Origin of the sequence: Thermococcus gorgonarius, from assembly GCF_002214385.1 — an archaeon.
Lineage (GTDB): Archaea > Methanobacteriota_B > Thermococci > Thermococcales > Thermococcaceae > Thermococcus > Thermococcus gorgonarius.
Window position 1 is genome coordinate 1,207,590 of the sequence record NZ_CP014855.1, and the last position, 52,563, is coordinate 1,260,152.

Consider the following 52,563-nt stretch of genomic DNA (forward strand, 5'->3'; position numbering starts at 1 on the left):
GGATTCTTCAACCAGATAAAATGCCTTTAAACCGAGGGATTTGGCCAAGTCGGCCATTTTTCTGTCGTTGGTTATTAAAATTGCCCCAATGAATTCAGCCGCTGCTATAAAGTACAGGTCAGGAACCCTGTGAGCGGTTTTAAACGCAAGCTCCCTAAGGCGGGAGATTATAAGTTCCTCCTCCACCAATCCAGATAGGAGGGAGAGGTATATTTCATGAGCCTCTCTCGTCTCTTCTTCCTCTAAAAACCGTCTCATTACTGAGATAAACTCAATTTCACCAAAGATAGGCGCGTAAAGTTCCGCAAGGCCTTTTTCTGCAAGTTTTGCGACCCTCTTTGCGATTTCAGTCCTGTCCGGGTAGAACCCAGAAAACAAGTTGACGATGACAGAAGTATCGATGACCACTTTCATGGCCTCTCCTCCCTGAGCCTGAGAAGGTAATCCTCTGGGGACTCGTCGAATTTCTCTGGGGTTATTACCTTTCTAAACTTCTCTGTCATCGCGACTATGTCACCCTTAAGGATTTTGATTCTCACTTTCTCGTGTTCCCTGAGTTTCAAGGGCTTCAAGGGCTTCAGCACGCCGTTTTCATAAACTGCCTCAATTATCTCATCCATGCTCCCACCGTTTTAAGCTCAACTCAAAAATAAATAAAGGTTCTCACTCAAACTCTATTGTTGCAGGAGGCTTGTTGGTGATGTCGTAGAGCACCCTCCCGACCTCGGGGATCTCGCTCGTTATCCTGAAGGCTATCCTCTGGAGCACCTCGAAGGGGACGTTCATTGCATTGGCAGTCATCCCGTCGAGGCTCTCAACGACGCGAACTGCTATGGTTTCCTTGTAGGCCCTTATGTCGCCCTGGACTCCGACGGTTTTAACGCCGAGAAGAACCGCGAAGGCCTGCCAGGGCTTCAGCCCGGCCTTCTCAATCTCCTCCTCGACTATGGCGTTCGCTTCCCTCACGATGGCGACCTTCTCCGGCGTTACCTCCCCGAGGACTCTCACTGCCAGCCCCGGCCCTGGAAAGGGCATTCTGTTGTATATCTTCTCGGGAAGGCCGAGCTCCTTGGCGAGCTCCCTCACTTCGTCCTTGTAGAGGTCCCTTAGCGGCTCGATGAGCTTGAGGTTGAGCCTCTCTGGGAGGCCGCCGACGTTGTGGTGGCTCTTGATCTTCCCCCTGCTCTCAATCCAGTCCGGGGCGATGGTTCCCTGAATGAGGAATTGGGCATCTATCTCCTTCGCGACCTCCTCAAAGACCTCGATGAAGACCCTGCCGATGATCTTCCTCTTTTCCTCGGGGTCGGTTACGCCCTTAAGCTCACTGAAAAAGCGCTCGCTCGCGTCAACGTAGTGCAGGTTAAGGCCGAACTCGTCGCGGAAGGTCTTAACGACGAACTCAGGTTCACCCTTGCGCATAAAGCCTGTGTTGACGAAGACCGCGTGGAGTCTATCGCCTATTGCTCTGTGGGCAAGAACCGCGGCCGTCGAGCTGTCCACACCACCGGAGAGCGCTATTAGAGCCTTTCCATCACCGACGGTCGTCCTTATCTCCTCAACTTTCTCCTCGATGAACTTCTCCCACATGAGCACCACCTTTTTGTAGGCGTTTGAGGGTCAATATATAAACTTATCCTCACGAAGTTTAACAAATTCATGTTAAAACTTCCCTGAGCCCATTCTCCTTAAAGGCCCACCTTGGCTCCATCGCGATCCTCCTGCCGGTGTTGACGAGTTTGTCATAGAGGAGCCAGCTGTAGGGCGAGCCGTGGACGAAGGGGTTGGTTCCAACGACGATTCTGGCCGAGATTTTAAAGACGACGAACTCAATCTCTTCCGTGGACACCCTTCGAGGCAGAACGGCCCCCAGAGACCGCCTATGAGCTTCTCAGCAGTCTTCACAATCTTTTCACCCGCCTCAATCACGTCCATCAGAAGGCTCTCGCGGAGGACTATCGGGATGTTGCCGATAACCGTGTAGTTGGTCTCCAGTCCCAGACCAAGCTGTTCTTTGGCGGGTATTCTGCCTATTGCATCGGCGTTGCTCTCGTAGCGCCTGTCAATATTCATCAGATCAGGCTCAACTGCAAGCTTTGAGTAAAAGTAGTTATAGAACATTAAAACGAAAAAGAGCAAAATCAGAACTTAAGTCCTGAGTTCCTCAACGGGGAGCCTCATCCTGGAGGAGACTAGGAGGAGCAGTATTCCAAGAAGGCTCATGCCTAGGTATATCGCCATTCCCACAGCAACGCTTTTCACCAGGACGAGCATGACGTTCGGAGCGACTGCGTTGGCTGAGTTGGAGATCAAACCAAGGGCAAAGCTGGCCTCAGGGTAGATTTCCTTCGGATAGGCCGCTGGAGCGGTCGTCCAGAAGGCAGGGCCTGTTCCCTGGACGATACCGGCTATGGCAAAGCCGAGCAGAGCAAGGGTGTAGTCGTTCGCGCTCGTCGCTTTCCAGACGACGAAGAGGCCTATGAAGGTCACGAGGTAGGAGAGGGTCATAACGCTAACGATGGCTTTGAAGAGGCCGCGGTTGGAGGTGTTTTTGACTGAGAGGCGATAGCCAAGGTAGCCCATGACTATCGACCAGAATCCCATTGAGGCTTCAAGGACTATGACCAGATTGGCCTTCTGTGCCTCGGAGAAGCTCACGTGGTGAAGGGTGAACGAGCCAAGGGTGAAGACTATCCATAGGGCCGGGAAGAATGTGAATCCAAAGACCCAGGTAAAGGGCATCTTCCAGACGTTGGCCCCCTTTGCTGAGTGCTTCTCCTTGGGTATCTCAAAGTCCTCAACGAACAACCACCAGAGGACAAGCATTAGGTACATAAGGGCGGCGGAGATAATGAAGGCCTCTCTGACTGAGGACCAGCTCGCTTCACCTCCACCCACCCATTTGGCAAGCTTTATGCCGTAGATCCCACCCCAGAAGATTCCTGAAAGGACTACCCCCTTGGCAAAGGGCCTCTCGGCCAGGAAGAGTCTCGCGATCTGGTTGCTGAAGACTGCTATCAGCGCAACGATGAAACCCTGGAAGAAGCGCAGCGCAACGATTCCCCACCAGTTTGGCAGGAAGGGAATCAGGAACTGAGGTATAGCCGCGAAGCTGACTATTAGAGCCACGCTTCTCTTGAAGGAGCCCTTAAAGAGGCTGGTTCCTCCAAGGAGGAACGCGACGAAAAGGCCGACGACGTAGGCAGGCTGCTGGTAATTAAAAACCGTCTCAGTTATGCCGTAATGAGTGATAACCGCACCCTTAAACTTCTCGAGCATGTGCATCGTCCCAAAGCCGGCCGCGACGAGCAGCATGTCCATGATAACGAACTTCCACCGGTTATCTCTCAAACTATCACCCCCAAATCGGTATGAGTCATGGGTAGCAAGATGTAGCTTAGGTGGAGATTTAAAAACGTTCCTCGAATTAGATGTGGCGTTTCCGGAAAAAACCGCAATTTAATTAGTTTTTACAGAAATCCAAAAAATATTCTGCGGATTAAAGCCGGTTTAGTGTTTCCAGTAAAAAGGAAACAAAGGTCACGCCCCTACCCAGAGTTCAATCTCCCTCTCAATCGGCAGCGGTCGGCTATAATTACCTCAAGCCCTTCTCAGGAACAAAAGGAGACCCAACGTGAGGAATATGGAGAGCAGGCTTAAGTAACGGAGGGGAACGAAGGGGTCTTCAAAGCTCAGCTCAAGCTCGTGCTCCCCAGCTGGGAGGTTCAGCTCGATGAGGCCAAACTCACTGTTCTTCTCCACCGAAATCTTCTTTCCGTCAACACTCGCCTCCCAGTGAGGGAAGTAGTTCTCGCTTACAATTACTTTCGAAGGTCTTTCAAGGCTGTACCTGAGCCTTATCCTCCCATCGCCGAGCTCAAGAACGGTGTAGTTCAGCTCTGGAACCCCGAGATATGGGGTGAGAAGCTCTTTCAGGATGGATTTCTCGTAGTCATTGCTGGTATAGATTGCATGGTATGGAAAGTTAAGACCGACAAAGTAGACGCGCCCTTTGCCATAATCTTTATAGCCAAGAACCGTAAGGTCCCAAACTTAATGAGGGGCACTATACTCCCAGTATAAGCGGTGGCAGTCCAGGGCTGGCCCTCGTACTGGAACTCGGAGAACTTCGAGGTGTTGAAGAAAGTTGAACTGAGGTTGGCCCTCCCTTGAACCTTTACTATTAGAGACCTCACCCCCATGCGCTCCGCCTCTGCATCCGGGCTTCTGAAGGTGTTGACGACCAGAATACCACCGTTCTTAACGTACTCCTGAAGGTCGAACCATGCTCCAACGTCCCTGTACTTGTAGCCGTTCAGGATGACAAGAGAGTAACTGGAGAGCTCTTTAGCGTAATCGTCCACAAAGCTTCCGCGTTCGTAGGGAACTTCAAGGTCAATCGGCCAGTCGCCGATAACGAGGATACCAGTCTTGGGCTGGAGGAAGGTGAAGTTGCTCCAGCGGTAGAGGTGGAAGGGGCCGGAGAAGTATACCTCCTCAAAGCCAAAGCTTCTGAGGTTCCTTGTTATGTCCCCGTAACCCCTATAGTTTTCATCCGTTATAACGTACTTCACAGAGTATATCCTGAGGGCTTTCTCAGCGAACCCTGGATCCTTTTCCATAGCGTAGTTCAGGTAAGAGTGCTGGGGATAAGCAGGATCGCCCTGTCTGTACCATCCGTCTAAAGAGGGCTTTCCCGCGAGGGCCGGCGTATAAGCAACCCTGCAACCATGGGTTATCGCAACGGCCGGCTGATAAAACCTCCAGCCGGTCGAGTTGTCGTTCTTAATGTAATTCAGAACGGCCAGGTAATCTCCGGGAAAGTCCTCGGAATTTAATGAGTTAACCTGAAGTCTAACGTCTGAAAGGGGGAGGACAAGGAAGAACACGAGGAGAATTCCAGCAACTGCCTTTCTTTTTTCACCGTTCCCGATTTTTTGAGTGATAAGCCCACTGGGAACTTCAAAGAGAGCACCGACGCCGATTGCCGAAGCGAAGGGAACAAAGTCTATCCACCTCCAGGGGGGTATCATGTCTAGGAGGGGAAGCCTGTTGAGGAAGGGAGTTGGGCCGTAGTAGCCAAGAGAAAGCAATATAGCCGTGAGAGAAGCCCCGAGAAGGCCCGCCCCAAGAAGTCTCTCTGGCTTCTCCTTTTTCACTAAAAGGACTACAATCCCTATGATCCCCATATAGAAAGCCAGCCCCTGGTAAAAGGACCAAGGATCCGAATGGATCAGTATATTCGAGAATTTTATACTCTGGAATTTAAATAGATATTCAATTCTGTTCTCCTTTAGGAAGTGGGCGTTGCCCTTCTCCAGCAAAAACGGAAGAACCCAGAAGGATGAAATGGAAAAGGCTGTAACACCGGCTATGAACAGGTTAAGGGCTATGTCTCTAATTTCATTCCTCCTCGTTATCCAGATGTAGGGGAGAAAAAACGTTACCATCAGCCCAAAGCTCACGAAAAGGGTGTGGTGAGCTAATCCCACAGCGGCCAGAAAGAGGCCCGAGAGCACGGCGTATCTCCAGTTTTTGCGGGTTATATAAAGTAACGCCAGAATGAAAAGGGGGGCAAGGTTGATTGCAAAGAACCTCGGAAAGTTCCCCTCAGGCGAGAGAACCCTTAGATGGTAGACTGAGAAGGCGTAGACGATTCCTGACAAGTAAGAAGAAGCATCGGAGAAGCCGAGCTCTTTGAGGAGAATCCTGGTGGACAGGGCACCCACCAGAATTGCCAGCAGGACGGTCAGTTTATAGCCCGTTATCGCGGATGAAGCTATTTTACCCAGGAGAGCACCAACAAAGTATGAGAGGGGCGGGTAAAACCTCAGGAAGGGGTAGCCGCTGTACCAGTCCTCAATCCATGAGGAGTAGCCCTGCATAAGCTTCCATATTTTGAAGAGGTGGCCGTAGGCGTCGCCTCCCCAGGAAGGAGGATAGCCCGAAGAGAGGAACCCCCTTAACACGAAGAGCGAGAAGAAGAAAACAGAGAGTATAAAGAGGGCCTCACGGATTTTAACGCTTCTGATTTCAACCATCCCTCATCCCATCCCTTTCATCCGATTATTGAGGCGAGGTAGTCGAAGAGGGGTTCGAGGAACGGGAACTCGGGGACCTGAGTGTTATCGGTGACCTTTGCTCCACTTTTGCCGTCATCGGTACCAACAGGCTCCCATTCAAAGAAGTCATCCTGACCGTCTTCGAAGTCCTCAGTCTTCTCGCCTTGCGCGTAAGTGTAGACAACGTTGTCTAAGTATAGATCGAATTGTTTCCCTCCGCTGAATATTCCCCCGGCTTCAATAGAGCTTATGCTCTGGGGAGTGTTCTTAGATTGGCTATATACCAGTTGGCCGTCTATGTAATAAAGCAGGTTTTTAAGCTTGTTGTTATTCGGATTATAAACGACCTCGATCCTGTATGTATGTGGAGACGAGCCATCGCTGGTGGTATATACCGGAGTACTGCCTGAGGGATCACTCGTGCCGGAGAAAATAGCCACCGTCCCGTTCTTCCAGAAGAATCCCCAAGCACGTCCATTGCTGTCCACAAGGGCCATAATAGCCACGTACTGCGTTCCCTGGGTATAGTTGAAGGCGTAAGCGTCCCACTGAATGCTGAGGGGGTACTCGCTGGAGTTAACCTGCCGGTATACATAATAGGAACTGTCCAGGCTGTGATCCCACACGTGGAGCATTTGGCCACTCATTTCAGCACTGCTAACGTTTCCTAACCCCATGAGGACGAGCACGAGCGTTATGATAGGAACTGCAACCTTCACTCTCTCAACACCAACCATATCTCTCACCTCTATTATTTATACCTGGTTCGACTTTAAATAACCTTTAGTCAGACCTTCGAACAATTTATGCTGAGTCAACTTATAAATTTCCCAAGGTCTTTTCATCTCGATCCAGTTCAATTTGGATGAAGGCTCTTCATAAACGCGTTCGCGAGGAGAAGGACAACCACCGTGAACATGAGAAGCGGCCCTATGGTGTAATGGAACAGCGAAAAAGCTCCTTCACCAAGGGTATAGTATAGGTATATGGCCAGAAAAATCCTGGCGAGGTTCAGGAGGTATATCGTGGATACTCCGAAGATGTATTCTCTGAAGTGCCTCCTGAGCTTCGGAATCACAGAGTAGACCACGGTATAAAGGGCTATGCTGAACATCCCGCTACACTGCCAGGTTATCTCGAAGGCTACCCTCTCACTGGGCAGATATATTATATTCCCCAGGAGGGTGTTCTGGATGCCGACGATGGAGAGGAGGCCGTGTATGTTGGACGCTTCCACCTTTATCAGAGGGCCTCCAAACTTGACGCCCAAAACCATGACAACAACGGTTGAAACTATGAGCGAGCCTATGAACATGACAAGCTCAGGTATCTTCGGCAACTTCATCGCCTCCATCCTCCCTTGGCTTTATGAGGCCGTACTCCTCAAGTATGCTCAGGTGGTAGTGGACGGTGGACTTGCTAAGCCCGAGAACCCTGGAGATTTCGCTGAGGGACTTCCCTCCCCTAATCATTTTCAAAATTTCCCTCCTGGTTCTGTTCTCGAGAAGGAACGCCTTTATTGCCTCTTTTCTTTTTCCTGCGGGATAAAAAATATTTGTATTGCCCACCTCTGTCTCATCTACATAACCGGACCTCTTGAGTACCGAGAGGTGCCATCGGGCATTGGTTCTCGAAATTGAGAACGTTGAGACGACGTCGTTTATGGTTGTGTATCCTTTTGCTTTTACGTACTCGTAGATGCCCTTTCTGACCTCGTTCTTAAGGACTTCCCTCGCGGGAAGCATGTAGGCACCCAACGCCAGAATAAGGCCTATCAAAAACTCTCTGAGCCTCTGAACGTGGGGGTTGTTGGAGTTGAGAGCGTATGCAATCGCGCCCGCAGAAGCCAGCGCCCCAACTGCCACACCGGTCAGGGGGATGCCACCTTTGTAGTGCCTTATGATTGCCACAATGAACTCCGCAACTGCCGGGTTTCTTGTGTCAAGATAGAGGGCGCTCGGGTTTATGGAAACAATAACAAGCCTTCCCCTACCGACTCTTAGCTCGCTGACCACGGGGATATCCCCCGAGATAAGAACTGGCTTGGCCTTTCCATCAACGAGGGCTATGCCGTAGGTGTCCGAGTCGTAAGTGAAGGGGGTAAACTTCAGGTCATTGTTCGATGATATCTTAACCAGGCCTATCTCCGTGAAGTTCACGGTTAGGCCAAGTACTCCTAATATTCCCGGTTTATCACTTTCCAGTGTTCGAAGGGTGTTAAGCCCAACTATGAGGGTTTTTCCGGACTTTACTTCCCTCAAAAGGCCCGATGCTCTTTCCCTCATGCTTTCGTTTAGGAATCCATAGTTGAGGTCGAGGGCAAGGATTATGTCACCGTCTCCGCCGAGGGCAACTTTTTCCTTCTCGGAGATAGCCTCGTAGAGGGACATATCTCCCCGATCCGAGTAGAGGTAGATAGCCGTCGCAGTTACTGAAGGTAAAATAAGGGTGAGAATAAAGATTAAGGTGAGTAGCTTTCTTACCATCCCTGGACCACCCCCCTCATGTACCGGAAGATGGCATTGACTTTTATTATCGAGAGCAGGGGGTTATAAAGCACATAGTAGAGAAAGACGGCCGGAAGGTACCTGAAAGCCTTGGCCAGACCATGCTCTATCGCCATTGCAATTGAGCTCATGAGAACCCCCGGAAGGTACTGGAGAGTAAAAACGAGGAAAAAGAGGAACGCCATCACATTAGGAGGTAAGGTGAAATCGAGTATCCTGACGTCGAAAACGTACTGTAGAAGAACTATCGTAGGGAACGATATCATACCAAACACCTGTATAAAGGACAGCAGGTACTCCAGAAGTACAATGTGGGTGAAGAGGAAGAAGCCCTTCTCACCGTATTTTCTGTTCAGTATCATGTCCCTATGCTTGGCAATAACCTGAAGGCCTCCATAGTACCACCGGAGCCTCTGCCTGTAGGTTCCCTCCAGCTGGTCTTGGAATAGGTGTAGACAATGGCGTTTGGCTCGAAGACAGAGTCAAGTCCCGCCCTGTAAGCTATCATACCGAGGTCAAAATCCTCCGCCAGTGTGTCTTTTGGCACCGAGGGGAGCCTCTTGAGGAAGTAGGACTTGAAAGCCGAGAAAGCTCCAGGCACAACGAGGAGCCAGCCGAGATAGGACTGAACCCTCCTGCCAACCTCAAAGGAATGGAGGAACTCTATCTCCTGAAACTTTTCCAGAAGGTGACCTTTTCTAGGAGCGATTCGAATTATGCCGGTTGATACTCCAATTTTAGGCTTCGTGTAGAGGCTTTCCACGAGATACCTCAGGGACGAGCCCGTGCCAAAGTACGAGTCTGCGTCCATTGTGACTATCACGTCGCCGGTGGCCGCTTTTATGCCATCCTCAAGGGCTTTTGCCTTCCCGAGGTTCGTCTCGTGGGAAATTACCTTAGCTCCCCAGGAGGAGGCTATTTCAGCCGTCGCATCGAGGCTTCCATCGTCAACAACTATGACCTCAACGAGGTTGAAGGGGTAGTCCTGGTAGTATATGCTCTCAAGGAGACGCTCTATGTTTATTCCCTCGTTGTATGCGGGAACAACTATGGAAACTTTGGGATAGAGGCGGGGATATTTCGTAGCCCCCTCAGAACTGCGGAAGTAAATGTAAAATATGAAGTATGCGGTGTAAACGAGTATTATGAAAGCACCGGTAAAGTAGAAAAGGTACCTAACGAAAGAATACACTGGATAGTGCTCAATCCCCGGAAAAAGAAACCTTGAAGTTTCCCAGGCAACGTACTGAAGCATGGTGTAGTCTAAGTAGACCAGATAACTGGAGATTATGAATGCCGAGAGGTAAGAGGCTATCTTTCTTCTCATACTTCGAACCACCTGACTAAAGACTTGGTCGGGTAAACTTCGTAGTCAAAGGTTATCTTCCTGAGCTCCACGACACCGTAAGCAGAGAGGCGCTTCAACGTTTCAAGGACGTCGTAGGGAGGCATGTTAAGAGACCTTGCCAGGTCGAGAACCCTAATGCCCGGGTTCATGGTAACCTTTTCCATCAGCTTTGGATGTCTTCCAATCGCCCAAGCTGCCATTCCCTCTATCTCCTTTCCCCTCGGGGTTACGAGAACGTCCCTCTCCCCGAACTCAGAGAGGTCTATAATTTCCGCCTTCCTCGAAATCTTCAGCACGGCTATTGGAAATTTCAGGCGTTTTGGCTCAACACCTAGCTCCTCCGAGAGCTCGCTTAGGGTTGCCCCCACCAAGACTTTCAGGGCATCAGTGAGCTCTTCCTGAAGTTTTCGCGATATGTACCTTGAAATGGGAAACGTGAGTGCCGCTATAGTAAGGATGAGGCCCCATGGGAGATAGCCGAGATAGGCCATAACGAACAGAAGGAGGAAAGCCGTGAGCCCTATAAAGATGGGATTTAAGGCCAGCCTTTTTACTTTTAATTCTATAATCTCTCCGGTGGAAAGCCTGGGCTTTGAGGCCCTGTCATCGAGTCCCTTAATTGCTATGTCCCTGTAAATTGCGGCATAGTTCTCATCCTGTTCAACAAAGGCTCTAACGGGGTTAAATGTCATTAGCACACCGATGCCCCTGCCGTAGTGTGCTTCGGTAATGGCAGGCTCCCCCGTGCTGTAGCGTGCTATTACATCGGCTCTCACGGGCCTGACCACGATGATCTGGAAGCTTGAGTTGTAGGGGTAGAGCTCCCCGCTGTAGTTAATATAAACTTCATCTCCGGATGATTTAATTCTCAGAAGGCTAACCCCCAGGACTTCGTCAAACTTCCTATTCCAGTGTTGGACATATGTGTTAAGGCCAAGAACAAGAACACCACCAACCTCCACGTACTGTTCGAGGGCATCAATTTCATTTTGAGAGAGTCTCCCACCATACGTCCACTGGAGGTTCAAATCAGGTATCCAGACTTCATCGTATTGGGCGAGATACTCAAGGCTGGATAAAGGTGATCTGTCGTCAGGAAGGTCTTTTCCCAGGTAGATGATATCAACTGTAAAGTTGTTCCCCAGGGAGTTGGCCATCATAACGTCATCTACGTCACTGCATACTACAAGTATTCTCGCGGGGGAATAACCTGAAGCCGGAGAAGGAACTAGGAGCAGTAAACTGATTAATATGATAACTAGGGGGCTTACCCTTTTCATAGTCATAGTCTAAGTTGTATTTGTGCTCTTATAATGTTTAGCCACTCCCTCGAACGGCCGATAAATCCTTTAGCATTTAAGGTGCTCCCTGTTGAAGCCGTCGAAAAGTTCGACACGATTGATATAGACATGATAGTCATGAATATCAACGATCTGGCCTGCATCGGGAGAACCCGTTGTGCTCGTTGATTATCCAGCGATTAGAGAACCGGGTGAGAAAGTTTTCTCCGAGATTGCCAAAGATCAAAGCGATATTTGGCGACAACTGCTGTAATACCTGACCTCATCAATGGCTTTGACTAGCCGGAACGGCCATCGGAGTGGTTGAGAAAGGAAGAGCCATGGCAGACAAGAGAATAAGACCCGGTGATGCAATAATAAAGATTCCCAGCTCTGGTATTAATTCCAACGGCTTAACCCTCGCTAGGAGGCTCTTGATTTCAATAGCAATAGCCAACGAGAATCTATGTTAAACCACTGGAGTTAATTGAAAGCGTCGAGAGGGGACTGTTAAACCTCAAGCGCCTGTACAGCCTCTCGCTGGACGAGATGTTCAGGCTCTTCAACATGAGGGCTGACATGGACGCTATAGGCAGGGGATAGGGTGAGAACTTTGGAGTAAGGCTTTAAACTCTCTTCCTAATCTTTTTCGGTGGTTCGATGGAACTCACGATAAAGAAGAAGGCCTTCCTTGAGAACCTTCCCAGGCTCGTTGAGAGGGCCGTAGAAGAATACGGACTCAGGCTGAGAAAGATGGTGATAGAAAAAGACGATAAAGGCTGCTATACGGTTTTAATCACGTATGACTCGGAGTTTCGCCCGTGAGCCTCCTTTAAAGCCCATATTGAGCCTTAACGAGGTCTCTCTTGTCAAAATCAGAATAAGCCCTTGTCGGGGCTCTTCCCGGTTTTCATCTCCCAGAAGCGGCAGGTGTCGGGGCTTATCTCGCTGCCGAGCTTGAACTCTATCAGAATTATCCCGCGCCCCCTGAATGATATCCCCTCCATCTCCCCCTACTTCAGACCAGTCTATGCTTAGAACATTTGCGTGATGGTTTATCCTCGGGCCGTGGAGAGGGTCATCCTCGTAGTAGAGCCCGCTCATGCCATCGCTCGATTGACAAAAGAAGTTCAAAATAAAAGAATTTCTGAGACAGATTTACACACTCCGATAATCACTTACCCACAGGATAGTTCGGCGCCTCGTTGGTTATCAGGATGTCGTGCGGGTGGCTCTCTTTGATGCCGGCGTTCGTGATTATCACGAACTCGCCCTTCTCCTTGAGCTCTTTGATGTTCTTGGCACCGACGTAGCCCATTCCGGATCGAAGACCGCCGACGAGCTGGTAGAGGACGTCGCTCACGCTTCCCTTGTAGGGCACTACTCCCTCAACTCCCTCCGGAACGAACTTCCTCGTTTTCATGTGGCCCTTCTGGTAGTAGCGCTCCGCTCCACCCTTCATCATTGCTCCTAATGAGCCCATTCCGCGGTACTGCTTATAGCGCCTGCCGTTGATTACGACCTCCTTACCGGGGGCTTCCTTGGTCCCCGCCAAGAGCGAGCCGAGCATTACCGCGTCGGCTCCAGCCGCTATCGCCTTAACTATATCCCCGGAGTAGCGGATCCCACCGTCGGCTATGACATGGAGGCTGTACTCCTGCGCTCTGTCGGCTACGAGCGCTATTGCGGTAACCTGTGGAACACCAACGCCGGCCACAACCCTTGTCGTGCAGATGCTCCCGGGGCCGATTCCGACCTTTACAGCATCCGCAAAGGTGAGGTCGTCAACCGCCTTTGGATTGGCTATGTTTCCGACTATTAAATCGGCATCGACGGCTTTCCTTATCTCTTTCATGGCCTTTATCGCCTTGAGGTTGTGGGCGTGGGCCGTATCAACGACTATGACGTCAGCTCCGGCCCTGTCGAGAGCCTTAGCCCTCTCAAGGTCAAAAGGCCCGACCGCAGCGGCAACTATCAGATCCCCGTTCTCATCTCTAACAGCGTTCTTGTACTTTCTGCGCTTCGCCAGGTCGCTCATCGTGATTATTCCCACGAGTTTGCCGTTCTCGTCAACCACTGGTAGCCTGTCTATCCCCTGCTCAAACATCAGCTGAAGGGCCTCCTCAGCCGTCACGCTCTCGGGAACGGTTATTGGCTCGCCGGTCATAACCTCCCTAACGAGTTTCCCCTGCTTTACCGCTATGTCCTTCTTGCTTATAACCCCTACAACCCTCCCGTCCTCAACTACTGGCAGACCGTCTATATCGTTCTTCTCCATCAGGAACAGTGCGTAGTCAACGGTCTCCTCTGGAGAAATAGATATGACATCCTCGACAATGAAGCGCTCGGCTCGCTTTACTTTTTTTACCTGCTCAACCTGCTCCTGAATGCTCATGTTCCTGTGAATTACGCCGAGGCCTCCTTCTCTGGCCATCGCGACGGCCATCTCCCACTCTGTCACTGTGTCCATCGCCGCGCTGAGAATAGGGATGTTCAACCTTATTCTGGGGGTAATCTTCGTCGAGACGTCAACATCCTTTGGCTCGACTTCGGTGGCCTGCGGTATGAGAAGAACGTCGTCGAAGGTGTAGGCCCTGAGAGCATTAACAAGTTTCTGTTCAAATTTTCCCATATTACCCTACCTCCATGACCCTTTTTGACTCGAAAATGGCAAGGGTTTTTAAGGGTTGTGGCGATAAACGAGGGAGCTTACGTTACTGAAGCGGTTGTCCAGAGCCCCTAACAAGACCCAAGCTTCCAAGAAAGAGATCAAAAATGACCGTGGAAAAAGGCTCTTCAACTTCCTCTGGCTTCGGCCCGGAGGATCAAGAAGAGGAGAATCATGAAGATAGTGATATAGTAGCTCACTCTGAAGGGCAGGACACCGACGAGGCCGAGGGTGTAAGCGGCCGTTAAAATAAGGACGAGAAAGAGGAGCACCCGATAAGCCGTTTTACGCTCCATAGACATCACCACGGGCTCGGGAGCGGCCAAGCTCATCACTCTTCAGCTCAGGATTCCTCCTCATAGCCCCTGTATATCTCGAGACTTCTCCTGGCCCGGGCCCTGGGAATGTGGTGGCCCATTATGGCCACTATTTTATCGGCCTTGGCCTTTCCGTGGTGGAGCATTTTGTTCTCCGTCTTGATCTTCTCGATTTTGAACGTGTAGCCGCCGACCTCGACGACCTCGCCAACGGCGAACTCCTCGTTCCTTGGAACCTTGACGCGGAAGGCCTGAGTTATGCCCTTCGGGAGGTAGATGGACACCTTGATGACCTTTGGATAGGTCAGGCTCTCGCCCCAGAGAGTCTTGACTTCCTCCACCCTAGCCCGATTGACGCGCTTGTTCTCGTCCAGCTCTATACCTGTAATCCGAACCTCATCGTCTTCGGTCTCCACGATGTCTCCCACTTTGATTTCCTCGTCCTCCGGAAGCTCCGCGAAGGTTTTGAAGCTGACCTCATGCTTGCTGACCACGAGGGGGACCTTAATCAGCCTGGGAAGCGTAACGTGCCAGACGTTGCCGCAGTCGTTACATCTCAGCGTTAGCTCCCTTCCCCTCTCCCTTATCACCTCAACGTTCTCGCTACCGCACTCGGGACAGACAAATATCTCCTCCATTTTCCTCACCTGTGGGAGAAAAGGAAAGGAGTTTATAAAGGTGCCCTATACCGGGGCCGGCCTGAATTTGCCGAATCCCAAATGGCAACGGGATTGGCAACTCAGAGCTGGCTTCCCTCCTCGGGGTTCTTGATCTTCAACAGCGGGCAGACCTCCATGCACTCCCTGCAGTGAACGCAGGAATCCCAGTCAACCACTATCTTCTTGCTCTTCTCGTCTATGCTCAGCGCGTTTTCAGGGCATTTTCCAACGCAGACGCCACAGCCAACGCACTCGTAGGCGCGTTTGACGAGGTAATAGGCGCTCCACGCTTCTTCCTCGTTCGGCGCTCTGGCTTTCCTCGTCCCGGTCAGGAACTCAACCTCTCCAGCTTTAACGATGTCCCCCTCAACGGTAACCTCGCCGAGGATCGGGGCGACCTCAAGAAGGCGCTTTTTGTTCAATACCGTGTTGAACTCCAGCTCGTAGCCATCTGGCGTTTCCCTTATCTCAACCCTCACCGGCTCCCAGGAGCGCTCCTCAGGAATTTCAACGCCGAGCTTCCTCGCTATTGACTTCTCACCTTTGCTTAACTTCTTCCAGCGCCAGAAGCCGTAGGTAATCCACTCCTCTGGAAGGTTAAGGCGTTTCCTCCAGTAGTCCAGGGCTTTGAACCACTTCTCCCAGAGTTCGGGCTTTTCCCTCTTGAGCCTCTCGAACTCGGCCAAAGAAGCGCTCGGGCAGAGGAAACAGCCTATCCTGTCAAAGCCCCTCTCGTAGAGCGGGTTGTATGGGAGCTTCCTGCTGAAGATGTAGAGCCAGACCTCTATCGCTCTCCAGTGGAATATCGGCGATGCCCCAATCTCGTTGGGCACCCACTCGTTCCTCCACACGCGGGGCTGCTTAAACCTCTTTATGCTCTCGTACTTCCTCTGGCCGACGAACATGAGGACGCCTTTGGGGTAGTTCTCCTTTATAGCTAAAGTTATCGGGCCGAGCTTAGTAACCTTGCAGCACCAGCGGTAGTCCCTTCCGGGCGGTGAGAAAACGTAGAGGGACCTCCAGAAGGCGTCGCCAGCGTCGGCAACTATGAACCTTATTCCCCTCGGCTCAAGCTCCTTCCTAAGCCTCTCCACATACTCCACCGTCTCGGGGAACTCTATGCCAGTGTTGTTGAAGAAGACTGTAAAGTCTCCTCCGAACTCCTCCAAGGCCAATCCAAGAACGGCTAGGCTGTCCTTTCCACCGGAGAAGGCAACCGCCACAGGGAGGTCGGAGTACTTGCTCGCAACGCGCCTCATGAACTCCCTGCTCTTCACGACCTTCTCTTCCAGCGCTATGCTGTTTGCCCTCAGGACGTCCTCCATTGTGGCCTTTCTGCCCTCGCGGTACATAACCATTTTCTGCCTCTTCGGCTTAACACCTGTTCCCCTCTCGCCCCTGATTAAAGCCTCGTAGTCCTTCTTCGCTATTCCTGTGGCAAAGACCTTGCCGTCCTCTGAGACGAGGATTACTTCATCGTTTACCCTTATGCTTGGGTCAGCTTCAAGGACACCCACAGCCAAAAGGTTCGCGCCCCTCTTTATCGGCTCCACTGCGCCTTTATCGACGATCACCCACTTCTTCATTTTCTTTCCGTAGAGCTTCCAGAGTGCTATTGCACCTTCAACCTTTAGGCCAGCCCTCCACCTGAGCTCGATTGGGTCGAACTTCACGTAGCCAAAGATGTAGCCGTCGACTATGATCTCGTAGGCATCGTCCTCGCTCGGAAGCTTGTTGAGGAGGACAATCTTTCCGTCGAGGACTTTGCTTACATCAACTCCAAAGTGCTCCCTAAAGACCGAGCTGATGAACTCGATGTCCTTTTCAAAAGCAAAACGCAGGTCGCCCGGTGGAGTTATGTCAAGTCTAAAAACCCCCTCTTCTCCATGAACGGCACAGGCATCGCCGATGAGCGGGACGTTGCACTTCTCGCACCAGTTTATGTAAGCCTTACCGAGGAATACGGGCCTTCCCATTTCTCTCACCTGGGACGAGAAGGGGATGGGGGTTTATAAGGTAATAGGACGACCGGAGTTTTCTCCTTCCGGTATTGTCCAACTTTTTCCGAGGGAACGTTTATAAGGAAAAATATTAAAAGAGACATGAAAATTTCCTGGTGGTGATGGTAATGGGCTTCGCCGCTGTTGCACTCCTGATACTGGGCGGCTTTCTTTTGCTGCTGCTGGTGCTTGGAGTGAAGGTCATAAGGCCGTACCAGAGGGGCCTCGTGGAGAGGCTCGGAAAGTTCAACAGGATACTCGATCCGGGAGTCCACTTCATAATCCCATTCATGGAGCGCGTTAAGAAGGTTGACATGCGCGAGCACGTCATCGACGTGCCACCTCAGGAGGTCATCTGCAAGGACAACGTCGTTGTCACAGTCGATGCCGTCGTCTACTACCAGATCCTCGACCCCGTTAAGGCCGTTTACAACGTGAGCAACTTCCTGATGGCGATAATCAAGCTCGCCCAGACGAACCTCCGTGCCATAATCGGTGAGATGGAGCTCGACGAGACCCTCTCCGGGAGGGACATAATCAACGCCCGCCTTAGGGAAGAGCTCGACAAGATAACCGACCGCTGGGGCGTCAAGATAACCCGCGTCGAGATACAGCGCATAGACCCGCCGAAGGACATCCAGGAGGCGATGGCCAAGCAGATGACGGCTGAGAGGGAGAAGAGGGCCATGATCCTCCTCGCGGAGGGTAAGAAGGAAGCGGCCATCAGAGAAGCTGAAGGTCAGAAGCAGGCGGCCATCTTAAAGGCCGAGGGTGAGAAGCAGAGGCAGATACTCATCGCGGAAGGTCAGGCCCAGGCAATAAGAAAAGTCCTCGAGGCGCTCAAGATGGCAGACGAGAAGTATCTCACACTCCAGTACATCGAGAAGCTTCCGGATCTGGCCAAGTACGGCAACCTCATAGTTCCCTACGATACCGAGTCACTGATAGGCCTCCTCAGGATACTCCAGAAGGTCAAGGAGACCCCGATACCTCCTGCACCGCCCAGCAACAAGGAAGAACCCCAGGGGACCGAGGGTGATATGGGTTCTGAAGACGTTGAGAATCTCAAAAAGCTGATGGAGTGAGGGTTATGGAAGCCCTCCCCATTTTTCTCCTCATCCTGGGCCTCCTCATAATCATCCTGGACATGATGGTCACGGCCTTCATAACGCCCATCGGCGTGGCCTTCGCGACCCTGGGCCTTTTCCTAGGTTTCGGCATGAACTTCATGGAGAGCTTCGTCCTGGCCCTGATAGCCGCGGTGATGGCTTACATAGCGGTCGGCAGGTACATCAGGAGGGACGTTGAGGACATCGGCGAGAGGGAGAGGAAGTACACCTTCGACCCCGTCGGGAAGGTCGGGAAGGTCGTTAAAGTCGGGGAGGATCACTACCTCGTGGAGCTCGAAGGGGACAGGTGGATAGCCATCAGCGAGGATGACCTCAAGCCCGGTGATAAAGTGGAGGTCACTGGGGTGGACGGTGTCAAGCTGATCGTGAGGAAAGCTAAGCAGTAAAGTTTTAACCCCCCTTTTTCACTTCCTCCGGTGATCGAATGCATCCTGGAGGGTTTCTTGAAATAATCACCGGCCCGATGTTCGCCGGAAAAACCACAGAACTCATAAAGAGGGTCGAAAGGCAGGCCTTCGCCAAGAGGAAGGTCGCGCTCTTCAAGCCGGCAATAGATACCCGCTATTCTGCCGAAGAGGTTGTTGCCCACAACGGGCTGAGCTACGGGGCCTACGTCGTGCCAACGAACGAAGAAGGAGTGGAGCTAATAAGGGAGATAACCCTTAAGGAGGGCCTTGAGGTCATAGGGATCGACGAGGTGCAGTTCTTTCCGATGAAGATAGTAGAGGTTCTCAACGGTCTGGCAGATGAAGGGGTCTACGTCATAGCCAGTGGATTAAACCTCGACTTCAAGGGCGACCCGTTCCCAGTCACCAAGGAGCTCCTTGTGAGGGCCGACAACATAGTATACCTTACCGCCGTCTGCACGGTCTGCGGAAGACCGGCAACGAGGAGCCAGAGGCTCATTGACGGAAAGCCCGCCCCAAGGAACTCGCCGGTCATACAGGTTGGGGGGAGGGAGAGCTATGAGGCGAGATGCAGGGAACACCACATCGTCCCCGAAGGGTAAGCTGGTCGAGGTAGTCCGCTGCAGGGGGCACGAGAACGTAAAAGCAACTCACCGCTCGACCCTGGAGTTCACGAAGGAGAACTACCTAACGCCAAGGGGGGACTGCATAATCTGTATCTCAGCGGACAAAGGAATAAACGACCTGAGCGAGGAGTTCAGGGCTGCCCTTAAAGAGGGGAGAAAGCTCCTGATCAGGATAAAGGTCGGAGGCCTCGTGGACGAAATAACGGCCGAGGGCAGTCCGAACTTGATACTCGACCACCCCCACTCCATGGTCGTGAGGAAGAGTGACTACATAGACGCGAGGACGCTGGCGATAAGGGCCAACAAGGCAGCGAAAGACATAGACAGAAAGATAATAGAGAAGCTCAGAAATCCCCAGACAGAGGCACTCGTGGAACTAATAATTATCGATTCTGACCCGTGAAGGGGACTCCACGTGAAGCCGCTCCTCTTTTTGGTTCATGCCCGCGCAAGTGGGCATTCCAGTACAGATCTGTTCGCTTTTTGCCTAATAGTAACTCGTCATAAAACGAAAAGCATTAAAAAGCCTGCGAGAATCATCAGGATGGGTGAGAGAAATGGCGAGAGTTGAGATTATAGACACCACATTCAGGGACGCTCATCAGTCGCTCATAGCGACGCGCCTGCAGACGGAGGACATGTTAGCCATAGCTGAGAAGATGGACAGAATCGGATTCTACTCAATGGAGGTCTGGGGAGGGGCTACTTTCGATGTCTGCATCCGCTACCTCAACGAGGATCCCTGGGAGAGGCTTAGGCTGTTGAGGGAGAGCATAAAGAAGACCAAGCTCCAGATGCTCCTCCGCGGTCAGAACGTTGTCGGCTATAAGCACTACCCCGACGACGTGGTCGAAAAGTTCGTGGAGCTGGCCCATAAAAACGGGATAGACATATTCAGGGTTTTTGATGCCCTCAACGACGTCAGGAACATGGAGGTAGCGATAAGGAAGGCCAAGGAAGTGGGAGCGGAGGTTCAGGGTGCAATAGCCTACACGACAGGGAAGGTTTTCACGCTCGAGTACTACATGAAGAAGGTTGAAGAGCTGCTAAAGCTCGATGTCGATGTCATAACCATAAAGGACATGGCTGGCCTTCTGACGCCCTGGAAGGCCTACGAGCTTGTCAGCGAGATAAAGGAGACCTACGGCGTTCCGGTCAACGTCCACACCCACTCCACGACTGGAATGGCGGTTGCGACTTACATGAAAGCCGTCGAAGCTGGAGCGGATTACATAGACACAGCCATAAGCCCGCTCGCCTTTGGAACGGCCCAGCCGGGCATACAAACGGTATGGCACGCCCTTCCTGAGGCCGTTGGCTCTCACCTCGACCGCGAGCTCATCCACGAGGTCTCGCGCTACCTCAAAAAGCTCCTGGACGAGAAGTACTCTGGATTACTCCACAAAGAGGCCCTCATGGTCAACCCCTACGTTCTCAAGTACCAGGTTCCCGGTGGGATGTACTCCAACCTGATAAGCCAGTTAAGGGAGATGAAGGCCCTAGACAGGCTCCAGGAGGTTTTGGAGGAGATACCGCGCGTAAGGGAAGACCTCGGCTGGCCGCCGCTGGTCACTCCAACAAGCCAGATTGTGGGCACCCAGGCGGTTCTCAACGTCCTTTTCGGCAGATACGAGCGCATAACGGAAGAAGTCAGGAACTACATCAAGGGCCTCTACGGCAGGTCGCCAGCGGAGGTAAATCCAGAGCTGAGGAAGCGCGTCCTCGGCGACGAAGAGCCGATAACAGTTAGACCCGGTGAGCTCCTTGAACCCATGCTGGAGAAGTGCAGGGAAGAGCTTGAGAAACTCGGCTACCTCGAGAAAGAGGAGGACGTTCTGACCTACTGCCTCTTCCCACAGATCGCCAAGGAGTTCTTTGAGAGGAGAAAAAGAGGAATAAAGACTTCCCCAATGCCACCGGGTGCTCAAAAGCTCAAGCTCTACGTCAATGGAGTCGAGTTTGAGGTGGGGATTGAGGGCGTTGATTTGAGCGCGCTTAAATACTTGCCCCAAATAGCAGGTTCGGCTCAGACTCACACAACAGCTTCATCCATTGGCACGATGCCAGTTTCTGCCCCAAGTGTTCCTTCGCCTGTTCCCACCCCAGCTCCGGTCGCTCCTGCCGCGCCAGCGGCGCCGACTCCAACTCCAGCTGGCGAAGGCGTCGTCACGGCTCCAATGCCGGGCAAGATTCTTAGAATATTAGTCAAAGAAGGCGAACAAGTAAAGATGGGCCAGGGGCTGCTCATCCTCGAGGCCATGAAGATGGAGAACGAGATTCCAGCGCCAAAAGACGGTGTGGTTAAGAAAATCCTCGTGAAAGAAGGCGACACCGTAAACACGGGCGACCCACTAATGGAGATCGAGTAGCTACTCCTCTTTTCTCCCGTTTATCAGAACTATGTCTTCAAAGAATATGTGTCTCTTAGCGATAACCCTCGCAGTCAATCCGACTTTTTCCAGCCTTTTTAGTGTTTCCTCAACCCCTGTTATCGAGCTCTGGACTATCTGAACGACCCCGCCCGGTTTGAGGTAGTGCGGCACCTCATCTATGAACCTATCTAGGACTTCCCTTCCGCTTTCTCCACCGACGAGGGCCAGATCAATGAGCTGCTCCGGTTCACCGGGCAGGTAGGGAGCGTTGAAGGTTATCAAGTCAAATTCTCCCTCTACGTCCTCGAAGAGGTCACTGAGGCGGAACTCAACATTGTTAATACCGTTCAGTCTGGCGTTTTCTTTGGCCAGCTTTACCGCAATGGGGTTGATGTCAACACCGAGTACATAGCGAGCTTTCCTCGCCATCAAGAGCGCTATCAAACCTGTTCCCGTGCCCATATCAAGGGCAACGTCACCGGGCTTTACGGCGAGATTCTCCGCGAGCAGAAAGGTGTCTTCCGCGGGTTCGTACACCTGTGGGTGGAGCTTGAGCCTCAGGCCTTCATATTCCATGATCATGGTTGATAAAAGGAAAAGAGGGTTTATAGCCATGTCTATTTATTCCGGCCTGTAAAAGCGCTCCTCAAACGTCAGGAAGTCGGCCCATGAGGCGTGGGCAAGGAACTTGTAGCGCAGGTTGGGCCTGTCGTTTTCAAAGGCATCCTTCTTGTGGCTGTACCCCACGACCTCACCCACGAAGAGCGTATGGTCGCCGTAGGTTCTCTTATCCACCACGCGGCACTCGAGGTTGGCTATGGCCTCCTTTATGCTCGGCGTTGAGACCGCCTTTGATGGAACGAGGGTGACGTTCATCTCCCTGAGCTTGGAGGGGCCGCTCTTGGTTCCCGCTATCCACACGTCCCTAAGCATGTCCAGTCCCGGGACGCTAACCACGAACTCCCCGTACCTCTTCACGAGCCCGTGGGTGTAGCGCTTTGGGGATATTGCAACTCCAATCAGGAAAGGCCTGTGAGATAGCACTGTGACCCAGTCAGCGGCCATGACGTCCACTTCTTCCCCCCTTCCGGAGACTATCAAATAGGTCCGCATCGGGTACATGAGGCGATACATGCCTACCACCGGGGACACATACCCGCTGGTTGTTAAAAGGGTTGAGTCCTTCTCAGAATCCGCTACATGCGGAATGAACTTGATAGTGAGGCCGTAGTAGCTGGACACGAAGAAATCTTATGATGAAGTTCTGAACTAATCGGATTCTTTGAAAAAACCAAATTATTACGGAAGTAACGGAATAATCAAGGAGTTCCTCAGGTTTTTAGGCTTTTGCAGGATTTTTCCGAAAAATTTAAATTGACAGTGGCACACATCTCGATGCATCATTCAATACTGAGGTGAACAGATATGAACGAAAAAGTCGTTGTATCTTTGGTCGTTGCCCTGTTAGTGGCTTCAGTGTTAGCAGTTCCAACAACGGCCCAGGGACCAGATATGGTCAAGGTGGTTGTGACCGTGGACAAGGCAAAGTTCAACCCGGCGGGCATACCTAAAATCGGTGGCCACGTGGTTTACCGGTTCAAGCTGATTGACGCGGTGGTTCTCGAAGTTCCGGCAAACGCTATAGGAAAGCTCAAGAAGATGCCGGGCGTTGAGAAGGTCGAGTTCGACCACCAGGCGATTCTCCTTGGAAAACCACCGGGAGCCGGAAAGCCGAAGCCATCACAGCCCGCCCAGACAATTCCCTGGGGAATCGAGCGCGTTAAGGCTCCAGAAGCATGGAGTGTGACCGACGGCTCGACCAACGGCGTTATTCAAGTTGCCGTCCTCGACACCGGTGTTGACTACGATCACCCCGATTTGGCAGCTAACATAGCCTGGTGCGTGAGCACGCTCCGCGGTAAGATCTCCACAAAGCTCAGGGACTGCCAGGACCAGAACGGACACGGCACCCACGTCATTGGAACAATAGCGGCTCTCAACAACGAGATTGGAGTAGTTGGCGTTGCTCCTGGCGTCCAGATTTACTCGATAAGAGTTCTGGACGCGAGCGGAAGGGGCTCATACAGCGACATAGCGATTGGAATTGAGCAGGCCATCCTCGGTCCCGATGGAGTAGCTGACAAGGACGGCGACGGCATCATTGCGGGCGATCCCGACGATGACGCCGCCGAAGTCATAAGTATGTCCCTCGGTGGCTCAGCTGACGACAGCTACCTGCACCAGATGATACAGGAAGCCTACAAGGCAGGGATAGTTATAGTTGCAGCGAGCGGCAACGAAGGCGCTTCAAGCCCGAGCTATCCGGCGGCTTACCCGGAGGTCATAGCCGTTGGAGCTACCGACAGCAGTGACCAGGTTCCGTACTGGAGCAACAGGCAGCCGGAAGTCAGCGCTCCGGGTGTTGACATTCTCAGCACTTACCCGGACGACAGCTACGAGACCCTCATGGGGACCTCTATGGCGACCCCGCACGTCAGCGGTGTTGTTGCCCTCATTCAGGCGGCTCACTACCTCAAGTACGGCACTGTGTTGCCGGTTGGAACCTTTGATGACATGAGCAAGAACACGGTCAGGGGAATACTGCACATTACAGCAGACGACCGCGGGCCAGCAGGCTGGGACGAGGATTACGGCTACGGTATCGTTAGGGCCGACCTTGCAGTCCAGGCAGCCCTCGGTTGACTTCCTTTTTTCTGCCCTTTTTCTGCTTTATATTGCAGAAAAGCCTTGCAGGTTCTCAGAAAGCAGGAAAGAAAAGGAAAATCACTTCTTCCACTCTGTGTAGCCGCAGCGGCCGCAGCTCCAGCGGTCCTTGTGGTTGGCCATGAAAACGCCCGGCCCACAGCGCGGGCAGAACTTGTTCTTCCTGACGACCTTACCGCCCTTGACCTCGTAGAGCTTCCACTTCTGGCTGGTCTTTTTCTTCTTGGCCATCTACACCACCTCACTCCTCCTTCTTTTCGATCAAGCCGTCGCGAAGGAGTATGTACTCGGGCTCGATGTAGAGCATCCTCTCCCTCGTCTCGTAGGCCTTGGCGTAGCCCTTGGAAACGTTGCTTCCAAAGTAGCTCCTGATGTACTGGAGGACGGTCGTGTTCGGGTCGAGGTCGAGCATGGCAGCGAGCTTACCCTTCACCGCTTCCCTGCTCGGGGTAGGCTCGCCCTCGTGTATGATGTCGAAGTATATTTCCTTCCTCCCGAGGAGCTTGTTCTCCTTAATCTCGGTCACCTTAATCTCCATTTCGAACCACCTCCATCCTGGATAAGATGCGCGCACACCTGCGCTTGCATTCGGGTGTTACCTTTATAAGCACTACCCCCTCGTCGGGTTGACCGTAGAGGACTACCGAACCGGTGGGGGCGTAAAGTACGGCCGGAATGGCCGCCAGATCCTCCTCACCGTTCACCTTGATGTGAACACTCCGCCCTCTAAGGGCTATCCCGACACCTTTTCTGACGGCGTTTAATAAAGCTTTCGTCACGGTTCCCGGAGGATTTTTAACCGTCAAAACAACGGCATTTGAATCCACATCGGGGTTATAGTCCCTTCTTTTGGTTCTATGATCGTAGACCGCTAGGTTGGGTTCAATCCCCAATTTCAGAACGTTCTCCGTTACAACGTCCCCTACAGTCACTAAAAAAGCTCCCTTTATCCTGTCCTTGATTCTCAGATAGGGCTCCGGGATCTTCCCCCGGATGAGCTCGCCGAGGGGTTCCTTAAGCTCCTCTCTGAGCTGAGGGGTTAGAAGAAAGTAAAAGTCCGACATTTCATCTCACGCGGATTGCGTACTTTCCGGGCACTTTGGCAGCCTCGGGTATGCTCTCCCTGAGCTTTTTAGCTATCCTGCTCTCCGTGTCAATGATTATAACGAGATCGAACCACTCGTCGCTTAAATCCCTGCTCCCGCAGACGGGACAGCGGTCTTCGGTCGTTATGTAGTGGCAGTGCCTGCATGCTCTTTCTTTGGCCATGGATCACTCCTCCTTAGCTTTCTTTTTCTCCTTCTCTATCCAGTCCCTTTTACCGAGACCAGGCTGTCTCATGGTTAGGCCGATCTTGTTCTCCCTTATGACCCTGCTCTTGACGCTTATCGCTATTATCCTCGCCCTGACCTCGTCGCCAAGCTTTAGGATCCTCTTGGTTTCCTTACCAACGAACTGCTTGTTCTTCTCATCGAAGACAACGTAATCGTCCATGAGCTGGCTGATGTGAACCAAACCGTCCATCGGGCCGATTCTGATGAAGGCACCGTAGGGGGCGACGTCTATGACCTCGCCCTCCACAACTTCATGCATCTCCGGCTTCCAGACGAGAACGTTGAACACAGCCTCGTGGTAAGTGGCACCATCACCGGGGACTATGACTCCATCGCTGATTTCCTCGACGTCCATAACGGCCAAAACTACTCCCTCGTCTCTATCGTAGATACCCTCGTAGGTCTTTCTCAGGACTTCCTTAGCTGCCTCCTTTGGATCCATTGTGAACATTCTCGGCGGAATCCTGACGACGTCCTTAACCTTCAGGAGCTTGTACATGTCGTTACCTCCCAAATAAAGGATGAAAAGAGGTCACTCCTTCTTACCGAACTTCTCCTTGTAGAGCTCTATGGCGCGGAGTATTTCTTTCTTGGCCTCCTCGGCGTTGCCCCAGCCCTCAACGGTGGTGACCTTGCCCTGGAGCTCCTTGTACCTCTGGAAGAAGTGGGCTATCTCGTCGAGGAAGGCCTTCGGAACATCGTCGATGTCCTTCCAGTCCTCGAAGTACGGGTCCTCGACCGGAACTGCCAGAACCTTCCAGTCTTTATCACCGGAGTCCTCCATCTTCATTATGCCTACGGGCCTGGCCTCGATTATGGTGAGCGGGTAGACCGGCTCGCGCATTATGACCATGATGTCGAAGGGGTCGCCGTCGTCGTACCAGGTCTGTGGGATGATTCCGTAGTCGACCGGGTAGAAGAACGGGCTGTAAAGGACGCGGTCGAGCTTAAGGAGTCCGGTCTTCTTGTCGAGCTCGTACTTGTTCCTGCTCCCCTTCGGGATCTCTATGAGAGCGTACACAACGTCAGGAACGTTTGGTCCGGGCTCAAGCTCGTGGAACGGGTTCATCTCTAACCACCTCTTTTACCTTTCAGAAACTACTACCTATGGCTTTTAGGTTGGGCTTTTAAAGTTGTTGGTTAAAAGAACCTAAAAAAGTCAAGAAAGAAGGGCCTCAGCTGGCCTTTTTCCTCCTGTACTCGTAGGTTACATCACCATCAACTATCGCATAGACGTCGTAGTCACCTTCAACGTGATGAACCACAGGCCTGTCAACAAGATCAAACACCTTCTCAAGATCACCAACGGACTTGAGCTCGACGGGATCGCTTTTGCCACCGTCCTTTGGTGTGCCCTCAACTATGAACTTCCTCAGATTTGAGAGCTCATCTTTCGGCTTCCTTTCCCTTCTCCCATAGAAAAAGCCCAGCGGCGGAAGGAAAAACAGGAAGGCCATCGCCGGAAACACTTTTCTGGCGGTCGAAACGCTGACGTCTTCCCAACCAACGCCGATGTGGTTTGGGGTCTCGTCTACATTTCTTACAACCTTGGTGTAATCCTTAGTTAATCCAGTGAAGAACAGCATTCCGGAAGAGTCCCTCTCAAGGTCAATCCTCTGCTTAAAGGGTTCTCTGCCGGGTACGTTAACCTGAACGTCAAGGTAGGTATCACCCGAGGCCCGGTACAGTCCAGTGCCGCTCCTTACATCGGCAAGGTCATCCTCAAGGGCCAGAACGTTGAAGGTCACCGGTATGGAGAACGAACCCGTAAAACTGTCGCTCCACGAGTCCAGTGTGGTGTTAATTAGGTAAATTCGCTTTTTTCCAGAAGTAACGTAGTAGTCAGCTCTGAGGGTTGCCTTGTAACTGCCAGCGGCCCCGGGGCTGGTAGTGTAGGTGTAGTTCCCCCGGATCAAGGAGGTTATCTTCTCGGGATAGTAGTTCAAACTGGTTCCATTTTTATATATCCCACCCGAGAAGAACCCGGAGTTGCTCATACCGGCCTTTTCGGTGTAAAGTGTTTTGTAAGTAGCTCTCACAGTGGAGGGCTGCCTTGAATAAGCGGCCAAAGAATACGCCCCAAAAAAGAGCGCCATTCCAAGTGAGGCCACGACCATGGCCTTGATGAGGTTTTTTCTCTCAATATGAATCCTTTTCATAAGTTAACACTCTCCAGTAAGCTTTCAGAAAAACGAAAGGTATCACGGGTCATCCCCGCCTTCGCAGGATACGGATACATTGAGACCGTTGCTGACGATTCCATAACCCTTGATCTCCGCCCCATTGTTCAGGGGGTAATCCCCACACGATGTGAACTCCTGCTGGTTACCGTTGTTGACCCTCGTGAATATCATCACGTCTATGTGCTCGCTACCACCGGCGGGAACCGTAACGTTCCACTCCATTTTGGTTGCGGGCATGGAGTAGCCATGGCCACCACCGTTAGCGGGGCTGAAGCTGTAGCTTCCGCTGCTGGCGCTCGTTTCTGCCAGGCTCACGTTGAACTCCGCTGGAATAGTGTCCGCTATGGTGAGGTCAAGGTCTTCGCCTGCTGGATTCGTCACCTCGATCCGGAACGTCCACCTCTGGAAGGTCTTCATGGGTATGTCGCTGGTGTTCCCCGAGAGAAGGGTCTTATTGATGGTGGGATCGCCAACAACCACGATCTTTATGGGACACGTGGATATTGATGCGCCTCCTCCATCCCACACAGCTCCCATGCTCACGGGGACCACATACTCCCCGGGGGCTACGTTGCCCGCTATAACATACCCCTGAAACGTGTGTTCCTCACCGGACACCAGCGTTACCGGATTGCCGTCGTCGGTCTCTATGGACACATCCAGTCCTCCGGGCAGACCCGAATAGTCCGGGTAAAGCGTTATGCTCACAGGTTCATCCTCGAGCAGGTTGTTAGTTACATTAAGGGCGTCAAAGTACAGGTAGGAATTCGCCCTTAAGGTCACGACGGCGGCGTAGCCACCATCACACGTGAATCCCAGGTATTCCTTATCGTGGGGCACTACGGTAACGGCCACTTCCCTCGTGGAGCTGTAGCTCCTGAAGTTGCCGCTCGAACCAACCACGAGCAGGGTTCCCAGAACCAGCGCAATAAAAATAAAAGTCATCCTCATATCAATCATCTCCTGCCAGTTTGCTTAGGAGGCTTCTCCTCCCGATTCTGATTCTCAAGATGTCCTCTCTGCTTATCTCAGCGAGATAGGAGAAGGCCAGCAGCACAGCGGTCAGCTCCAGGGCGTAAGCCAGGAGAGGGAGGTAGGGGTTTAGGGCATAGAGGAACCCAATCACTGTCTCGGGCAGTATCGCGGGATAGGTTCTCACATAAATTTCCTCTCGGTAGATCCTCGTATCCTCTGGAACCGAGACCTTCACGCCCAAGACGTGGGAATCTCTCCCACCAACTGTGAACTCGTTCTCCTCCAGGAGCTTGATCCTGTCTCCCTTAGGCTCGACAAAGTAATGGAAGGGGTAGAGGGCGTTGTTTTCCACGCTCAGATTCTTCTCAAAGGTGCTCCCGGGAAGGTACCAGCCCTCCCTCTGGCCTCCAGCGAGGGTTGACGAGTAGGTGAACGCCAGAGTCCCCCACGATGCAACTGTGATGAAGAGGAAACCAGCCACTATTGAAACCGCTATCAAAGCGTAGACAGTACTTGCCCTGATCTTCAGGTATCTCCTTCCTTTTCCCTTCTTATGTCTCTTTTTTCCTCCCCCCGAGCCCGAGAAGGTTATAAAGACGCCGAGAAGCAGAATGAGAGCTATGGCATAGACGTTGGTAAGCCTGCCCCTAACTGATTCTATAAACGAGCCCCCTCCCCTTATGACGAGCGGATGCCCAAAAAGCGTCACCACTTTTCCTATCACGTCGGCCTTTTTGACTATGGGGTAACCTCCATCCTGCTGATCCGTGGCGACGTTGTTGTCACCTTTGGTTATGTAGCCGGCTTCTGTAACGGCGAATATTCTATGGACGGTCCAGCCGTCCCGTCTGTGAAAGACAATAATATCACCGACTTCCCCGCCCTTTGAGAGCGGGTTAATGAAGAACAGATCCCCCTTGTTTATCGTTGGGGTCATGCTCTCGGAATAAGCGTAGGATAAAAAAATGGGTCTGTCAAGGAGGAAACCAACGACTGAGGCAATCAAGATAACCACAATCACAGCTGTTATAATGCCTTCTATCAGTTTCCTCATCCTCAACATCCCTTTAAAGATTAACAAAGTGGGGGCAAAGGCCCCGGAAAGAAATCACGGTGCACATTCACCTGCGTGTGCCTCAAAGCTCATCTGGAACTGATCCATGCCGAGGGCGGCGTCGGTGTTGTCAAAGATCATGCCAACGGGTATGGGGTTACCGTGCTCAACTGTGAACTCTATGTTGTCGGCAGGTCCCGCTATAGGGTTGGTGTAGTTGCCCGCGAAGATGAGGACGTTGTCGTGGTAGGTCTTTATCTTAACACAGATCGGGTAGTCGGTCTGGTTGTTCTCCCAGAGCTCGTTGCTTACCTGGAACATCTCCTCAAAGACGTAGGTGGTGTTCGGGCTCATGCCGTTTCCGCCGTTGTGGTTCGGGTTCCACTGGCTTATGTCCACGTAGAGCTTTCCAGCGTCGTAGGTTACGTAGGGCTGCAAGGCGGTCAAATCAATAAGCTCGTTGTCGTCTGAGACAACCTGGAATGATGCAGACCTATCTGCGGCATAGTACCTGAAGTTGGCACCGGCACCGACTGCCAGGAGCATTCCAATCATAAGGAAGGCCAGTCCAAATAGTTTATTCATCTTTCATTCCTCCTTCACTGGCTCTCTGGCTGTCCGCACTTGCCAACGAGTTCTGCTGGCTCGGTGCCGAGTCTGTAGGCTTCAATATGTATTACCGCGTTGTTGATCGTGCCTGGTGCGTCGTTTCCAACGGTGAAGTCCATGCCAACGCTAACTGCGTCGCCGTTGTTTACAACGAAGCACACGTCGTTCTTCGCCATGTCGCTCGCGTAAACCGTCTGACCGGTTGCACTGTCGTGTATGTCCATGTCAGCTCCGTAGAACTGAATAACTGAGTTGTCGCTGGTTATCCTGACGACTATGCTCATGTTTTCCTCCCACAGGTCGTTGCTCACGTTGAATACCTCGTCAAAGTTGTACTCTGAGTTCGGGCTGAGGCCGTTTCCGTATCCTGGCCAGTTCGGGTTTTCCGGGCTGATGTCAACCACGAGAACGCCGCCATCGTTTATGTACGCGTAGGGCTGCACTGGAGTCAGGTCGATGAGCTCGTTGTCATCGCTGACTATCTCCCAATGCACGCTCCTGTCCGCGTTGTAGTCCCTGAAGTTGGCTCCTGCCCCTAAAACGAGGCCAAAGGCCACCAACAGGCCAAAAATTCCCAAAGCAATATTCTTTCTCAATTTTTTCGCCTCCGTTTGGAGGCATCATGGAACAGGCCACGGTTGTGAGTGCTGGGTCTTCAAGAGACCTGCTTAAATTCCGCGGCACTCATTTGCCACATCAACTGCACCATATAGATGCCCCTTGGCGGGCAACCATTACGGTCGCGCCACAGTTGGTTGGACCCCGGGATATATATGAAGTTGGGGGTTACCCGGGGGTAACGCCACGTTACTCGCCATTACCATCAGGTTTTTTAGGTCTTTCCTTATCCACAGGCCTCAGAACCCGGTAGGTTTTTTCATGCTGAACCACTGCAACCAAGAAGTAAGTAAGTGAAGCAAACAGGAGTAGAAAGTTGCCGAACCAAAGGGCAGTAAGGGCAAAGATAAAGGAGATGCCCGCGTAGAAGGTACTCCAGCTTATGTCGTTTCTCCCAACAACTTCCATGTAGAGGGTGACGTTGTCGGGAACCCGGAGGAGCGTTATCACTCCGCGCTCGAAGGTCAAAACGCCTTCACGCTCAAGTTTGGGTATGTGGGTCTGCATGAGGCTCACGTAGACGCTCTTCCTGTGCTTCCTGTCGGTGTTTCCCTCTTTCTCCGCGATGTATTCGACTACCTCCCTCAGCTCGGCCCTGCCGTTCCTCATCTGAAGGAACTTAATAAGAAGCATCCTCCTCTCGTTTCCAAGGATCACGTTGGAGGGTGCGTTGCTGATCAACTCGCTCACCTCAACCGGTAATGCTTTCTTCTGTTGTATCTTCCGCCGTTGTAGAAGGTCTCGACCACACCGTTCAAGACGAGCTTTCTGAGAACCCTCTCGACCTTCTGCCTGGTGCAGTCAATGCCCATCTCGTTCAGAAACCTTGTGATAAACGCAACACTAAGAGGCCCCCTTCTCTGGAGAAGGAGCCTGATCTCACGCTCAAGGTCTACCGTTCCATTCATAATTTCTCACCGCCTATATTCACTCTCAGTCTGATTAAAGCGCCAGAATCTTAACAAGACAAGTTACTAAAATTCCACCTAACTCTACTAGGAGGTTCTCCTTAAAAGGCTTCCTAAAAAGTTCGATTTCACGGCTTTTTGTGCCGAAATAAGATTTCTCAGAGGATTTTTTGGAGAAAAACCCAAAGCTTGAGAGCTCTTCAAAGAATAAGGAGTGCCTTCAAAATTTGCCGACAGGACTGAAGAGCACGGCTAAACCGACTTTGAAAAGGCCAGAGATAACGCAAGAAACCAGCAACATTCTGAACGTGATCTAGGGGTCAGCGGAAAAACCAGGGGAATACCCAAGGGCACAAGTTATGATGAAAGGTAGAACACGGGGTTCGAAATTCGTCTGGAGCCCAGTTGGATGGTAGCCCCGCGGGGATTCGAACCCCGGTCGCGGGATCCAGAGTCCCGCATGCTTGGCCGCTACACCACGGGGCTGTACCCGTTGATTAGGTGTCGGGTTGCCTTTATAAATTTTATCCTGCGGAAAGGCATTTATACCTCCGATTACCAACATGCTCTGATGAAGGATATGGACTTCGCCCTTTTCATGGAGAGGTACGGCTACAGGTTGCTTATGCTGATAACGGTCTCTGTTATACTGGGTATAGTCCTGGCACCGTTCATCATGACGTTCTGGGCCTTCAGCAGCGATGGCTTGGCGGTTGCAGTTTCGGCGGTTATAGTCCTTGGCATAGGTGTACTCCTCATGTCGATCCCGAAGTTCTGGGACTTCGCCGACAAAATGCGCCACACCCATATTTTGGAGGACTGGAACGAGAAAGATGGTGGTTAAGAAAGTTGGCAAGCCTGATGAGTTTTAACCCACGATCAGGGCCAACTGGAGCTTAGACCAGTAAAAACATGCGGATTTTGATAAAACTTCTGCCCGGCAAAAGTTTTTGATGGCAGTTTACTCCATGGAGCGCTCAACGGAAGCTGGAAAATTAAGCATGGAACCCTTAAGAGCTGGAACTAGATAGTGTTCTTTCAAGGCTTCAGAAACAGGTTGTGGTGCGGTGGCCGGGATTTGAACCCGGGTCACCGGCTTGGAAGGCCGGTGTCCTAGACCAGGCTAGACTACCACCGCATTACAAAAGTGGTGGGGCGAGGGGGATTTGAACCCCCGACACCCGGATCTTCAGTCCGGCGCTCTCCCAGGCTGAGCTACCGCCCCACGCCCAAAGATAAAAGGCCAGAGTGGATTTATAAATCTTGCGGTGGGTTACCAGAGAAGGACATCAAATCTTAGGCTCGACCGCGTAGACAGTCCTGTCCTCTCCTATACCCTCAATGAGCCCGCGGTGTCTCCTCACGCAGCTCTCGCACTCGCCGCAGTGTATCGGCTTTCCGTCCTCAGTGAAGCCCCTCGGCATGTAGCAGGAGTTGGAGTACTCGTACTTGGCGTTTAACTCTTTCAAAAGCTTCGCTATCCCCTTCTTGTCGAGGTTGATGAGCGGGGCAACGACCTTGACCTCGCTTAGCGTTCCATATTTCAACATCTCGTTCATTCTCTCCACGAACTCAGGAGTGTTGTCCGGGAAAGTTGCTCCTTCCTCTGCGTTGAAGCCGACTATTATATCCCCACCGCCGAGGGCATCCAAAAGCGACGCCGCGACCGATATTAGCACAACGTTTCTCGCTGGAACCCAGACGCTCTTGGCAGTTTCCTGAGCAACACTCATGTTTTCAAGCTCCTGAGCGGTAACTTTAGGCGTCTCCCCGCCTACAAGGGTCGTTCCGCGGAGCTTCGAGAACTCCTCAAGGAAGTCAAGCCTGATTATTTTCAGCGGGACGTTCAATTCTTTCGAAAAGAACTCCGCCACCCTGTTCGTCACTTTCTCCTCGTTGCTGCCGTAGTTGACGGTGAGCATTATTACCTCGTCGTAATTCCTCTTCGCCCAGTAGAGGCAGGCCGTTGAGTCCAGCCCGCCGGAGAACAGAACAACGGCGCGCTTCATTCAACCACCTCCGGGAGCAGTTTAATGTTAAGTTTCCTCGCGCGGTTTCTAAGCTTTTTGTCGTAGGTTGCAAGGGCGCCGACGTCTTTGGCAATCGCAAGGATTACGGAGTCAACATAGTGCGCCAAGCTAAGGCTCTGTAGAAGGTTAAAGCCCTCAAGGAGGTACTGCCTGTCGTCCACAAGGGAAGTTCTTGGATCAAAGAGTATCTGCTCAATGAGCTCTCGGGCGTCCTCATTGCTGAAGCCGAGCTTCCTGAAGTTCCAAACGGTCTCGTAAACCACTATCGTTGGCACGATCCAGCGGTCGAGGGAGTGAATGAGGTCCATGGCGCTCCTGTGGTACTCGGAATCTTCAACTGCAGCATATATGAAGACGTTGGAGTCAATCACGGCTCCCATGACATTTCCTCCTCCATGACCTCCTCTGAGATCATCTCAAGCTCTTCCGCGGTTAGTTTTCTCCCGAGTCTGAAAGTTTTCCACTTTTTCCTTGCCCTTTTGATGACTATCTCGTCCCCCCTCAGCTCAACAGTGAGGTACTCCCCTTCCTTTATGCCGAGGGCCTTCCTGATCTCAGCGGGAATCGTTATCTGATAGTTCCGGGTGACCTTCGTAATCGGCATAGTAGCTCACCATAGTATAGTATGTTTTCCTACTAGATAACTCTTTTGCTCACTCGAGGGCGAGGCCGACGATGTCTTTCACTCTCGAAAAGCCCTCCTCCTCAAGGTACCTCTCAATCCCCTCGTTTATCTCCCTGAAGACCTTCCAGCCGCGGAGGGAAACGGCCGTTCCTATCTGGAGCGCCGAGGCCCCAGCGAGGAGGAACTCGACCGCGTCCTGCCAGGTGGTTATGCCTCCAATCCCGATGACCGGGATGTCAAGGGTTCTCGCGAGGTCGTAGACCGCCCTCAGAGCGACGGGCTTAACCCCCGGCCCGGAGTAGCCCCCAACCCTGTTGCTGAGGATTGGCCTCCTCGCATAGATGTCAATCGCTATCGCCTTCAGCGTGTTAATGGCAGAAACACCATCTGCTCCAGCCTTTTCAGCCGCAAGGCCGAGCTTCGTTATATCGTCGGTGTTTGGGGTGAGCTTCGCTATGACGGGCTTATCAGTGGCATCCTTGACGGCTTTAACAACTTCGTAGACGTTCTCCGGTTTCTGGCCGATCTCCATGCCGTAACCTTTCGCGTGAGGACAGCTGAGGTTGAGCTCAAAGGCATCTGCAACATCGCTCAGCTTTTCAGCGAGAAAGGCAAACTCCTCAGGTGTTCCGCCGAAGATGGAAACGATGAGAGGGAAATCAAAGGTATAACCATCAACCATCTCAAGGAAGCCCTTCCAGCCCGGGTTTGGCAGTCCCATAGCGTTTATGAGGCCGTAGGGGAGCTCCACTATCGTCGGGTTGTCGTAGCCCTTCCTCGGCTCGATTCCAATTGATTTCGTTACAACCCCACCCGCTCCTTCTTCATGAGCGCGAATCCACTGCTCAGGCACCTTGTCGTTTATTCCGGATGCGAGAATGAGCGGGTTCTCGAACCTTATCCCGAAAAGCTCGACCTCAAGGCTCACCATTTTGACACCTCAACATCAAAAGAGCGCAGGCCTATTAAGTTTTTGCCCAGGATTTTAGAGAAGTATTTTTAGTGGCGGCGGGCGCGCCCGGGGGTGGGGACCCTCCTCCAGCGGCTTCCACCGGGGCTCGCTCACCCCCGCTACCCCGGGAGCGCCGCACGTCCCGCCTACCGCTGCTCCCTTCCGGGCCTGGCGGGGTTCGGCGGGCAAAGGACGTTAGTCCGGCCCTCCAGCCGGACCTCGTCCACCGTCGGCCCCCCGGGACGAGGGCTCATCGTTGTGCCCCGGCTTCCGCCGCTGGATTTGGGAACCGCCCCCCGGGCTTCGGCCCCGGCATGTCGGCGGTTTCCGGTTACAGGGGACGCCGAACCCCCCGGCCTAGCCCACCGCCGAGAGTAGTTATCCGGGCCGGATATATAAAGCTTTGGTAGGTCGAGAACCAAAGGTGGAGAACCTTTGGATTAAAAAATTTTCATAAGTTTCTCAGCTAACTCGTTCACAGGTGACGTCCAATGCGCCTTAATGAGCATCCTGTTCTAAAATTTAAACGGGGCAGAGAGGTCACTATATACTTCAACGGGCAACCCGTGAAGGCCTATGAGGGGGAACCCATCGCCGCGGCACTCCACGCCGCAGGAATAAAGGTCCTGAACTATTCTGCCAACGAAAAGCGTCCCAGAGGCCTCTTCTGCGCCATCGGGAAGTGCTCCTCGTGCCTCATGATAGTCAACGGCATACCGAACGTCAGGACGTGCATAACCCTCGTGGAGGACGGAATGCGGATAGAACCCCAGAGGGGGAAGGCAAAACTGCCCAAAGAGGCCAAACCCCCGGAATTCAGGGACGCAAAGGTTGTAAAGGCCGATATAGTTGTCATCGGCGGCGGGCCCGCCGGTTTGATGGCGGCGATACACGCGGCCGACGCGGGGGCAAGCGTTGTTCTCCTCGACGAGAACCCCATGCTTGGCGGACAGCTCGTCAAGCAGACCCACAAGTTCTTTGGGAAGAGGGAGCAGTTCGCCGGCGTCAGGGGCGTGGAGATAGCGAAAATCCTGGAGAAAGAGGTCAGAAAGAGGGATAACATTGAGGTATTCCTCGAGACCTCGGCAGTGGGCATCTTCCAGGAGGGGGATGAAAAGCTCGTCCTCGGTGTGAGGAAGAACAAGGAACTCATAGAGTTCCGCGGGAGGGCACTTATAGTGGCCACTGGCGCTATGGAGAAGATGATACCCTTCGAGAACAACGATTTACCTGGAATCTACGGTGCCGGAGCGATTCAAACGCTGATGAACACCTACGGGGTAAAGCCGGGCGACAGGGTTCTGATAGTCGGTGCCGGAAACGTCGGGCTGATTCTAGCTTATCAGCTCGTACAGGCAGGAGTTGAAGTTGAAGCGATAGTCGAGGCGATGCCTAAGGTCGGCGGCTACTTCGTGCATGCTGCCAAGGTGAGGCGCCTCGGAATTCCAATCCTCACGAGGCACACAATCCTGCGCGCCGAGGGGAAGGAGAGGGTTGAAAGGGCTGTAATAGCTCAGCTCGACGAGAACTGGAAGCCGATACCCGGGACGGAGAAGGTCTTCGACGTCGATGTGATAGCCCTCGCCGTTGGGCTGAGGCCGAGCATAGAGCTCCTCCATCAGGCGGGTTGCCAGATAAGGTTCGTCCGCGAGCTCGGCGGCCACGTAGCGGTTCGCGATGAGTGGATGGAAACAACGGTCAGGGGAATATTCGTTGCCGGAGACACGGCAGGAATAGAAGAAGCGACAACGGCGATGCTTGAAGGCAAGATAGCCGGCATAGCCGCCGCCCTGAGGCTGGGAATAGCTGAGGAGAGCTGGGTGAAGGAGATAGAGAGGGCCCAGCGTGACCTCGAGGAGTTCCGTTCCGGGCCCTTCGGAAGGCACGTCGCTGAGGGAATAAGGAAGCTTCTTGCGGGGGTCGGTGAGAATGTCTGAGGTTCCTCCTTACCTTCAGAGGGGATACATAACGCCCGAGGAGCTTTTTGAGATAATTCCGAAGCCGAGCGAGGAGAGATTGAGGGCCAGACCAGTCGCAGTTCCGGAGTGCCCGCAGGAGATACCCTGCGCGCCCTGCAGGGAGATATGCCCGACCAGCGCGATAAGCATGCCCACGCCGAATGACATACCCGTAGTAGACTATGAGAAGTGCATAGGATGCTCCCTCTGCGTCCAGATATGCCCCGGGCTGGCGTTCTTCATGGTGCACTACGTTGGCAATAAGGCGAGGATAACGATGCCTCACGAGCTTCTGCCGCTCCCGGAGAGAGGAGAGGAAGTGGTTCTCCTCAACCGCGTTGGAGAGCCCGTTGGGAAAGGCAAGGTCCTCACCGTCGTCCCAAGGGAGAAGACAAAGGGGGACACGCCGATAATCACCGTCGAGGTGCCGATTGAGTTAGCGTGGGAAGTTAGGGCGGTTAAGGTGGAGAGGTGATCAAAATGTCCGGAAAGGTGATCATCTGTCGCTGCAACGACGTAACGGTAGAGGAAATCGAGGCGCTCATAGACGAGGGCGTCACCGATATCGAGGAGATAAAGCGCCTCCTCCGCGTTGGAATGGGGCCCTGTCAGGGGAGAACCTGCATGCCGCTCGTGATAGCGATCCTCGCGAGGAAAACGGGCAAGAAACCCGACGAGATCCCCCTCCCGCGGGCCAGAGTCCCGATAAGGCCCGTCCGCGTTGAGGTGCTGGTGGGTGGTGACGATGAGTAAGGTCGCGATAATCGGTGGCGGAATAATCGGCGTTGCCACCGCCTATGAACTAGCGAAGCTCGGAGAAGAAGTCATTCTCTTCGAGAAGAACTACTTCGGCTCCGGCTCGACCTTCCGCTGTGCCACCGGAATCCGCGCCCAGTTCACGGACGAGGCCAACATAAGGCTCATGAAGTACGCGGTCGAGCGCTGGGAGAAGCTCGAGGAGGAGCTGGGCTTTGACATCAACTTCAGGCAGACCGGCTACCTCTTCCTCGCGACGAGTGAGGAGGAGGTCGAGGCCTTCAAAAACAACATCAGGCTTCAGAACAAATTTGGCGTTCCCACAAGGCTCATAGACATGGACGAGGCGAAGGAGATAGTCCCAATCCTCAACACCGAGCCATTCTTAGCCGGCGCTTGGAATCCTAAGGACGGCAAGGCGAATCCCTTCAAGACGCTCTTTGCTTACCTCTTCCGGGCCAAGGAACTCGGCGTTGACGCGAGGGAGCACACCGAGGTGGTTGGTTTCGAGCGCGAGGGGGATGTTATAACCGCGGTCAAGTTCAGGAGCAACGGGAAGGTCGAGAGCGTTAAGGTCGACGCCGTTCTGAACGCGGCCAACGCCTGGGCGCCGCTCATAAACGAGATGGCCGGCCTGAAGCGCGACCTCGTGCCAATAACCGCTTACAAGCACCAGCTCGTCAAGACGGAACCTCTGGAGAGGGGCCAGGCGGAGCCGCTTGTCTGCCCGCCGAGCTGGAACGACGCTTACATAATCCAGGACGGTGAGGACGGGGGAATAATCTGCGGCGTAGGGATAGAGCACAGGGCAAAAAGCCTAGACGACTACGAGCCGACCTACGACTTCCTGCGCGGCGTTCTCCGCTACGCTACGATGATAGCACCGCCTCTCCGTTATGCCCACATCGTCCGCCAGTGGGCGGGCTTCTACGCTAAAACTCCGGACAAGAATCCCGCAATAGGGAAACTCCTCGACAACTTCTACATTGCCGCTGGCTTTTCAGGGCACGGCTTCATGATGGCCCCCGCGGTTGCTCAGGCCATGGCAGAGCTTATAGCCAAAGGCCGCTCCAAGGTTCCCCTCGACTGGGACTGGTACGATCCCTACCGCTTCGAGCGCGGAGAGCTCCGCTCCAGCGCATTCCAGATAGGGTGATGCCCCCGTTCCTTTCCAATTTTTGCCACCCCCACGGCAAGAAAAAGATTATAAAGGGGCCTCGGTTAACACCGTGAGGGTCATCATGAGGATAGTCTTCGACATAGGCGGCTCTGTTTTGGTCCCGGACGATCCGGACATCGATTTTATCAAGGCGATAGCATACGAGCTCGTCAAGATAAGCGAGGATCATGAGGTGGCCGTTGTCGTCGGCGGTGGTAAAGTCGCCAGGAAGTACATCAAGGCCGCGAAGGAGTTCACACCCAACGAGACTTTCAAAGACTATATAGGAATCCACATCACGAGGGCAAACGCGATGCTGCTCATCGCCGCGCTCGGCGAGAAGGCCTATCCCTTTGTCATCCAGGACTTCCGTAAGGCCTGGGAAGTGATACAGCTCAAGAAGATACCGATAATGGGCGGAACCCACCCAGGCCACACGACTGACGCTGTCGCTGCTCTTCTCGCGGAGTACCTGCAAGCCGACCTTCTAGTGGTAGTCACCAACGTCGACGGTGTCTACGACAGCGACCCAAGAAAGAACCCGAACGCTAAGAAGCTTGATAGAATAACCCCGGAGGAGCTTGTGGAGATAGCGATGGAGGCAGAGAGCAAGGCCGGTGGGAGCGGTGTCGTTGATGCCCTCGCCGCCAAGTTCATCCAGCGCGGAAGGATAAGGACATACATCGTGGGAAAAGAGGACGCCTACCACCTCTTTGACGTGGTAAAAGGCAGGCACAACGGGACCGTTGTGGAGCCTTAATTGCTACTTTCTCTTTGCCAACTTTTCTCCGCAAAGCTTTGGGATTTAATCCCCTCTCACGAAAGCCACCTTTTTATACCTCCTCCCCCTTCTCCCTTCGGTGGTGTCCATGAAAATCGTGGTTGTCGGTTCTGGTACAGCCGGAAGCAACTTCGCCCTCTTCATGCGCAAGCTCGACAGGAAAGCCGAGATAACCGTCATTGGAAAGGAGCCGACCATGCAATATTCCCCGTGCGCGCTCCCCCATGTGATAAGCGGAACGATTGAGAAGCCGGAGGATGTCATCGTCTTCCCGAACGAGTTCTACGAGAAGCAGAAGATAAACCTAATGTTAAACACAGAAGTTAAGGAGATAGACCGCGAGAGAAAGGTCGTGATAACGGATAAGGGCGAGGTTCCCTACGACAAGCTCGTCTTGGCTGTTGGCTCGAAGGCCTTCGTCCCGCCGATAAAGGGCGTTGAGAACGAAGGTGTTTTCACCCTCAAGAGCCTTGACGACGTGCGCAGGATTAAATCCTACATCGCCGAGAGGAAGCCGAAAAAAGCGGTCGTAATTGGCGCTGGCTTAATAGGCCTCGAAGGGGCCGAGGCCTTTGCCAAGCTCGGCATGGAGGTTCTCGTCGTTGAGCTGATGGATCGCCTAATGCCCACAATGCTCGACAAAGACGCTGCAAAGCTCGTCCAGGCTGAGATGGAAAAGCACGACGTTTCATTCAGGTTCGGCGTCGGTGTGAGCGAGATAATGGGAAGCCCTGTTAAGGCTGTTAAAATCGGCGAGGAGGAGGTCCCAGCGGACCTCGTCTTGGTTGCCACAGGGGTCAGGGCGAACGTTGATCTGGCCAAAAAGGCCGGTCTCGAAGTCAACAGGGGAATAGTGGTGAACGAGCACCTCCAGACGAGCGATCCAGATATTTACGCGATAGGCGACTGTGCGGAAGTTATTGACGCGGTAACGGGTAAAAGAACCCTCAGCCAGCTCGGAACTTCGGCGGTTAGAATGGCCAAAGTTGCTGCAGAGCACATAGCGGGCAAAGAGGTTTCCTTCAGGCCCGTCTTCAACACGGCGATAACTGAGCTGTTCGACCTCGAAATCGGCACCTTTGGAATCACCGAGGAGAGGGCGAAGAAGGAGGGTATTGAAATAGCGGTCGGCAAGTTCAAAGGCTCGACCAAGCCCGAGTACTACCCCGGCGGAAAGCCCATAACCGTCAAGCTGATCTTCAGGAAATCTGACAGAAAGCTCATAGGCGGCCAGATAGTCGGGGGCGAGCGCGTCTGGGGCAGGATAATGACTCTCTCCGCGCTAGCGCAGAAGGGTGCAGCGGTGGAGGATGTGGTCTACCTTGAGACGGCCTACGCCCCGCCGATAAGCCCGACCATCGACCCGATAACTGTCGCGGCGGAGATGGCGATGAGGAAATTCCGTTGAGCTTTTTAGCCTTTCTTACCAATTTTCTACCATGAGGCGGCCAACGAGGACAAGAGTCAGCAAGCTGATGGCCTACATTCTGAGGCACTCACCGGAGGAGTTTGGGCTAAAACCGGACGTTGAGGGCTTCGTCTCTCTCGGTGAGCTTGTAAAGGCTCTAAAAACAGTTTACTCCGATGTTGATGAAGAATTCGTACGCGAGATCGTTGTTCACGATCCAAAGGGCCGCTACGAAATCAGGGGCAACAAAATCCGCGCCCGCTACGGCCACAGCTTTCCGGTAAGTCTGAACCATGAGGAAGACACTGAAAGCCGTTTTCTCTACCATGGAACTCCAAGAAGAAACCTACCGTCCATTCTCAAAGAGGGTTTGAAGCCGATGAAACGGCAGTTCGTCCACCTCACCACGAGCAAAAGCGAGGCCCTGGAAACGGGCAGGAGACATGGAAGGGACGTAGCTCTGCTTATCATTGACGCCGACTGTCTGAGGAGGGAAGGCTTGAAGGTTTATAAGGCAGGGAAGAACGTGAGGATAGTGGAGAGAGTCCCACCAGACTGCATCATGTTAAAAATCTAAAAAGAGGCCTGAAGCCAGTTTCATGTGGTCGATGATTCTTCGTCATCGTAGAGCTCCTGACCAACGGTTATCTCGTCCTCGAAGCCCTTTGATCCCTCAAGGGTCTGGATCCTGAACATGTAGCTCTTGTACCAGTTGTAGCTCGGCATGACCTTGATCGGAAGAAGCCTCCATGCCCTCGTCTCCTCAACGTAGCCCCAGTTGACGTACTCGTTGAAGTTCCTGAGGATGTCGGTTATGACAACGCCGAACTCGTTGAGGAGGACTCTCTGTATCTCTCTCCACTTGTCGAGGGAGCTTTCCCTTCTCGTTATGCCGAAGTAGCCGGCGCAGCCGGGCCCCTTGAGGGTGGCTATTCCCCTTCCAACAAAGGAGCGGATGGCGTGGACTGTCTCGGGCGGATCGGTGATGAACGTGTCGAACTTGTGAAGGGCGTAGTCGGGGAGGGGCTTCCTCAGGTCGAAGGTGAATATCTCGATGTTCTCGTATCCTACTTCATTGGCGGCTTTCTCTATGAATTTCGTAAGCCTCTCGTCGATGTCGAGGACGGCTATGCGCTTCGGAAGGCCGCTGAGCATCAGCGCCACGCTGGTCAGGTCATCATCGCCGAGGACGAACACCTCTTTGTTCTCAAGGTCTCCCCTGCTGTGCATAAGCGCAACTCTGGCCACGGTGGTTTCAGGAGTAACGTAGGCCTGGTCAAACTCGTGAACTGGCTCGGGCCTGTCCTTCGTTATCTCCTTGAACTCCGCGAGAAGCTCCGAGAAGGCGTCCAGCTCAACCGTCCTGCCCTGGCAGTGGTGGCAGGTGTAATCGGCCCTTGGGCCGATCCCATATTTCTCCACCAGCTCTTTGCCCTTTTTTGTAAGGATCGCCTGGTTGTTCTCAAAGGCAACATAACCGAGTTCGTACAAAGCTGTGACCACTGCAACGACGAGCGGTAGGGGCTCTTCGCTGAGGTCAACAATCCGCCAAACGTCCCCGCTGGCCAGAATAGCGCTCAGAACGTTCTCAACTGTTCTCTCATAAACGGGAATGCTCGTCTTCTCCTTAACTCTCTCGACTATCTCCCTCATGGCAAGCACCTCCAGAAGGATTTTAGTTTGTGGATGGGAGTTAAGAGGGGCCTCTTTTAAGGTTTTCCCAGCGGCAAGTTTAATAAACATCACCTCGATTGGCCCTCGATGATAAAACCTGTGGGAGACGATTTCGTCAAAAGGTATCGGCTGCAGTACAACCTTGAGGCCCTCGAGAGGGTTAGGGGGGAAATCGGCGAAAAAGCCTATTCCCGCCTGAAAGCCTTGATAGAATACCGCCTTTACGGGGAGGAATTCGACCACTCTCCACTAAGCGTAAAAATAGCCCTCGCCTTCTCAGGTGGATCTGACAGCACCTCCTCGCTGAAAATCCTCCGCTGGGCCGGCTTTGATGTGGTTCCAGTTACCGCAAAGCTCCCCCAGATGAAAGGGCGTGTGATAGAGAAAGTCAAGCGTGAGGGAGCGGTTCTCGTAGAAATTCCCAACTACCTCGAAGCGATAACCTTCCAGATGGAGAAGGGCGCCCCGATATGCGGGAGATGCCACTCCATGGTCATGAAGGCCATTGAAGACTACGCACTGGAGAACGGAATAAAAATCCTCGCCTCCGGCGACCTTCTGAGCTCTGGCCTAATCTCAATCTACCGCTCCGGAGATCTCGTAATCCTCAACTTCCCCGCCTTTCTAGCCCTTGACAAAGCGGAGATAATAGAACTCATCGGCGGAAAGTACGAGCTGAGCTTTGGGTGTCCGCTACTATGGGAGCTATTTAGAAGGGCTCCATCCACTAAAAGGTTCGCCATTCAGAGGGTCTTACGGGAAACCAGGGCCAGAGCATTGAATCCAGAAATGGCCGAAACACTGATACGGGACATACTCTCGCGTTAAATACACATTTATGACCCAAAAGGTTTAAATCTGTCTTCCCAAACTCCCTCCGGTGAGGATTAATGGTTACGAAGGATGAGGTTGAAAAGGTCGTGAAATCGGTCGTTGACGAGAAGTTCATTAAATCCATTGGGGTGGACGATAAGGGCAACGTCACGGTTACTCTCGCTAGGGACACTCCCGACATAGACAACGTCCTCATAAAGCTCCACTCCGAGATTGGAAAGCTTGAAGGTGTAGGTTTGATAACCATAAACCGCGAGCGCGAGGAGAAAACCGGTGAAGGCGAGAACGTTCAGCTCACGGAGGAGCTGATCCTGGAGAAGCTAAAGGAGGTCATAGACCCCGAGATAGGCATCGACGTCGTTAACCTCGGTCTGATTTACGACCTCCAGATAAGGCCCGACAATACGGTCTACGTCAAGATGACGATGACAACTCCGGGCTGCCCGCTCACGATGTGGATTCTAAGGGCTGTGGAGGACAAGATACTCGAGATTCCCGGCGTTAAGGACGCTGAAATCGAGCTCACCTTCGACCCACCGTGGAGCCCGGACATGATAAGCCCGGAGTACAAGAAAAAGCTTGGCCTTTACTAATTATCTTTGCTTTTTCTGTTCCCTTCAGTCATCCCCAGAGCGCTGGGCATCAATCCGTTCTGAACCTTCGGTTTCAGGAACGAAAACTTTATATTCGCCCAGGTTCACTTAAAGGCGGTGATGTTGCCATGGCGTGGAAGGTTACGGTTGACCAGGACACCTGCATTGGAGATGCTATCTGTGCTAGCCTCTGCCCGGACGTCTTTGAGATGGGCGACGACGGAAAGGCCCACCCAGTAGTTGAAACCACCGACCTCGAGTGCGCCCAGGAGGCCGCTGAGGCCTGCCCGGTCGGCGCTATAACCCTCGAAGAGGTCTGAAGCCCCTTCTTTTTTCTTCTCATTGATTGTAAGCTTCTAAGCGTCTGTAGCCAATTTACACTGCTGGCTCTGCTTTTTGGGTTTGACAAGAAACGGAAAGGCAGAAAAGAAATCATTCAAGCGTCAAGTTGAACTTCTTGGCCTGTTCCAGGACGTACTCCCTTATCTCCCTCGCCTTTGGAAGCTCAGCGACTATCTCGCCGTTCTCTATGAGCGGCTTGAGGAGTGGCTCGACCTTTGCCCCGCAGACCGGGCACTTTTCGAGCTTTTTATCTGCCGGAATGCGGTGGTAGTGGCCGTTCTCACAGCGATAAACCTGCTTCCTTCCGCTGAGCTTTCCGCGCTTGGTTATAGGCCTGCCCTCAACCTCCACTATGTCGAGGGAGAAGTCTATCGGCTTCGCACTGGCTATGGCCGAGCCAACTCCGAAGGCGTCGGCAACGTCAACTATCTCCCTTATGCTCTCCTCGTTTAAACCCCCTGAGACGAAGATTTTGACCCAGTCGTAGCCCCTCAGGTCGAGCTCCCAGCGGACCTCCTCGATTATTCTCCTGAAGTTGCCCCTCCTCGAGCCGGGCGTATCCAGTCTTACCGCATTGAGCCTCTCGCCGAGTGCTTCAGCGGCCATTAGAGCTTCGAACTTCTCGTCGCAGAGGGTGTCAACCAGAGCAGTCCTTGGAACCTCTGGCTCAACCACCTCGTCAAAGTACTTCCAGGCCTTTACCTGATCACCAACTGTAAGAATCAACGCGTGGGGCATTGTTCCAACGGGCTTTTCACCGATCATCTCAGCTCCAAGAACGCCAGAGACGCCGTCGCATCCGCCTATAAAGGCCGAGCGGTCTATCATCGGAGCTATTGCAGGATGCATGTGCCTTATCCCGAAGGAATAGACCGGCTTGAAGTTTGCCGCTATTTTAATCCTCAATGCCGCAGTTGCTATTCCGCTCGCCTGGCTGAGCATGCCTAGTAAGGCCGTCTCGTATATCCCGAACTCCTCATAATAGCCATCTATCTGGAGAACCGGCTCGTAGGGGTGGAAGATCGTGCCCTCGGGCATGGCGTAGACGTTCACTGGGAGGCCTTCAAGGAGCTTTGCGACCTCTTCAATTCCGGCCAGAACTCCCCACTTCCAGCCGTTTGGAAGGCCAGTTGTGCTCACGTCTGCAAAGACCTTCCTGTGAATGCCCTTCTCTTCGAGTATCTTCTTTGTCCTGATGAAGTAGACGTCCGTCGTCTTTCCCGCCCGGATATCCTCCTCGTGGGCGATGTAGAAGCCACGCATTTTCACCACCGTTTTAAATTATGGAAAAGAAGTTTAAGGCTTTTCCTCAGGGGAAAACGGGAGTTCGGTTTCTTCTCCTTTCTCCCTCTTGTGAAGCTCCCTCCTGTATGCCTCCAGTGGTCTGTCCTCGACCTTTAGGTAACCCGCGAAGGTCTTCGGTTTTTTCTCCAGCTCGTCGAAGAACTCCGGGTAGCGCTTGTCTCTGACGATGTGGTGGTCGAGGATTATCTCAGCGTTTGTCTCGCGGATTATCTCGTTGAGGTTTTTGATTCCAGTCTCCCAGCTACCCTCGGCACGCTTTCCGAGATACGTCGGCGGGCCGCCGGTTATGAGCAGGTCGGGGTTTTTAGCGATTATCCACTCAACAGCTTTTCTGTTCAACAGCTGGATGTCGCTGGCGTGGATTACCCTCTTGGAGCCGTCGTCAATGAGGACCATCACGACGAAGCCGAGCTTTGAGCCTTCGCTTCCGTGCGGAACAGCGGGAGAGAACTCAAGCTTAACCCCACCGAGGTCGAAGGCTCTCCCGTCGGCGAACTCTATCTTCTTCGCTATCGGCTCGGCGTTCTTGAGGAAGGCCCAAGCACGCTTCCTCTGGCTGAAGTTTATGTTCTCCCGCGGGTGCTTGATGAAGAGGAACTTTCCGGCGTAGATTTCCCTCGCGTATTCCTCACTTGAGCTCTCGTAGAGGCCCTCAAAGAAGGGTGTATGGTGATCGTAGTGGTAGTGGGAGATTGTTACCACGTCGGCCCTTTTTGCATAACCCTGGAGCTTCCTCCTCATCTGCTGAAGGGTTTCCAGTTCTACCTTTGCTGGAGGAAGACCGTAGCGCTTCGGCCCGAGGGCGACGCCCGGATCGATGAGGATTTTTAAGCCAGAGGCTTCCACGAACGTTGCTAAGCTTCTAACTCCGAGGCTTTCAGAGGCAAGGGGGATAACACGCATTTTATCACCTGGGTATGTTTGGGCTAAAGGTTTAATAAGCCCCCCCATTAATGAAAGCTAGCCGATGATGAGTGTCATCCCTCCTGACCCCAAGATGATGACATTATCCCCACCTGAGGTGATCCAATGTTCGGTTTCCTGAGAAGAAAGAGAGAAAAGCACGGGCCCTTTGTATATCTCAGCGAACCGACTTTCCTGTATCACACCAGAACGGAGAAGGCCATAGTGGAAATTATAGAGGAGAAGTTGAACTCTACCAACATCCTCGTGCCCTCCAGATACGGTCTAAGGGACACGAGCGGGCGGATCAAAGAGGCCGAATACCTCGTTGCAGTTGCACCGCTCGGCAAGTTTACCTCGCTCGTTGGTAGAGAAGTAAAAATCGCTCAAGAGTTCGGCGTCAAGGTCTTCACCCTACTAATCGCCAGAGAAGGGGACGAGCTCGTCTACCTCTGGGTCGAGGGCGTTCCGGAGGACATCGAGTGGCTTTCGCCCGAGGAGACAGAGGAGTTCATGAAGATTTTCCTCAACAGCGAATTTATGGATTACATGAAGAAAGCCCTTCTCTTCGGCTCAAGGAAAAGGGAATGGTAGCAAAAAAGGAAAAGTTCAGGCATTGGCTTTCCTCTTTCTCTCTATGTAGTCGCATATCGCCTTGGCAGCCTTCTTTCCGTCGCCCATCGCCAGGATAACCGTTGCCTCGCCCCTAATCGCGTCGCCACCTGCGAAAACTCCAGGGATGCTGGTCATCAGGTTCTCATCGACGACGAGCGTTCCGTCCGGGTTGACCTTAAGGCCGGTCGCCTCCTCACTGATTATCCTGTTGGGCTCTAGGCCTATCGCTATTATGACCGTGTCGGCTTCCAGCGTGACGTACTCGCCGGTGCCGACTATCTTTCTCTTGCCTTTCGCGTCCCTCTCCTCGAGCGGGCGCATCTTTTCAAACTTCACGGCCTTGACCCTGCCGTTCTCGTCGCCTATGAACTCGACCGGCTGGAGGAAGAACTCGAACTTTACTCCTTCCTCCTCGGCGTGCTTTATCTCCTCAATACGGGCCGTCATGTCCTCCCTTCCGCGGCGGTAGGCTATCGTCACTTCCGCACCCAGCCTCAGCGCGGAGCGGGCCGCGTCCATGGCGGTGTTGCCGGCACCGATGACGATGACCTTCTTGCCAACGGCTATCGGGGTGTCGTATTCTGGGAACTCGTAGGCCTTCATTAGGTTGACCCTTGTCAGGAACTCGTTCGCGCTGTAAATCCTGTCGAGGAGTATTCCCGGGATGTTGAGGAGCTTCGGCGTTCCCGCGCCGGTTCCAATGAAGACGGCGTCGTGCTCCTGAAGGAGTTCCTCGATGGTTACCGTCCTCCCGACGACGTGGTCGGTGAGGATTCTAACGCCGAGTTTCCTCAGCTTGTCGAGTTCCTTCTCAAGTATCTCCTTGGGAAGCCTGAACTCTGGAATTCCGTAAGCCAAGACTCCACCCGGCTTGTGGAGGGCCTCGTAAATCGTTACGTCGTAGCCGAGCTTCGCTAGCTCGCCGGCGCAGGTGAGTCCAGCGGGTCCGGCGCCGACGACAGCCACCTTTCCTTTCCCGCAGAGGAGCGGCCTCATCTCCTCCAGGAGCTCATCCTCTATGCCGTGCTTTCTCGCGTAGTCAGCGACGAAGCGCTCAAGCTTGCCGATGTTGATCGGATCGCCAACCTTGCCCATAACACACTGGGCCTCACACTGATCCTCCTGCGGGCAGACCCTACCTGTAACGGCAGGAAGGGTGTTGTCGCCCCAGATTACCCTGAGAGCTTCTTCAACGGCCCTGTTCGGGTCGTCGCGGTATTCGACGAGCTTGCCTATGAAGCCGGGAATGTTTATGTGAACAGGACAGCCCTTGATACAGGGTGCATACTCGGGCGGGCACTGGAGGCATCTTTCAGCTTCCTTCACCGCTGACGCAAAGTCGTAGCCCAGGTTGACCTCCCCGAAGTCCTTAACGCGTTCTTCAACCGGTCTTTCAGGCGTTGGAACGCGCTCCTTGATGAGCTTCGGTCTCTTCCTCACCATTCAGATCACCCCCTTCTCCCTGAGCTTCTGAAGATACCTCTCCCTGGCCAGGTTCTGCTGTTCGACGAAGCGGGCGTCCCTCTTTATCACGTCGTCCCAGTCCACCTTGTGAGCGTCGAACATCGGGCCGTCCCTGCAGGCGAACTTTATCTGGCCGTCGTAGAGTATCCTGCACGAACCGCACATGCCGGTTCCGTCGACCATTATCTGCCTGACGGTGACGATGGTCGGGATTCCGTATGGTCTGGTGAGCTCGGCCAGCTTCGCGAGGGAGCCGAGCTTTCCGCCGGCGAAGACAATGTCCACCTTGTCCTTCTCTATGAGCTCCTTGAGGACGTCGAGGTAGTGGCCCTTTATGCCGACACTGCCGTCTTCAGTCGTGAGGTAGTGCTCGTCGGCAACGGGCTTCGCCAGGAACTTTTCCGGATAAACGTGGTCTTTGGTCTCGAAGCTCTGTATTGCTATTGTGTAGTTACCCGCTTCCTTCATCGCCTTCAGAGTAGCGTAGCTCTCCGCCTGGGCACAGACGGCATCCGAAGCGAAGACGACGTTCCCGTAGTACTTGACCTTTATCGGCTTGCCGAGGGGCCCGGCGACGCTGAGGAGCTCGTCCCCCACCTGCTTCTCGTACCAGAGCTTGAAGGTCGTGACCCCGTGGCGCCTTATGAACATGCCTATCTTTCCGTCCTCGGCGTAGTAGACGGACATTGGGACCCTTTCGCCTTTCTCGTCAACGATCAAGACAACGAACTGGCCCGGTTTCCATGAACGGGCCACGTGGGGCGCCTCTACCTCCATAAAAAAGTCAATAATGCTCAGGTTTTCCTTCTTTGTTATCCTATATCCCATGGTGCACCACCCTGTGCATGTGAACAACCTTGTTCACCATAAGTTTTGAACTCTAAGGTTTATACGGCTTTCTTAAACCAAAGGTTTAGAACCCTGCTTAGGCCAAAAAGGGGTAGGAGATTGCTTCTTTGGGGAGCCTTCCACTCCTCAAAAGCGTTTAGGAAGCTTTTTAGGATGCGAGCCCAAGGCATTGATGGTGATGTGGATGGTGAAGATACCCAAGAGCCACCCCCGCTACTGGAGCCTCTACTACAGGGAGAAGATAATCGAGGGAATGGAGAAGGGAATGACTGCTAAGGCAGGCCTAATAGCCCATGGTCGTGGTGAGGCCTTTGACTACCTCATCGGCGAGAGGACGATAGAGCCTGCGGAGAGAGCCATGAAGGTGGCGGTTGCAAAGTTTCTCCTTGCAAAGCATCCGGTCATCTCCGTTAACGGGAACGTCGCGGCCCTGGTTCCAAAGGAGACGATAGAGCTCGCCAAAACCCTCAATGCAAAGCTCGAGATAAACCTCTTTTACAGAACGGAGGAGAGGGTTAAGGCTATAGAAGAAGAGCTGAGGAAGTACGACCCCGAAATCGAGATACTCGGCATAAACCCGACGAAGAGGATTCCGGGTTTGGAGCACGAGCGCGGAAAAGTTGACGAGAACGGAATCTGGAAGGCCGATGTCGTTTTAGTCCCCCTTGAAGATGGAGATAGAACAGAGGCGTTGGTGAGAATGGGGAAGTTCGTCGTCACCGTTGACCTCAACCCGCTTTCGAGAAGCGCCAGGATGGCGGATATAACGATAGTGGACAACATTGTGAGGGCCTACCCGAGGATGATTGAACTTGCCAGAGAAATGAAGAACCTTCCGAGGGAGAAGCTTGAAGAGATTGTAAAAGGCTACGACAACGGGAAAACTCTGAGCGACGTCCTTCTCCACATAAGGGATAGGCTAGCCAAACTGGCCGAAGAAGGGATATGGAGACGGAAGGAGCTCTAAACTTCTTTTTCTGTTCTTTCCACAAGCTTTCTAAGGTTGTTTATAAGCTCTGACTCATTTTCTATCTTTGAGACTATCAGGGGTATTCTCTCCCTCTGGGCCAGCTTTACCGCCAGCTCATCGAGTTTTTTGACCCCGTGGAGAACTATAACAGCTGGTTTCAGACCCTGAACGCGCACTGCAACCATGGGGCTTCTTCCGGTGCTGACCTTCGTAAAGACCAGGGCCCTTTCGGTTGTCCAGCCATACAACTTGAGGAACTCCTCACTGCTCATCTCAAGGATAGCCCTTATGCTGTCGACGACTGTATAGCCGTATATCTCCCTGTCAATCATATCTTCGTTGGCCACTATCTCCCCGTTAACTGCATCCAGAAGCTGGGAGATCTTTATGGGGATCGAGAACTCTCTGATATCTAGGATTGCAGAAGTTGGAAGCTCAACCCCAATTGTCCTGCTGAAGGCCTTGATAACACTACCGCCCCTCTCTTCGTCAATCTTTAGAAGGGCCTCAACGAACTTCTTTATCGTACCGGCACCTGGACTCTTTCTCCTTCCACCCTCGTAGTCGCTTATAACGGAGGACGAGACCCCAAGGTGTTCGGCAAGCTCAGTCTGGCTTATTCCGAATATCTCCCTCCACTTTCTCATGGTTTTGCCGGGGTCGGAGGAAAGGGTTATCTCACCCGCTATTCTTCTAGCAAGGGCCTCTTTTTCTTTCTCGAGCATGGTACTTATTACAGTCAAACTGTTATAAACCTATCGTCAATTGCAGAAGAGACCTCAAATTTAAAACCGCACCGTGAACATCAACATGACGAGAAGGGTTATGGAGCCCCGGGCGGGGTTTGAACCCGCGACCTGCCGCTTACCAAGCGGCCGCTCCACCAGGCTGAGCCACCGGGGCGTCGATTACATCATGAAGTCCGGCATTTATAAATTTTTCTCTCACCCGATTTTCTCCACTAGTTCCTCCAGGACATCCTTGAACCTGGCGGCGTCTACCCACTTTATTCCCATCTTCTGGGCCCAGGTCAGTATCCCCACATCGGCAGACACTATGGCTGCGTCAAGTTCTTTTGCCAGCAGAATAAGCTCAAAATCCTCTTTACTATCAACGATGCCCTCACGGAGGGCCTTTCTGTAGTTTCTTCTTAACTTCTGGATGATTTTATCAACGTTGTCGGTTTCAAGGACGCTCTCCCTAACGGCTTTTTCCGCAACTCGGAGTCCCTTATCAATCCTCCGCCGAATATCATCTATTAGTTCATAGACAACGAAAGCCGGGATCTTGATGTTGTGCACATCGGGGGGCTTTTTGATGATGTAGAGTTCAATGTCAGGCGAGACTTCCTCCACATCCACGAAGTTCATGACCTCCCGGTATATCCCGGGGGGCATGTAAAACTCAACCCTCCCAAAGAGCCTCTCGGCGTATTCAAGAAAAGCCTTCATGGCACTGGTCGGATCGCTTCCAAAAGAGGAACGTATATCGGGGTTTACAAAGATGCTAGTGTCCAAAACGAACTTTATCAGTGCCATGGCCACCACAAGGTTATTATAATCCCCGG

The 52,563-nt window shown here is 52.9% G+C and carries 63 protein-coding genes, 4 tRNA genes, 1 other RNA gene and 2 pseudogenes (1 of these 70 cut by a window edge); 21 read left to right on the top strand and 49 right to left on the bottom strand.

Features of this window, described 5'->3' with window-relative positions; genetic code table 11:
• From A3K92_RS06715 to A3K92_RS06765, 13 genes and pseudogenes are all read right to left on the bottom strand, one after another.
• Window positions 1-414, bottom strand: partial view of a type II toxin-antitoxin system VapC family toxin gene (locus A3K92_RS06715; protein WP_088885531.1) — the 5' portion only. Its footprint begins 36 nt before the window's first position; the window shows 414 of its 450 coding nt (coding positions 1-414); its start codon is at window positions 412-414; its stop codon lies beyond the left edge, outside the window.
• Entirely contained in the window at window positions 411-620 is a 210-nt protein-coding gene (locus tag A3K92_RS06720) for an antitoxin family protein (RefSeq protein ID WP_088885532.1), read from the bottom strand. Before A3K92_RS06720 ends, A3K92_RS06715 begins: the two co-directional genes overlap by 4 nt.
• A gap of 43 nt (window positions 621-663) precedes the next feature.
• Entirely contained in the window at window positions 664-1,587 is a 924-nt protein-coding gene (gene guaA / locus A3K92_RS06725; RefSeq protein WP_088885533.1) for a glutamine-hydrolyzing GMP synthase, read from the bottom strand.
• 67 nt (window positions 1,588-1,654) lie between these two features.
• A pseudogene (locus tag A3K92_RS06730) lies at window positions 1,655-2,124 on the bottom strand (DUF1297 domain-containing protein); the annotation flags it as partial.
• A 21-nt stretch (window positions 2,125-2,145) separates the two neighbouring features.
• Complete coding sequence (locus A3K92_RS06735; protein ID WP_232460851.1) at window positions 2,146-3,348, bottom strand: MFS transporter; 1,203 nt, start codon at window positions 3,346-3,348, stop codon at window positions 2,146-2,148.
• A 249-nt stretch (window positions 3,349-3,597) separates the two neighbouring features.
• Complete coding sequence (locus tag A3K92_RS09620; RefSeq protein ID WP_232460852.1) at window positions 3,598-3,759, bottom strand: hypothetical protein; 162 nt, start codon at window positions 3,757-3,759, stop codon at window positions 3,598-3,600.
• 170 nt (window positions 3,760-3,929) lie between these two features.
• On the bottom strand, window positions 3,930-6,038 hold the full coding sequence (locus tag A3K92_RS06740) for a 6-pyruvoyl-tetrahydropterin synthase-related protein (protein ID WP_232460853.1): 2,109 nt from the start codon (window positions 6,036-6,038) through the stop codon (window positions 3,930-3,932).
• Between the two features lie 17 nt (window positions 6,039-6,055).
• On the bottom strand, window positions 6,056-6,796 hold the full coding sequence (locus A3K92_RS06745; protein WP_088885534.1) for a hypothetical protein: 741 nt from the start codon (window positions 6,794-6,796) through the stop codon (window positions 6,056-6,058).
• 119 nt (window positions 6,797-6,915) lie between these two features.
• Window positions 6,916-7,413, bottom strand: coding sequence for an archaeosortase family protein ArtF (gene artF, locus A3K92_RS06750; protein WP_232460854.1), 498 nt, complete (start codon window positions 7,411-7,413; stop codon window positions 6,916-6,918).
• Window positions 7,382-8,545: a helix-turn-helix domain-containing protein gene (locus tag A3K92_RS06755; RefSeq protein WP_088885536.1), complete on the bottom strand. Its 1,164-nt coding sequence runs from the start codon at window positions 8,543-8,545 to the stop codon at window positions 7,382-7,384. The genes artF and A3K92_RS06755 overlap by 32 nt, the downstream gene beginning before the upstream one ends.
• Window positions 8,539-8,928 carry a hypothetical protein gene (locus A3K92_RS09625; RefSeq protein ID WP_232460855.1) on the bottom strand — a complete coding sequence of 130 codons (390 nt, stop codon included), beginning with the start codon at window positions 8,926-8,928 and terminating at the stop codon, window positions 8,539-8,541. The genes A3K92_RS06755 and A3K92_RS09625 overlap by 7 nt, the downstream gene beginning before the upstream one ends.
• A complete protein-coding gene (locus tag A3K92_RS06760) occupies window positions 8,925-9,893 on the bottom strand; it encodes a glycosyltransferase family 2 protein (protein ID WP_232460856.1) in 969 nt (322 codons plus the stop codon). The genes A3K92_RS09625 and A3K92_RS06760 overlap by 4 nt, the downstream gene beginning before the upstream one ends.
• On the bottom strand, window positions 9,890-11,200 hold the full coding sequence (locus tag A3K92_RS06765) for a beta-galactosidase trimerization domain-containing protein (RefSeq protein ID WP_232460857.1): 1,311 nt from the start codon (window positions 11,198-11,200) through the stop codon (window positions 9,890-9,892). The genes A3K92_RS06760 and A3K92_RS06765 overlap by 4 nt, the downstream gene beginning before the upstream one ends.
• Before the next feature lie 72 nt (window positions 11,201-11,272).
• On the opposite strand from A3K92_RS06765, the pseudogene A3K92_RS09630 reads away from it, so the two are divergent.
• Both A3K92_RS09630 and A3K92_RS09470 read left to right on the top strand, forming a co-directional pair.
• Window positions 11,273-11,764: pseudogene (locus A3K92_RS09630) on the top strand (AIR synthase related protein); the annotation flags it as partial.
• Between the two features lie 90 nt (window positions 11,765-11,854).
• A complete protein-coding gene (locus tag A3K92_RS09470; RefSeq protein WP_198361929.1) occupies window positions 11,855-12,019 on the top strand; it encodes a hypothetical protein in 165 nt (54 codons plus the stop codon).
• Between the two features lie 50 nt (window positions 12,020-12,069).
• On the opposite strand, the gene A3K92_RS09680 is transcribed toward A3K92_RS09470, so the two are convergent.
• From A3K92_RS09680 to A3K92_RS06780, 5 genes are all read right to left on the bottom strand, one after another.
• Window positions 12,070-12,201, bottom strand: coding sequence for a phosphoribosylaminoimidazolesuccinocarboxamide synthase (locus A3K92_RS09680; RefSeq protein WP_257789293.1), 132 nt, complete (start codon window positions 12,199-12,201; stop codon window positions 12,070-12,072).
• Between the two features lie 167 nt (window positions 12,202-12,368).
• A complete protein-coding gene (gene guaB, locus A3K92_RS06770; protein WP_088885537.1) occupies window positions 12,369-13,826 on the bottom strand; it encodes an IMP dehydrogenase in 1,458 nt (485 codons plus the stop codon).
• Between the two features lie 164 nt (window positions 13,827-13,990).
• Entirely contained in the window at window positions 13,991-14,158 is a 168-nt protein-coding gene (locus A3K92_RS09475; protein WP_198361930.1) for a hypothetical protein, read from the bottom strand.
• Between the two features lie 47 nt (window positions 14,159-14,205).
• Complete coding sequence (locus A3K92_RS06775) at window positions 14,206-14,817, bottom strand: HVO_0476 family zinc finger protein (protein ID WP_088885538.1); 612 nt, start codon at window positions 14,815-14,817, stop codon at window positions 14,206-14,208.
• Between the two features lie 101 nt (window positions 14,818-14,918).
• Entirely contained in the window at window positions 14,919-16,814 is a 1,896-nt protein-coding gene (locus tag A3K92_RS06780; protein ID WP_088885539.1) for a phosphoadenosine phosphosulfate reductase domain-containing protein, read from the bottom strand.
• A 152-nt stretch (window positions 16,815-16,966) separates the two neighbouring features.
• On the opposite strand from A3K92_RS06780, the gene A3K92_RS06785 reads away from it, so the two are divergent.
• The 5 genes from A3K92_RS06785 (at window position 16,967) to A3K92_RS06805 (ending at window position 21,370) form a co-directional block, all read left to right on the top strand.
• Window positions 16,967-17,923 (top strand): SPFH domain-containing protein, encoded by a 957-nt coding sequence (locus tag A3K92_RS06785; RefSeq protein ID WP_088885540.1) that lies wholly within the window; start codon window positions 16,967-16,969, stop codon window positions 17,921-17,923.
• Window positions 17,924-17,928: 5 nt separating this feature from the next.
• Window positions 17,929-18,354, top strand: coding sequence for an NfeD family protein (locus A3K92_RS06790; RefSeq protein WP_088885541.1), 426 nt, complete (start codon window positions 17,929-17,931; stop codon window positions 18,352-18,354).
• 38 nt (window positions 18,355-18,392) lie between these two features.
• Window positions 18,393-18,977, top strand: a complete 585-nt coding sequence (locus tag A3K92_RS06795; protein ID WP_088885542.1) for a thymidine kinase — start codon at window positions 18,393-18,395, stop codon at window positions 18,975-18,977.
• Window positions 18,934-19,404 carry a DUF371 domain-containing protein gene (locus A3K92_RS06800; protein ID WP_088885543.1) on the top strand — a complete coding sequence of 157 codons (471 nt, stop codon included), beginning with the start codon at window positions 18,934-18,936 and terminating at the stop codon, window positions 19,402-19,404. The genes A3K92_RS06795 and A3K92_RS06800 overlap by 44 nt, the downstream gene beginning before the upstream one ends.
• A 154-nt stretch (window positions 19,405-19,558) precedes the next feature.
• On the top strand, window positions 19,559-21,370 hold the full coding sequence (locus A3K92_RS06805) for a pyruvate/oxaloacetate carboxyltransferase (RefSeq protein WP_088885544.1): 1,812 nt from the start codon (window positions 19,559-19,561) through the stop codon (window positions 21,368-21,370).
• Here A3K92_RS06805 and A3K92_RS06810 read toward each other — a convergent pair whose 3' ends face one another.
• Window positions 21,371-21,955 carry a HemK2/MTQ2 family protein methyltransferase gene (locus A3K92_RS06810; RefSeq protein ID WP_088886060.1) on the bottom strand — a complete coding sequence of 195 codons (585 nt, stop codon included), beginning with the start codon at window positions 21,953-21,955 and terminating at the stop codon, window positions 21,371-21,373.
• 39 nt (window positions 21,956-21,994) lie between these two features.
• Window positions 21,995-22,507, bottom strand: a complete 513-nt coding sequence (locus A3K92_RS06815; protein WP_088885545.1) for a flavin reductase family protein — start codon at window positions 22,505-22,507, stop codon at window positions 21,995-21,997.
• A gap of 291 nt (window positions 22,508-22,798) precedes the next feature.
• On the opposite strand from A3K92_RS06815, the gene A3K92_RS06820 reads away from it, so the two are divergent.
• Entirely contained in the window at window positions 22,799-24,076 is a 1,278-nt protein-coding gene (locus A3K92_RS06820) for a S8 family peptidase (protein WP_088885546.1), read from the top strand.
• A gap of 81 nt (window positions 24,077-24,157) precedes the next feature.
• Here A3K92_RS06820 and A3K92_RS06825 read toward each other — a convergent pair whose 3' ends face one another.
• The 14 genes from A3K92_RS06825 to A3K92_RS06890 all read right to left on the bottom strand — a co-directional run bounded on the left by A3K92_RS06825 (window position 24,158) and on the right by A3K92_RS06890 (window position 32,264).
• Window positions 24,158-24,328, bottom strand: a complete 171-nt coding sequence (locus tag A3K92_RS06825) for a 30S ribosomal protein S27ae (RefSeq protein ID WP_015858123.1) — start codon at window positions 24,326-24,328, stop codon at window positions 24,158-24,160.
• 10 nt (window positions 24,329-24,338) lie between these two features.
• Window positions 24,339-24,635: a 30S ribosomal protein S24e gene (locus tag A3K92_RS06830; protein WP_088885547.1), complete on the bottom strand. Its 297-nt coding sequence runs from the start codon at window positions 24,633-24,635 to the stop codon at window positions 24,339-24,341.
• Window positions 24,625-25,161, bottom strand: a complete 537-nt coding sequence (locus A3K92_RS06835; protein WP_088885548.1) for a GTP-dependent dephospho-CoA kinase — start codon at window positions 25,159-25,161, stop codon at window positions 24,625-24,627. Before A3K92_RS06835 ends, A3K92_RS06830 begins: the two co-directional genes overlap by 11 nt.
• A gap of 1 nt (window position 25,162) precedes the next feature.
• The gene (gene spt4 / locus A3K92_RS06840; protein WP_088885549.1) at window positions 25,163-25,366 is read right to left on the bottom strand and encodes a transcription elongation factor subunit Spt4; all 204 of its coding nucleotides are present in this window, start codon (window positions 25,364-25,366) and stop codon (window positions 25,163-25,165) included.
• A gap of 3 nt (window positions 25,367-25,369) precedes the next feature.
• Window positions 25,370-25,930 carry a DNA-directed RNA polymerase gene (locus tag A3K92_RS06845; protein WP_088885550.1) on the bottom strand — a complete coding sequence of 187 codons (561 nt, stop codon included), beginning with the start codon at window positions 25,928-25,930 and terminating at the stop codon, window positions 25,370-25,372.
• A 33-nt stretch (window positions 25,931-25,963) separates the two neighbouring features.
• Window positions 25,964-26,500, bottom strand: a complete 537-nt coding sequence (locus tag A3K92_RS06850) for an inorganic diphosphatase (RefSeq protein ID WP_088885551.1) — start codon at window positions 26,498-26,500, stop codon at window positions 25,964-25,966.
• 106 nt (window positions 26,501-26,606) lie between these two features.
• Entirely contained in the window at window positions 26,607-27,590 is a 984-nt protein-coding gene (locus A3K92_RS06855) for a DUF5305 family protein (RefSeq protein ID WP_088885552.1), read from the bottom strand.
• 42 nt (window positions 27,591-27,632) lie between these two features.
• Window positions 27,633-28,574: a hypothetical protein gene (locus tag A3K92_RS06860; protein WP_232460858.1), complete on the bottom strand. Its 942-nt coding sequence runs from the start codon at window positions 28,572-28,574 to the stop codon at window positions 27,633-27,635.
• Complete coding sequence (locus A3K92_RS06865; RefSeq protein WP_088885554.1) at window positions 28,567-29,643, bottom strand: signal peptidase I; 1,077 nt, start codon at window positions 29,641-29,643, stop codon at window positions 28,567-28,569. The genes A3K92_RS06860 and A3K92_RS06865 overlap by 8 nt, the downstream gene beginning before the upstream one ends.
• 54 nt (window positions 29,644-29,697) lie before the next feature.
• The gene (locus A3K92_RS06870) at window positions 29,698-30,228 is read right to left on the bottom strand and encodes a DUF1102 domain-containing protein (protein WP_088885555.1); all 531 of its coding nucleotides are present in this window, start codon (window positions 30,226-30,228) and stop codon (window positions 29,698-29,700) included.
• Window positions 30,229-30,242: 14 nt separating this feature from the next.
• Window positions 30,243-30,848 carry a DUF1102 domain-containing protein gene (locus A3K92_RS06875; protein ID WP_088885556.1) on the bottom strand — a complete coding sequence of 202 codons (606 nt, stop codon included), beginning with the start codon at window positions 30,846-30,848 and terminating at the stop codon, window positions 30,243-30,245.
• 211 nt (window positions 30,849-31,059) lie between these two features.
• On the bottom strand, window positions 31,060-31,551 hold the full coding sequence (locus tag A3K92_RS06880) for a DUF7344 domain-containing protein (protein WP_088885557.1): 492 nt from the start codon (window positions 31,549-31,551) through the stop codon (window positions 31,060-31,062).
• Between the two features lie 5 nt (window positions 31,552-31,556).
• The gene (locus A3K92_RS06885) at window positions 31,557-31,778 is read right to left on the bottom strand and encodes a hypothetical protein (RefSeq protein ID WP_088885558.1); all 222 of its coding nucleotides are present in this window, start codon (window positions 31,776-31,778) and stop codon (window positions 31,557-31,559) included.
• 410 nt (window positions 31,779-32,188) lie between these two features.
• A tRNA-Gln gene (locus tag A3K92_RS06890) sits at window positions 32,189-32,264 on the bottom strand.
• Window positions 32,265-32,349: 85 nt separating this feature from the next.
• Here A3K92_RS06890 and A3K92_RS06895 point away from each other — a divergent pair.
• Window positions 32,350-32,622, top strand: a complete 273-nt coding sequence (locus A3K92_RS06895; protein WP_232460859.1) for a hypothetical protein — start codon at window positions 32,350-32,352, stop codon at window positions 32,620-32,622.
• 216 nt (window positions 32,623-32,838) lie between these two features.
• On the opposite strand, the gene A3K92_RS06900 is transcribed toward A3K92_RS06895, so the two are convergent.
• The 7 genes from A3K92_RS06900 to ffs form a co-directional block, all read right to left on the bottom strand.
• Window positions 32,839-32,916, bottom strand: a tRNA-Gly gene (locus A3K92_RS06900).
• A gap of 10 nt (window positions 32,917-32,926) precedes the next feature.
• Window positions 32,927-33,003: transfer RNA gene (locus A3K92_RS06905), tRNA-Phe, on the bottom strand.
• 64 nt (window positions 33,004-33,067) lie between these two features.
• Window positions 33,068-33,787, bottom strand: coding sequence for a 7-cyano-7-deazaguanine synthase QueC (gene queC, locus A3K92_RS06910; protein ID WP_088885560.1), 720 nt, complete (start codon window positions 33,785-33,787; stop codon window positions 33,068-33,070).
• The gene (locus A3K92_RS06915; protein WP_088885561.1) at window positions 33,784-34,188 is read right to left on the bottom strand and encodes a PIN domain-containing protein; all 405 of its coding nucleotides are present in this window, start codon (window positions 34,186-34,188) and stop codon (window positions 33,784-33,786) included. Before A3K92_RS06915 ends, queC begins: the two co-directional genes overlap by 4 nt.
• Window positions 34,176-34,412 (bottom strand): AbrB/MazE/SpoVT family DNA-binding domain-containing protein, encoded by a 237-nt coding sequence (locus A3K92_RS06920; RefSeq protein WP_088885562.1) that lies wholly within the window; start codon window positions 34,410-34,412, stop codon window positions 34,176-34,178. The genes A3K92_RS06915 and A3K92_RS06920 overlap by 13 nt, the downstream gene beginning before the upstream one ends.
• A gap of 49 nt (window positions 34,413-34,461) precedes the next feature.
• The gene (locus A3K92_RS06925) at window positions 34,462-35,361 is read right to left on the bottom strand and encodes a dihydroorotate dehydrogenase (protein ID WP_198361971.1); all 900 of its coding nucleotides are present in this window, start codon (window positions 35,359-35,361) and stop codon (window positions 34,462-34,464) included.
• Between the two features lie 78 nt (window positions 35,362-35,439).
• Window positions 35,440-35,753, bottom strand: an RNA gene (ffs, locus tag A3K92_RS06930) — signal recognition particle sRNA.
• A 123-nt stretch (window positions 35,754-35,876) separates the two neighbouring features.
• Between ffs and A3K92_RS06935 the strand changes: the two genes are divergently transcribed.
• The 7 genes from A3K92_RS06935 to A3K92_RS06965 all read left to right on the top strand — a co-directional run bounded on the left by A3K92_RS06935 (window position 35,877) and on the right by A3K92_RS06965 (window position 42,024).
• The gene (locus A3K92_RS06935) at window positions 35,877-37,322 is read left to right on the top strand and encodes an FAD-dependent oxidoreductase (RefSeq protein ID WP_088885564.1); all 1,446 of its coding nucleotides are present in this window, start codon (window positions 35,877-35,879) and stop codon (window positions 37,320-37,322) included.
• On the top strand, window positions 37,315-37,818 hold the full coding sequence (locus A3K92_RS06940) for a 4Fe-4S dicluster domain-containing protein (RefSeq protein WP_088885565.1): 504 nt from the start codon (window positions 37,315-37,317) through the stop codon (window positions 37,816-37,818). Before A3K92_RS06935 ends, A3K92_RS06940 begins: the two co-directional genes overlap by 8 nt.
• A 5-nt stretch (window positions 37,819-37,823) precedes the next feature.
• Window positions 37,824-38,096 carry a (2Fe-2S)-binding protein gene (locus A3K92_RS06945; RefSeq protein ID WP_088885566.1) on the top strand — a complete coding sequence of 91 codons (273 nt, stop codon included), beginning with the start codon at window positions 37,824-37,826 and terminating at the stop codon, window positions 38,094-38,096.
• On the top strand, window positions 38,089-39,255 hold the full coding sequence (locus A3K92_RS06950; protein WP_088885567.1) for an NAD(P)/FAD-dependent oxidoreductase: 1,167 nt from the start codon (window positions 38,089-38,091) through the stop codon (window positions 39,253-39,255). The genes A3K92_RS06945 and A3K92_RS06950 overlap by 8 nt, the downstream gene beginning before the upstream one ends.
• An 85-nt stretch (window positions 39,256-39,340) precedes the next feature.
• A complete protein-coding gene (gene pyrH, locus A3K92_RS06955; RefSeq protein ID WP_088886061.1) occupies window positions 39,341-40,018 on the top strand; it encodes a UMP kinase in 678 nt (225 codons plus the stop codon).
• A gap of 109 nt (window positions 40,019-40,127) precedes the next feature.
• The gene (locus A3K92_RS06960) at window positions 40,128-41,447 is read left to right on the top strand and encodes an NAD(P)/FAD-dependent oxidoreductase (protein WP_088885568.1); all 1,320 of its coding nucleotides are present in this window, start codon (window positions 40,128-40,130) and stop codon (window positions 41,445-41,447) included.
• Window positions 41,448-41,478: 31 nt separating this feature from the next.
• Window positions 41,479-42,024: an RNA 2'-phosphotransferase gene (locus A3K92_RS06965; protein ID WP_088885569.1), complete on the top strand. Its 546-nt coding sequence runs from the start codon at window positions 41,479-41,481 to the stop codon at window positions 42,022-42,024.
• Between the two features lie 20 nt (window positions 42,025-42,044).
• Here the strand turns inward: A3K92_RS06965 and bpsA are convergent, their stop codons facing one another.
• Window positions 42,045-43,100, bottom strand: a complete 1,056-nt coding sequence (gene bpsA / locus A3K92_RS06970; RefSeq protein ID WP_088885570.1) for a N(4)-bis(aminopropyl)spermidine synthase — start codon at window positions 43,098-43,100, stop codon at window positions 42,045-42,047.
• Between the two features lie 108 nt (window positions 43,101-43,208).
• On the opposite strand from bpsA, the gene A3K92_RS06975 reads away from it, so the two are divergent.
• From A3K92_RS06975 to A3K92_RS06985, 3 genes are all read left to right on the top strand, one after another.
• On the top strand, window positions 43,209-43,949 hold the full coding sequence (locus tag A3K92_RS06975) for an ATPase (RefSeq protein WP_088885571.1): 741 nt from the start codon (window positions 43,209-43,211) through the stop codon (window positions 43,947-43,949).
• Window positions 43,950-44,011: 62 nt separating this feature from the next.
• Complete coding sequence (locus A3K92_RS06980; protein WP_088885572.1) at window positions 44,012-44,548, top strand: metal-sulfur cluster assembly factor; 537 nt, start codon at window positions 44,012-44,014, stop codon at window positions 44,546-44,548.
• 128 nt (window positions 44,549-44,676) lie between these two features.
• Window positions 44,677-44,868, top strand: a complete 192-nt coding sequence (locus tag A3K92_RS06985; protein WP_088885573.1) for a ferredoxin — start codon at window positions 44,677-44,679, stop codon at window positions 44,866-44,868.
• Between the two features lie 112 nt (window positions 44,869-44,980).
• On the opposite strand, the gene A3K92_RS06990 is transcribed toward A3K92_RS06985, so the two are convergent.
• Both A3K92_RS06990 and A3K92_RS06995 read right to left on the bottom strand, forming a co-directional pair.
• Entirely contained in the window at window positions 44,981-46,153 is a 1,173-nt protein-coding gene (locus tag A3K92_RS06990) for a nicotinate phosphoribosyltransferase (protein ID WP_088885574.1), read from the bottom strand.
• Window positions 46,154-46,186: 33 nt separating this feature from the next.
• On the bottom strand, window positions 46,187-47,098 hold the full coding sequence (locus A3K92_RS06995; protein WP_088885575.1) for an MBL fold metallo-hydrolase: 912 nt from the start codon (window positions 47,096-47,098) through the stop codon (window positions 46,187-46,189).
• Window positions 47,099-47,224: 126 nt separating this feature from the next.
• Here A3K92_RS06995 and A3K92_RS07000 point away from each other — a divergent pair, with 126 nt between their 5' ends.
• Window positions 47,225-47,692, top strand: coding sequence for a hypothetical protein (locus A3K92_RS07000; protein WP_088885576.1), 468 nt, complete (start codon window positions 47,225-47,227; stop codon window positions 47,690-47,692).
• A gap of 15 nt (window positions 47,693-47,707) precedes the next feature.
• Here the strand turns inward: A3K92_RS07000 and gltA are convergent, their stop codons facing one another.
• Together gltA and A3K92_RS07010 are read right to left on the bottom strand one after the other, a co-directional pair.
• Window positions 47,708-49,156, bottom strand: a complete 1,449-nt coding sequence (gene gltA / locus A3K92_RS07005) for an NADPH-dependent glutamate synthase (protein ID WP_088885577.1) — start codon at window positions 49,154-49,156, stop codon at window positions 47,708-47,710.
• Window positions 49,157-50,005, bottom strand: a complete 849-nt coding sequence (locus A3K92_RS07010; RefSeq protein ID WP_088885578.1) for a sulfide/dihydroorotate dehydrogenase-like FAD/NAD-binding protein — start codon at window positions 50,003-50,005, stop codon at window positions 49,157-49,159.
• A gap of 205 nt (window positions 50,006-50,210) precedes the next feature.
• On the opposite strand from A3K92_RS07010, the gene A3K92_RS07015 reads away from it, so the two are divergent.
• The gene (locus A3K92_RS07015) at window positions 50,211-50,993 is read left to right on the top strand and encodes a 4-phosphopantoate--beta-alanine ligase (protein ID WP_088885579.1); all 783 of its coding nucleotides are present in this window, start codon (window positions 50,211-50,213) and stop codon (window positions 50,991-50,993) included.
• On the opposite strand, the gene A3K92_RS07020 is transcribed toward A3K92_RS07015, so the two are convergent.
• From A3K92_RS07020 to A3K92_RS07030, 3 genes are all read right to left on the bottom strand, one after another.
• Complete coding sequence (locus tag A3K92_RS07020; protein ID WP_088885580.1) at window positions 50,990-51,721, bottom strand: helix-turn-helix domain-containing protein; 732 nt, start codon at window positions 51,719-51,721, stop codon at window positions 50,990-50,992. The genes A3K92_RS07015 and A3K92_RS07020 overlap by 4 nt on opposite strands.
• A 101-nt stretch (window positions 51,722-51,822) precedes the next feature.
• Window positions 51,823-51,899, bottom strand: a tRNA-Thr gene (locus tag A3K92_RS07025).
• 41 nt (window positions 51,900-51,940) lie between these two features.
• Window positions 51,941-52,534 carry an RNA ligase partner protein gene (locus A3K92_RS07030; RefSeq protein ID WP_198361972.1) on the bottom strand — a complete coding sequence of 198 codons (594 nt, stop codon included), beginning with the start codon at window positions 52,532-52,534 and terminating at the stop codon, window positions 51,941-51,943.
• Between the last annotated feature and the right edge of the window lie 29 nt (window positions 52,535-52,563).

What these genes read in the sequence shown, in the direction of transcription:
- A3K92_RS06720 (WP_088885532.1), bottom strand. Translation starts at nt 620, where the DNA reads ATGGATGAGATAATTGAGGCAGTTTATGAAAACGGCGTGCTGAAGCCC.
- guaA (WP_088885533.1), bottom strand. Translation starts at nt 1,587, where the DNA reads ATGTGGGAGAAGTTCATCGAGGAGAAAGTTGAGGAGATAAGGACGACC.
- A3K92_RS06740 (WP_232460853.1), bottom strand. Translation starts at nt 6,038, where the DNA reads ATGGTTGAAATCAGAAGCGTTAAAATCCGTGAGGCCCTCTTTATACTC.
- A3K92_RS06745 (WP_088885534.1), bottom strand. Translation starts at nt 6,796, where the DNA reads ATGGTTGGTGTTGAGAGAGTGAAGGTTGCAGTTCCTATCATAACGCTC.
- artF (WP_232460854.1), bottom strand. Translation starts at nt 7,413, where the DNA reads ATGGAGGCGATGAAGTTGCCGAAGATACCTGAGCTTGTCATGTTCATA.
- A3K92_RS06755 (WP_088885536.1), bottom strand. Translation starts at nt 8,545, where the DNA reads ATGGTAAGAAAGCTACTCACCTTAATCTTTATTCTCACCCTTATTTTA.
- A3K92_RS09625 (WP_232460855.1), bottom strand. Translation starts at nt 8,928, where the DNA reads ATGATACTGAACAGAAAATACGGTGAGAAGGGCTTCTTCCTCTTCACC.
- A3K92_RS06760 (WP_232460856.1), bottom strand. Translation starts at nt 9,893, where the DNA reads ATGAGAAGAAAGATAGCCTCTTACCTCTCGGCATTCATAATCTCCAGT.
- A3K92_RS06765 (WP_232460857.1), bottom strand. Translation starts at nt 11,200, where the DNA reads ATGACTATGAAAAGGGTAAGCCCCCTAGTTATCATATTAATCAGTTTA.
- A3K92_RS09470 (WP_198361929.1), top strand. Translation starts at nt 11,855, where the DNA reads ATGGAACTCACGATAAAGAAGAAGGCCTTCCTTGAGAACCTTCCCAGG.
- A3K92_RS09680 (WP_257789293.1), bottom strand. Translation starts at nt 12,201, where the DNA reads ATGGAGGGGATATCATTCAGGGGGCGCGGGATAATTCTGATAGAGTTC.
- guaB (WP_088885537.1), bottom strand. Translation starts at nt 13,826, where the DNA reads ATGGGAAAATTTGAACAGAAACTTGTTAATGCTCTCAGGGCCTACACC.
- A3K92_RS09475 (WP_198361930.1), bottom strand. Translation starts at nt 14,158, where the DNA reads ATGGAGCGTAAAACGGCTTATCGGGTGCTCCTCTTTCTCGTCCTTATT.
- A3K92_RS06775 (WP_088885538.1), bottom strand. Translation starts at nt 14,817, where the DNA reads ATGGAGGAGATATTTGTCTGTCCCGAGTGCGGTAGCGAGAACGTTGAG.
- A3K92_RS06780 (WP_088885539.1), bottom strand. Translation starts at nt 16,814, where the DNA reads ATGGGAAGGCCCGTATTCCTCGGTAAGGCTTACATAAACTGGTGCGAG.
- A3K92_RS06785 (WP_088885540.1), top strand. Translation starts at nt 16,967, where the DNA reads ATGGGCTTCGCCGCTGTTGCACTCCTGATACTGGGCGGCTTTCTTTTG.
- A3K92_RS06790 (WP_088885541.1), top strand. Translation starts at nt 17,929, where the DNA reads ATGGAAGCCCTCCCCATTTTTCTCCTCATCCTGGGCCTCCTCATAATC.
- A3K92_RS06795 (WP_088885542.1), top strand. Translation starts at nt 18,393, where the DNA reads ATGCATCCTGGAGGGTTTCTTGAAATAATCACCGGCCCGATGTTCGCC.
- A3K92_RS06800 (WP_088885543.1), top strand. Translation starts at nt 18,934, where the DNA reads ATGAGGCGAGATGCAGGGAACACCACATCGTCCCCGAAGGGTAAGCTG.
- A3K92_RS06805 (WP_088885544.1), top strand. Translation starts at nt 19,559, where the DNA reads ATGGCGAGAGTTGAGATTATAGACACCACATTCAGGGACGCTCATCAG.
- A3K92_RS06810 (WP_088886060.1), bottom strand. Translation starts at nt 21,955, where the DNA reads ATGATCATGGAATATGAAGGCCTGAGGCTCAAGCTCCACCCACAGGTG.
- A3K92_RS06815 (WP_088885545.1), bottom strand. Translation starts at nt 22,507, where the DNA reads ATGTATCGCCTCATGTACCCGATGCGGACCTATTTGATAGTCTCCGGA.
- A3K92_RS06820 (WP_088885546.1), top strand. Translation starts at nt 22,799, where the DNA reads ATGAACGAAAAAGTCGTTGTATCTTTGGTCGTTGCCCTGTTAGTGGCT.
- A3K92_RS06825 (WP_015858123.1), bottom strand. Translation starts at nt 24,328, where the DNA reads ATGGCCAAGAAGAAAAAGACCAGCCAGAAGTGGAAGCTCTACGAGGTC.
- A3K92_RS06830 (WP_088885547.1), bottom strand. Translation starts at nt 24,635, where the DNA reads ATGGAGATTAAGGTGACCGAGATTAAGGAGAACAAGCTCCTCGGGAGG.
- A3K92_RS06835 (WP_088885548.1), bottom strand. Translation starts at nt 25,161, where the DNA reads ATGTCGGACTTTTACTTTCTTCTAACCCCTCAGCTCAGAGAGGAGCTT.
- spt4 (WP_088885549.1), bottom strand. Translation starts at nt 25,366, where the DNA reads ATGGCCAAAGAAAGAGCATGCAGGCACTGCCACTACATAACGACCGAA.
- A3K92_RS06845 (WP_088885550.1), bottom strand. Translation starts at nt 25,930, where the DNA reads ATGTACAAGCTCCTGAAGGTTAAGGACGTCGTCAGGATTCCGCCGAGA.
- A3K92_RS06850 (WP_088885551.1), bottom strand. Translation starts at nt 26,500, where the DNA reads ATGAACCCGTTCCACGAGCTTGAGCCCGGACCAAACGTTCCTGACGTT.
- A3K92_RS06855 (WP_088885552.1), bottom strand. Translation starts at nt 27,590, where the DNA reads ATGAAAAGGATTCATATTGAGAGAAAAAACCTCATCAAGGCCATGGTC.
- A3K92_RS06860 (WP_232460858.1), bottom strand. Translation starts at nt 28,574, where the DNA reads ATGATTGATATGAGGATGACTTTTATTTTTATTGCGCTGGTTCTGGGA.
- A3K92_RS06865 (WP_088885554.1), bottom strand. Translation starts at nt 29,643, where the DNA reads ATGAGGAAACTGATAGAAGGCATTATAACAGCTGTGATTGTGGTTATC.
- A3K92_RS06870 (WP_088885555.1), bottom strand. Translation starts at nt 30,228, where the DNA reads ATGAATAAACTATTTGGACTGGCCTTCCTTATGATTGGAATGCTCCTG.
- A3K92_RS06885 (WP_088885558.1), bottom strand. Translation starts at nt 31,778, where the DNA reads ATGAATGGAACGGTAGACCTTGAGCGTGAGATCAGGCTCCTTCTCCAG.
- A3K92_RS06895 (WP_232460859.1), top strand. Translation starts at nt 32,350, where the DNA reads ATGAAGGATATGGACTTCGCCCTTTTCATGGAGAGGTACGGCTACAGG.
- queC (WP_088885560.1), bottom strand. Translation starts at nt 33,787, where the DNA reads ATGAAGCGCGCCGTTGTTCTGTTCTCCGGCGGGCTGGACTCAACGGCC.
- A3K92_RS06915 (WP_088885561.1), bottom strand. Translation starts at nt 34,188, where the DNA reads ATGGGAGCCGTGATTGACTCCAACGTCTTCATATATGCTGCAGTTGAA.
- A3K92_RS06920 (WP_088885562.1), bottom strand. Translation starts at nt 34,412, where the DNA reads ATGCCGATTACGAAGGTCACCCGGAACTATCAGATAACGATTCCCGCT.
- A3K92_RS06935 (WP_088885564.1), top strand. Translation starts at nt 35,877, where the DNA reads ATGCGCCTTAATGAGCATCCTGTTCTAAAATTTAAACGGGGCAGAGAG.
- A3K92_RS06940 (WP_088885565.1), top strand. Translation starts at nt 37,315, where the DNA reads ATGTCTGAGGTTCCTCCTTACCTTCAGAGGGGATACATAACGCCCGAG.
- A3K92_RS06945 (WP_088885566.1), top strand. Translation starts at nt 37,824, where the DNA reads ATGTCCGGAAAGGTGATCATCTGTCGCTGCAACGACGTAACGGTAGAG.
- A3K92_RS06950 (WP_088885567.1), top strand. Translation starts at nt 38,089, where the DNA reads ATGAGTAAGGTCGCGATAATCGGTGGCGGAATAATCGGCGTTGCCACC.
- pyrH (WP_088886061.1), top strand. Translation starts at nt 39,341, where the DNA reads ATGAGGATAGTCTTCGACATAGGCGGCTCTGTTTTGGTCCCGGACGAT.
- A3K92_RS06960 (WP_088885568.1), top strand. Translation starts at nt 40,128, where the DNA reads ATGAAAATCGTGGTTGTCGGTTCTGGTACAGCCGGAAGCAACTTCGCC.
- A3K92_RS06965 (WP_088885569.1), top strand. Translation starts at nt 41,479, where the DNA reads ATGAGGCGGCCAACGAGGACAAGAGTCAGCAAGCTGATGGCCTACATT.
- bpsA (WP_088885570.1), bottom strand. Translation starts at nt 43,100, where the DNA reads ATGAGGGAGATAGTCGAGAGAGTTAAGGAGAAGACGAGCATTCCCGTT.
- A3K92_RS06975 (WP_088885571.1), top strand. Translation starts at nt 43,209, where the DNA reads ATGATAAAACCTGTGGGAGACGATTTCGTCAAAAGGTATCGGCTGCAG.
- A3K92_RS06980 (WP_088885572.1), top strand. Translation starts at nt 44,012, where the DNA reads ATGGTTACGAAGGATGAGGTTGAAAAGGTCGTGAAATCGGTCGTTGAC.
- A3K92_RS06985 (WP_088885573.1), top strand. Translation starts at nt 44,677, where the DNA reads ATGGCGTGGAAGGTTACGGTTGACCAGGACACCTGCATTGGAGATGCT.
- A3K92_RS06990 (WP_088885574.1), bottom strand. Translation starts at nt 46,153, where the DNA reads ATGCGTGGCTTCTACATCGCCCACGAGGAGGATATCCGGGCGGGAAAG.
- A3K92_RS06995 (WP_088885575.1), bottom strand. Translation starts at nt 47,098, where the DNA reads ATGCGTGTTATCCCCCTTGCCTCTGAAAGCCTCGGAGTTAGAAGCTTA.
- A3K92_RS07000 (WP_088885576.1), top strand. Translation starts at nt 47,225, where the DNA reads ATGTTCGGTTTCCTGAGAAGAAAGAGAGAAAAGCACGGGCCCTTTGTA.
- gltA (WP_088885577.1), bottom strand. Translation starts at nt 49,156, where the DNA reads ATGGTGAGGAAGAGACCGAAGCTCATCAAGGAGCGCGTTCCAACGCCT.
- A3K92_RS07010 (WP_088885578.1), bottom strand. Translation starts at nt 50,005, where the DNA reads ATGGGATATAGGATAACAAAGAAGGAAAACCTGAGCATTATTGACTTT.
- A3K92_RS07015 (WP_088885579.1), top strand. Translation starts at nt 50,211, where the DNA reads ATGGTGAAGATACCCAAGAGCCACCCCCGCTACTGGAGCCTCTACTAC.
- A3K92_RS07020 (WP_088885580.1), bottom strand. Translation starts at nt 51,721, where the DNA reads ATGCTCGAGAAAGAAAAAGAGGCCCTTGCTAGAAGAATAGCGGGTGAG.
- A3K92_RS07030 (WP_198361972.1), bottom strand. Translation starts at nt 52,534, where the DNA reads ATGGCACTGATAAAGTTCGTTTTGGACACTAGCATCTTTGTAAACCCC.